Here is a 57,671-nt window from a genome sequence, read left to right on the forward strand (position 1 = left end):
GTGGCCCCTGTCGCCGGGGTGTGGTCGGGCGCCCGGCCGCGGCCCGGGGGCCCGGGCCCCCCCCCCCCGCCCCCGGCTCATGTCCTGCTCATACCCTGCCTACGCCACCGTCAACGTGAGCGCTCCGCTGTAGGAGGTGCCCGGCGTGATGGCCGTGGTGGCGCCGTCGACCGTGAGGGTCACGGTCTTGCCGGACGGGGCCACGACGGAGGCGTCGGACGCCAGGGTCAGGGCGCTCAGGTACGAGGTGGCGGTGACCGTCCAGGTGGAGCCGCTGCCCACGGTCGCGATGACGCCGTTGTTGACCACAGGCGAAGCGGTGTTGTCGACGACGCCGAGCTGTTCGAAGTTCGCCTTGCTGATCGTGCTCACGTTGTGGACCGCGGTGCTGGCCGAGATGACGCCCTCGACCGTGCAGCCCGTGAAGGTCAGCACCAGGTTCATGCCCTGCAGCTTGCCGACCCCGCCGCCGAGCACCCCGTTGTAGAAGTCGCCCTTGAGGGCGATGTCGGTGAAGGTGCCCGTGGCGTCGGTGGTGTGCGCCGTCGTCGGGTCGAAGGTAGTCGACTTGACCGCCGGGTCGGTCGGCTGGGTGTACGAGGCGGTGTAGTTGGCCGTCCACGGATATCCGGTGACGTTGACGTGACCGGGGTTGTCGTTGTCCATCAGCTGGTACAGCACGCCGTTGGCCGGCTTGAGGCGGGCTCCCTGCGAGCCGTCCACGGTGACCGCCGAGGCCACCGCCTTGGACAGGAACATGGTCTCCCGCGTGGTGACCTGTGTTCCGCCGTCGATGAGCAGGGGGCCGGTGGACTGCCACATGAAGCCGAAACGCCGCGAGTTGACATGCGAGCGGCGGGTGCGGACCGAGGCGATGTCCTGGCTGCTCAGGCCGAGCGACAGCGAGTCGTTGAGCGCCTTCACGACGGCCGGGCTGCTGTCGCCGTAGTGCAGTCCCGCGGCGCCCCAGAGGATCGACGCGTAGGTCGCGACGTCCCAGTCGTTGCCCAGCAGGTGCTCGGTGGTGTTGCCGATGGCGTAGGTGCCGTAACCGGAGGTGCCGGTGTGCCGGAGCGAGCAGTTGACCGCGACGAGCGTGCAGTTCTTTCCGGAGTCGACCGAGAGCAGGCCCCAGTTCTCGTTGGTGATGGAGGTGTTGAGGTAGGTCGCCTTGGTGTCGGTGCCGAGCAGGTTGGTGGCCCGGACCGTCCCGTAGACACCGAGCAGCCAGGGGCAGGTCATCATGAACGAGGTGTCGCCGGTGTCCTCGTAGTCCGAGGGCAGCACCCCGTCCGCGACCTTGATGGTCGAGTTCTTGACCAGCACGGTGGCCCCGGCGTCGGCGATCACCCCGGTGCGGACGACGCCACGGTTGTCGATCAGCGCGTCGTCGACGACGAGCAGGGTGCCTTCACCGGTTCCGACGACGGCCGACCCGTAGCCGATGAAGTCGCAGCGGCCGTTGCCGTCGAACCGGATCCGCGGGGACTTCAGTTCGTACGAGCCGCCGGCCACGTACACCCCGTTGAACGCCTCGCCGCGCGAGACGAGTCGGAGGCCGGTCGCCGAGGTGTCGCGCACTCGTCCGCCGCTCACGGCCGCCAGTACGGACCTGGTCTTGTCCACGCCGTCGGCGTCGCTGTAGAGGGCCTGCCGGATGGGCCAACTCCGGCTGTTGTAGGTGATGGTGTTCGCCGCCGCGACGGTGATCACCACGTCACCGCGGTAGGTGCCGGCCGCGATGTGGGTCACGATGCCGTCGCCGTCGTAGAGATCGTCCAGCTTCGAGCCCGCTTCGACGCCGTCGACGGTGAGCGAGAGGCTGTACCCGTCCGGGGCGGCGATGACGCCGCCCTCCGCGACGCTGAGGACGTGGGTCCGGGTGGTTTCCGTCAGCTCCAGGGTCTCCCCCGACGCCACGGAGATCCTCGTCCCGCTCCCGGTCGCGGCCTGGGCGACGGACGGGACGGCCAGCGTCGGGACCGCGAGGCCGGCGACCGCCACGAGGAGCGCGCGGTTGCGGGCCCGGTAGGTGAATTCGCGGTCCATCGGGGACGTGCCCGCCGGACGGTCGGCGTCTTTGCTGCTTCTGCGTACCACTGTGAACTCCCTTGTCTTCCAGTGTTTTCGGGCATGCCCGACCGACATGTCGTGCCGGTCAGGGCGGTGAGGGCGACGGGTGAACCGGCACAGAGCCTGCCGGTGGGATGAGCGTGCGGTGCGGTCGGCCGCGTCAGAGTGGAGGGTTTCTCGACCCAGCGGGGTTTCCGTACGGCCGTCCACGGCGGGAGCCGGTCGTCGGCAGGTGGCGACGGACCGGGCGTACGGCGTCGGAGCGGGGCGATCCGGATGCCGTGACGCCCCGTCGGACAAGGCCGCCCGGAGGCAACGCGCGCATGCCGTTCTCCTCACGCCGGGGTTCGATTGGGACAGTACTGTCGACACTTGCACTGTTCAAGGGGTGTGACGATGAAAACTCCCAGCAATCTGGCGACACTAGGGAGTTGGGGGTGAGAGAGCTCTGCCCGGGTGGATGCGGGGGCAGTCTGATCGAGTCGGCTGCCCAGGCCAGGTGGCCGGCGTCGGCGTAGGCCGACAGGTCCCCGGCGGCGAGGATGAACTCGGCCCCGAGTGCCGGCCCCATGCCGGGCAAGGACTCGATGGTCCACGCCTGCGGGTGGCCGCGGAACGTCTCGCGGATCTGCGCGGCGACATCCTTCCCTCGGCGGCGCGGTCTGCTGGGCCTGCGCGGCCTCCGGACCGGTCGCGGCGACCGCATCGACGCGGTCGGACACCGCGGTTGGTCGGCCAGGCCTTCAGTCGGTCCGCGAGCGGGAGCTGTTGCGTGTGAGGGCCTCCGCGGGTCGTGTCTCCTCACGTGCAACGGAGATTTGTCGTCACCTGAACATGTGGCGGCGCGGCATCCTGGCCGGTCGGCGGCCATGGGCATGTTGGGCTGGTCACCGTGAGCGAGCGCAAGCCCTACAAGACCGACGTGAGCGGCGAACAGTGAACAGTGGGCGCTGGTCGAGCCGGTGACCGTCACGCGGAAAGCGAAGCACCCCGCGCCCGCGCCGGTTCCGGAACAACGAAAGTGTTTCGTAACCGACCGATTTCTCGTCCTTGTCCGGTGCGTGAATTCCGTGTCAGTGTCCCGGTCCAACAGGCAGGCCGTCCGCGGTGAAAGCGCCGAAAGCTTTTCGTGGAGCTGCTCATCTGCCTGGCGCGTGGACAAGGCTTGCCGAGAGAAGAGGGACAGAACATGCACGGATACCCGGTGCCCGGACGTTCAGGAAACCGCACACTCCCCAGAACCCGACGCGCGGTGACGGCCGCCGTCACCGCGACGGCGGCACTCGCGCTGCTCGCCGCGTGCGGGACGTCGGGCCCGGCCGGATCGTCCGGGGGTTCGTCGGCCAAGGGACTCACCATGTGGGCGCTCACGGACCAGACCATCCTCAAGCAGTCCGTGGACGCCTACAACAAGGACCACCCGGACGAGAAGATCACCCTGCGGCTGTTCGCCAACGACGACTACAAGCAGAAGCTGCGCGTGGCCTTCGGCGCGAACCAGGCCCCGGATCTGTTCTTCAACTGGGGCGGCGGCGCACTGGACGACTACGTCAAGGCCGGCAAGGTCGACACCCTGTCCGACGCCCAGGTGGACCTGCTGCGGTTCACGCCGAGCGTGCTGAAGAGCGCCACCTTCGACGCCCAGGTCTACGGCGTGCCCGCCAACGGCCTCGCCCCGGTGGTCCTCTACTACAACAAGAAGGTCTTCAAGGACGCGGGCGTCCAGCCCCCGAAGACGTACGACGACCTGCTGACCGACGTGAAGAAGATCAAGGGCGCCGGTGTCACCCCGATATCCCTCGCGGCCAACTCCAAGTGGCCGACGCTGATGTACCTGGAATACCTGCTCGACCGCGAGGGAGGTTCCCAGGTGTTCGACCAGATCGCCACCGGTTCCGCCGACGGGTGGAAGGACGCCTCGGTCACCGCGGCCAACACCCGCCTTCAGGAACTTGCCAAGGCGGGTGCCTTCGGCGACAACGCCTCGTCCGTCAACTACGACCAGGGCGCCTCCACCGCCCTGCTCTACACCGGCAAGGCCGGCATGGAGCTGATGGGCACCTGGGAGTACGCCAACCTGGTCAAGGCCGCACCCGACTTCGTGAAGAAGGACCTCGGCTACGTTGCCTTCCCAGCTCTGTCCGGCGGCAAGGGCGACGCGAACGACATCGTCGGCAACCCGTCGAACTTCCTGTCGCTGAACTCGAAGAGCAAGAACAAGTCGGCGGCCCTGACCTACCTCAAGAAATACGTCATGAACAGCGACCAGATCGACGCCTACCTGGCCTCCGGAAGCGTCCCGCCGGTCATTGCGCTGGACTCGAAGCTGGCGAGCGTGAAGTCGGACGACAAGGCATGGCTGACCTTCGTCTACAAGCTGGTGCGGAACTCCCCGAACTTCCAGCTCTCGTGGGACCAGGCCCTGCCCTCCGACCAGGCCGACCCGCTGCTGACCAACGTGGACAAGTCGTTCCTGCGTCAGATCAAGCCCGAGGAGTTCGGCACGAACATGAGCGAGGCGGCGAAGCAATGACGGCCGTGGTCCGTACGTCCCGTCCGGTCGCTTCCCACCGGACGCGGCCGGGCACGGCGCCCGCCCGAAGGCGCCGCCGCCACAGCGGTCTGTTGATGGCCGCTCCGGCCCTGCTCCTGTTCGGCCTGTTCGGTCTCGTACCGCTGGTCGGGGTGGTGGTGCTCAGCCTCGCCCGCTGGGACGGCCTGGGCAGCGTCGGCTGGGCCGGGTTCGCCAACTGGTCGGGCGTCCTCACCGACGCCGCCACCTGGCAGGCGCTGTGGCTGACCCTCAAGGTGATGCTGGTCAGCTGGCTGGTCCAGACGCCGCTCGCCCTGGCGCTCGGCGTCTTCCAGGCTCCCCGGGGGCGGCTGCGCGCCCTGTTCGCCGTGCTCTGGTTCCTTCCCCTGCTGCTGTCCGCGGTGGCGATCGGCCTGACCTGGCAGGCCCTGCTCGACCCGTCCTTCGGCATCGGTGCCACGCCCGGTCTGCACTGGCTGGCCAAGCCCCTGCTCGGCTCGCCCGACCTGGCCCTCTACACCGTGATCTTCGTGATCGCCTGGCAGTTCACGCCGTTCCACGCGCTGCTCTACCAGGCCGGGATACGGCAGATCCCCGTCTCCCTCTACGAGGCCGCCGCGATCGACGGCGCCGGACCGGTGACCCGCTTCCTGCGCATCACGCTCCCGCAACTGAAGTACACCTTCGTCACCTCCAGCACGCTCATGCTGGTCGGCTCACTGACCTACTTCGACCTGATCTACGTCCTCTCCGGAGGTACCGGCGGCCCCGGGACCGCGACCCGCGTCCTGCCGCTCGCCATGTACATCACGGGCTTCCAGGCCCACGACATGGGCCGCGCAAGCGCGATCGCCACGCTCCTGGTCGTCTTCGGCCTCGCGTTGTCCCTGTTCACCACCCGCCTGTCCGGCTTCACCCGGATGGACAGCCAGCAGGAGGGCCTGTGAGCACCCCCGTCAACGCCCTGCGCCGTACCTTCACCGGCGGCGCCGCGCTCGCGTGGAGCGCCCTGGTCGTCGTGCCCGTGTACTGGCTGGTCGTGACCAGCCTCCGCGGTCGTACGGACTTCACCACCGCCAGCCCGCTCTCGCTCCCCGCCCACCCGACCCTGGACAACTACCGGACCGTCCTGGACGGCGGCTTCACCACCTACCTGCTCAACAGCGTCGTGGTGACGGTCACCGCGGTCGCGATCACGCTGGCCGTCGCCCTGATGGCGGCCTTCTCCATAGTCCGTTACACCAACCCCTGGTCCCGCCTGTCCTTCCGTCTCTACCTCCTGGGCCTGGCGATCCCCCTCCAGGCGGTGATCATCCCGGTGTACCTGCTGATCATCCGGCTGCACATGTACGACAGCCTGCTCGCGATCGCGCTGCCCTCGGCGGCGTTCGCGCTGCCGGTGACGGTGATGATCCTGGTCAGTTTCCTGCGTGATGTGCCGCGTTCGCTGTTCGAGGCGATGGTCGTGGACGGTGCCGGCGACTGGCGGATGCTGTTCTCGCTCGCCGCGCCGATGGCCCGCCCCGCGCTGGTCACGGTCGCCGTGTACGACGGCCTCCAGGTCTGGAACGGCTTCCTGTTCCCCCTGATCCTCACGCAGAGCGGCGACAAGGCCGTCCTGCCGCTCGCCCTGACCCTCTTCCGGGGCCAGTTCGGCATCGATGTCCCGGCCACGATGGCCGCGGTCGTCCTCTCCACCCTTCCCATGCTGGTGGTGTTCGTCCTCGCCAGGCGGCAGCTCGTCGCCGGACTGACCGCCGGATTCTCCAAGTAGCGAAGCCATGAGGGAGTCGGCCGACGCGCCACGGGGGCGCCGGCCCTCCTCGGCATGCCCGAAACCAAACCCCCACGAGGAGTCGTGAATGACGACCACCACGCCGGACCACGCCGGCCTCTCCCCGGCGGATGACCACCGCCCCTGGACCGACCCCGTCCTTCCGGCCGCCGAGCGTGTCGAGGCGCTGCTCGCCCGGCTCACCCTGGAGGAGAAGGTCGCCCAACTCAGCAGCGCCTGGGAGGACGTCGAACCGGCCGGTCCCGAGGTCGCCCCCGGCACCAGCCTTTTCGGCCGGGTCGGTGACCTCGACGAGACCGCCCGGCACGGCCTCGGCCAGCTCACCCGCCCCTACGGCACCCTCCCCCGCCCCGCCCTGGACCACGCCCGCCTGCTCGCCAAGCGCCAGCGCCAGATCATGTCCCAGAGTCGCTTGGGCATCCCGGCCATGGCCCACGACGAGTGTCTGACCGGCTTCACCGCCTACGGCGCCACCATCTACCCGACCTCCCTCGCCATGGCGGCCACCTTCGACCCGGCCCTGATCCGCCGCGTCGGCGCGGCCATCGGCGCCGACATGGCCGCCGCGGGCGTCCACCAGGGCCTCGCCCCGGTCGTCGACGTCATCCGCGACTACAGGTGGGGCCGCTGCGAGGAGACGTACGGCGAGGACCCGTACCTGGTCGGCGAGATGGGCGAGGCGTATGTGCTGGGGCTGCAGGGTGCCGGGGTGTACGCCACCCTCAAGCACTTCGCCGGGTACTCCGCCTCCATGGGCGGTCGCAACCACGCCCCGGTGGGCATCGGCCGCCGTGAGCTGTACGACGTGATCCTGCCGCCCTTCGAACGGATCGTCGGCGCCGGAGTCGGCTCGGTCATGAACTCGTACGCCGAGATCGACGGCGAGGCCCCCGCCGCGAGCCGCTGGCTGCTGACCGAGGTGCTGCGCGAGCAGTGGGGCTTCGAGGGCACCGTCGTCTCCGACTACTGGTCGCTGCCCTTTCTGGTGAACGCCCACCGGGTCGCCGCGGACCTGCCGGATGCCGGGGCGCTGGCCCTGCGGGCGGGCCTGGATGTCGAGTTGCCGGACCAGCGCGGCTTCGGCGACGCGCTCGTCGCCGCCGTACGCGACGGACACGCCGACGAGGCCGACGTCGACCGGGCGGTGCGCCGGGTGCTGCGGCAGAAGGTCGCGCTCGGGCTCCTCGATGCCGACTGGGACCCGGAGCCGCCCGCCCTGCACGCGGGCGAACTCGACCTGGACAAGCCGGCCAACCGCCAACTGGCCCACGCGGTCGCGCAGTCGAGCGCCGTCCTGCTTGCCAACTCGGGGGGCCTGCCGCTGCCCTCCGTCGGCCGGATCGCCCTGGTCGGCCCGTGCGCCGACGACGTCCGCACGATGTTCGGCTGCTACAGCTTCCCCAACCACGTCCTCTCCGACCGCGAAGACCTCGGCAACGGGGTCGAGGCGGTGTCGCTACGCGAGGCACTTGCCGCTGAACTCCCGGCTGTGGACTGGGAGTTCGTGCAGGGCTGCCCGATACGCGAGCCGGACGGATCCGGGATCCCCGCCGCCGTGGCAGCAAGTCACCGGGCCGACCTGACCGTCCTGGTCGTCGGCGACAAGGCCGGCATGTTCGGCATCGGAACGTCCGGCGAGGGCTGTGACGTGGAAGACCTGCGACTGCCCGGCGTCCAGGAGGAGCTCGTCGAGGCGGTGCTCGCCACGGGCAAGCCGGTCGTGCTGGTGATCAACAGCGGGCGGCCCTACGCCGTGGGGCGGTTCGCGCCTGACACGGCCGCCATGGTGCAGGTCTTCCTCCCCGGCGAGGAGGGTGGCCGCGCGGTCGCCGAACTCCTCTCCGGGACCGCGAACTTCAGCGGCAAGCTGCCGGTACAGATCCCGGCCTCGCCTGCCGGACAGCCGTACACCTATCTCCACCCGCCGCTGGGTGACCGGCAGAGCTGGCTGTCCAACCTGGATCCGACGCCCGCCTTCCCGTTCGGGCACGGGCTGTCGTACACGACGTTCGAGGTCGACGAACTGGTGATGGGCCGTGAACAGGTGCCCACGGACGGGGAGTTCACGGCCCACGCTCGGGTACGGAACACCGGTCGCGTCCCCGGTGCCGAGACCGTCCAGCTCTACTACACCGACCCGGTCGCCCAGGTGACCCGGCCCGTGCGGGCACTGCTCGGTTTCGCCAAGGTGTGGCTGGAGCCCGGTGCGGAGGCGACGGTCCGCTTCGACGTCCACACCGACCGCCTGGCCTTCACCGGACTGGCGGGGCACCGGATCGTCGAGCCCGGCGAGATCGTGCTGTACGCGGGCTCGTCCAGTGGGGACGCACCGAACGAGGTCAGGCTCCGCCTTGTCGGGGAGCGGCGGGACGTGCCGGTCGTCCGGCATCACGGTGTGCCGGTGGAGCGCTCGTAGAGGTCCGCAGCACCAGCTCCGTCGCCAGTTCGATGCGGGCGGAGGCGGGCGGGCGGCCCTCCGCCAGTTGGAGGAGCACCCTGGTCGCCTCGCGCCCCAGTTCCTCGAAGGGCTGACGCACCGCGCTCAGCGGCGGGCTGGCCATCGCCGCCACCAGGGTGTCGTCGAAGGACATCACCGCCAGGTCGTCCGGCACACGCAGTCCGTGCTGCCGGGCGGCCTCCAGCACGCCCAGCGCCTGGGCGTCGCTGGCCGCGAAAACGGCGGTCGGCGGCTGCTCGGCACGCAGGATCCTGAGGGTGGCGGCTAGCGCCTCGTCGTAGTCGAAGTCGGTGGAGCGCACGATCGCCGGGTCATAGCTGATGCCGGCCTCCTCCAGCGCGGCCCGGTAGCCGTGCAGGCGTGCCGAGCCGGCCAGCGAGTGCGAGCGCCCTGCGACCATGCCGATCCGAGTGTGGCCCAGGCCCAGCAGGTGCTGCACGGCGTCCCTGGCCCCGCTCCAGTTCGTCACCCCGATGCTCGGGATGTCCGTCGAAGGCGCGCTGAGCGGGTCCACCAGCACCACCGGCAGCTTCTGCTCGACGATGCGCCGCTGGTCGTCCTCCGACAGCATCGAGATCACGATGACCAGCCCGGCGGCGCCGAGCGCCAGGCACTCCTGGAGCCACTGGGAGATGGACCGCCTGCTCGTCGTACCGGTCACGACGTCTACGCCGAGTTCGCCGGCGGCGTCCACGATCCCGCGGACGACCTCCAGGGTGTAGGGGCCCGACAGGTCCCGAAACACCGTGATGATCTGCCGCGGTGCCGTCGTCTCCCGTTCCCACGGGCGCAGGAACCCGTGTCGCGCCAGCAGTTCCTCCACGCGCGCGCGGGTCGCCGCGCCGACATCCCGGCGCCGGTGCACCACCTTGGAGACGGTGCTGAGCGAGACGCCCACCTCCTGGGCGATGCTCGTCAGCAGACCGTACTGCGCGTCCATCTGTCCCTTGTCCTGAACGGTCACTCCACGTCCGCCCCGCTTGAGAATCCCGCCGCAAGCCAACAGCACCGGGCGGCGGCAGACAAGACGCCGGCGCCCGGTGCGGTGGTCTATGCCCTGCTCCAGGTCTGGGTGGCGTTGCCCAGCGGGGTCCACAGCTCGACCTTGGACCCGTTGGCCGTTCCCCAGTCGGTCACGTCGATGACCAGGCCGTTGGAGCGGTTGCCGATGGTGCCGTCGACCCGGAACCACCACTGCTGGCTGGTCTTGCCGTTGCAGGCCCACAGGATGATCTTGGTGCCCGCGGTGGTGCCGTCGCCGTCGGCGGCCAGGCATTTGCCGGACACGCGGAGTTCGCCCGCCGCGGTCTGGGTGATGGTCTGGTTGGCGTTGCCCGAGCAGGTGTAGATCTGCACCTGGACGCCGGTCTGGCCGTTCGGGACGTCGAGGCAGCGGCCGGAGTAGCTGCCCTTGAGGGTGAAGGTCGAGTCGGTGGGCAGCGGGTCCTGGACCAACTGCCAGTCCTGCGAGCCGTCGTCGGCCGACGCCGCCAGGGTGACCGAGCCGCCCGCGCTCGCTCCGGTCATGTAGAGGCTGGTGTTGCGGACCGAACGGAGCTTGTAGTAGCCGGAGGTGGAGGAGGACACGAGGGTCCACTCCTTGTCGGTGGCTCCGTCGTCGACCCACTGGGCCAGCTTCTGCCCCGCCGTCGCACTGCCGGTCCAGATGGCGACCGCGCGGCCCCCGGCCTTGTTGAGCAGTGTCACGTCGCTGCCCTTGGTGGTCAGATGCCAGCGCTGGGTGTCGGCCGCGCTGTCCGCACCGAGGACGAGGTCGGGGGTGTTGCCGGTGAGGCTCGCGTCCTGTGTCTTCCCGGACGCGGTGGACAGGACCTGGCCGGTCAGGCGGTTGACCAGGCTGTAGTAGGCGCCGTCGGAGCGGCCGAGGTCGACCTCGGCGTACTTCACGGGACCGACACTGCCGCCGCTCCAGGACGCCTGGAGGATCAGGACGCGTCCCGTGCCGGTGACGTACTGCAGATCGCGGCTGTAGCCGGCGGCGATCGGTGTCTTGTACTCCTTCCAGGTGCCGGTGCTCAGCCCGGACTCGTTCACCCAGACGTCGCCGCTGCCGGAGGCGTTGTAGACAATCCGTCCGTCGGGCATCGGCAGCAGTACGGGGCTGCCGCCGGTGGACAGGGTGTTGCCGCCCGAGGGCACAGGCAGGGAGGTGATCGCCCCGTCGGTGCCCGCGTAGAACTTGGTGGGATCGTCGGCGATGCGGTACCGGACGTTCGTGCCGCCACCCCAGTACTCGTACGTCATGAGCCACTTGCCGTCGGTGGTCGGCGCCACCGTCGTCATGCCGGGCCGTCCGCCGCCGATCTCCGTCTTGCCGCTGCCCATGCTCACGGTCGAGCCGGGGACGTCGACGACCGGGCTGCTCCAGGCCGAGCCGGTGCCGTTCCAGGTGCGGTGCATGAGGACCTGGCCGCCGGAGTCGGTCGCCGTGTCGTTGGCCGTGTCGAGGGTCAGGGCGCCGGTGGAGGTGTCGTAGCCGGTGTAGTCGTTCTCGTCGGAGTAGTAGGCGATGAGCTGACCGTTGTGGGCGAGGAGGTGCGGCTCCCAGACCGGATCGACCTGCTTGTTCGTGTTGGCGGTCGAGGTGCGGCCAACGCTGCCGGCGCTGCCGCCCTGCCAGCTCCCGGCCGCGATGATGTTCTCGAAGCTCCAGCTCGCCCCGTCGTCCGTGCTGGCGTACAGGGCGAGCGCCACGTCCTTGCGGTCGCCGTCGCTGGTCGGTGTCCAGGAGGAGTCGGCGGCTTTCTGCTCCTCGTAGTAGTAGTCGTCGCCCGAGACGACGCTCGCCAGCAGGAGGGTGCCGGCGCTCAGGTTGCCCACGTTCTGCGGAAGCACGTACAGATACGGGTTGGTCCAGTTGCTCGTGTACTTCGCGTACGCCGAGTCGCTGGAGAGGGAGGCGGGGGCCTTGACGTCCGTCAGCTTCGACCAGGTCGTACCGTCGTCGTCGCTCTTGTAGAGGGGCAGTGTCTGCCCCACCGGAGCGCTCTCGCTGTCCTCGAAGGTCGCCACGATCCGCCCGTCCGGCAACTGCGCGGACTTCGGGTACAGGACGCACGGACTCTTGTTGCAGGCGGCCGTGTTGGTGGCGGTGTACAGGTTCGCGGGGCTCGGCTGATATGCCGACGCGGTCGATGCGGAGGCTATGGCGAACGCCAATCCGATACTTGTGGCTGTCGCCGCGGCGAGAGCCTTTCTTGCCCATGTGCTCATGAATTCAGAAACCCTTTCGCGGCCCGCCGCTCGGGGGATACGGGGGAGTCAACTGAGCCCCGAACGGCTGGAGTCAGTATTGGGACGCGATACCGCCGTGTCACTGGCATGTTTCCGAAAGTCTTTCGTACGCCGAATGCCCGCGGGAGTTGACGCGAGACGGGCCGGCGCGGCGCGGTGTGACGAGGATTTTCAGACGGCACAAAAGAGGGATAGTCGGCACCAAGATCGATGGTCACGGAGATCCCCTGATCGTGGGCTTCAGGGGCTGAACTGCGGACTGACGGACCGAGTTGCGGCTGATCAGCGAGGCGCCGGCCCGACTCTACGTCGTTGACCGTGGATACGGAGACACGGCCGACCACACGGCCGGTGACCTGCGGGCGGGCCAAAACGAGAACCGGCCCGAGGGCGGTCGCGCGAGCTGTGGACAAACTGCTGGGCTCAGGAGAGAAACCAACTGCCTTCCCTGTCCGCAGGGCGTGAGACCCGTCTGTGGCCGCAGGTAGAGGGACACCGCGCCCCTCGGGCGAGGCCGATGTCCAGGAGAGACTTCAGAGCCGGGTCCCAGGTCAACGTGAAGCCGGCGTGCGCGGCTGAAGCCTACCTGGCATCAGTGCAGGTCAGGCGAGTCGAGTCGGCTTGTCGGCGGCACTGGAGGTCGGCGTTGCCGGCCTCAGGAACTCGGCGGCATTGCCGCCGAGCACCCGGGCCCGTTCCGCCTGACTCAGGAAGCCGGCCTCCCGAACCACCTTGCCGGCCGGGCGCTCCCCGAGCGGGTAGGGATAGTCGCTGCCCATGAGCACCCGTTCGTGGCCGAAGGTGTCCACCAGCAGACACAGGGCGGTCTCGGTGAACACCACGCTGTCCACCGAGAACCGGTCCAGGTAGTGCGACGGCGGGTGTTCGGACGTGGCGATCAGGTCCAGGCGTCCATGCCAGGCGTTGTCCATCCGGCCCACCCAGAACGGGAAGGACCCGCCGCCGTGCGCAAAGCACAGCCGCAGGGTGTCTGTCAGCGCGAGGACGGACAGGTGCGTCTCGGGCGGGCATACCGGTCGTAGTCGCCAATCTCTACCTCGCTCTCCACGACAGGCTGGCGGAGCCGCATCAGGATGGACGGAACGAGGACAAGGGACCTGGACGGGATTCCGCCCACGGCCCGCGCATGGACCGATTAGCACTACCCGACACCGCGGATCGGAGCTACCTGACAGGCGGCATCCGAGCGGCGATCGTCCACGCATAGTCTTGGAAGGCCCTCGGCACCGTGTCACTGGAGATCGCCGGCTGCCACGGACCAGCGCCGGGATCGCGACCAAGGTGCGAAAACCTGCTTGCTCGGCGGCACGACGGTCGCGAAGAACGTGCGCCGGGGAGCGGTGCCGTCGATGCGCGCGGAGGATCAGGACGGCCTCGCCGCCCTGATCCACACGGCCGGGACGCCGGGGACGGATCAGGCAGCCCGTTCCAGCGTCAGCCGGGGCGGGCCCGGGTACGAGGCCGGTCGGGCCGTCGTGCGGTGGGCGAACCCTGGACGCTCGGCCACCGCACGCGCCAAGTGGGCTGTCCCACCGCCAGGTTCACCCGTACGGTCCGCCCACGCGTTCCCGGCCGGCCTCACACCGAGAACTCGCGTATCACCGTGTTGCGGAACACCGCGCTGCCGCCGACCGTGAACAGCGCGAGCCGGGTGTCCAGCAGGTACGGGAACACCTGGCTGGTGTGCACGTAGCGGCCGTCGTCGACGAACATCTCCACCGACGTGCGGTCCACCAGGATGCGCAGCTTCACCGTGCCGGCGGACGGGTCGAACGGGGTGTGGCTCTCCTGCCACTTGCCGGACGTGTCGGCGTTCACCGTGTTGCGTCGGTTGAGGAAGGCGTAGTCGTCGTAGACACCGGCGTCGATGTGCCGGCCACCGCTGGGTGAACGCCTCAACTGGAGGCCCGCGCCGGTGAGTTGGGACCAGGTGATCTCAGTCGTGACCTCGTAGGAGATACCGGTGTAGTCGAGCACCTTCGTGCCGTCCACGGTCACGTCGCCCAGGTTCACCGTGCGGGAGACATGCGCGTCGAGGCCGGCGACGGGCTGGGAGGCGAGGTAGTACGTGCCGTCGGACGCCTTCTCCAGAGTGATCTCGCGGACGACGGAGTCGGTGCCGTTGAAGCCGTCGCAGTCGATGGTGGGGGTGGTGTCGGCGTAGTCCCAGTTGTTCACCCAGCCGAGCGCGTACCGGGCGGCCGCGTCCACCGCGCCGCTCGCGTCGCGCTTCTCGAAGGTGACGCCGGCGTACCAGTCCCAGCCGTGGTCGAGCCACTGCGGGTCACTCGTGTCAGCGGTGAACGCGCTGCCGTCGAAGGAACCCGTCCAGTAGGCGTACGTGTTGGGCAGCCCCGAGCTCTTCCCGTTGGCGCTCACGCCGAGCACCCATTTCACGGTGCCGTCGCCCGCGGTGATGCGGAACAGGTCGGGGCACTCCAGGACGCCGATGCCGTCGTGCACGAAACCGTCCACGTACGTCCAGGACTTGAGGTCGTCGGAGTGGTAGAAACCGACCTTGTCGTTCTCGGCGAGGGCCATCACCCAGCGGCCCCTGTCCTCGTCCCGGATCACCTTGGGGTCGCGGAAGTCGGCGACGCCGGGGTTGGGCAGGACGGGGTCGGTCCCATAGTTGCTGAAGGTGAGACCGCCGTCGGTCGAGTAGTACAGGAACTGCTCCTGGTGGTCGGTGCCGCCGCCGGGGGACATGGTGACGATGACGACGACCGCGCCCGCGCCGAATCCGGCCGTGTTGCCGGTGTCGACCACCGCCGAACCCGACCAGAGATCGCCGTTGGGCGTGGTGTCCTTGGGCGCGGCGACCCCGCGGTCGGTGAAGGAGACCAGGTCCGTGGTGGTGGCCAGGCGCCACGCGGTGCCGACGGCACCGGTGAAGTAGTCGGCGTTGTAGAGGTAGTAGTAGTGGTACTCGCCGTCGATCCAGACGGGCCGCTGCGGGTCGTTCTTCCACTGGTCGGGGACCGTGAAGTGGTAGGCGGCGCGGTAACTCGCCCCGCTCACCGCGGACTTGGTCGCGTTCTTGGCCGTGGCCCGAGGCTTGGGCTCCGGGGCGGCCGTGGCCGTTGCGGTGGACAGCAGCGCGGCGGCGGTACCGGCCGCCGATCCCGCGAACAGTGATCTCCTGGAAAGTCCCGACGTTCCGGGCATGACGCATCGTTCCTCTCGTGACGGCCCATGAAGGACCGCGGCGGCCCATGAGGGCCCGTGGCGGCCCGTGAGGGCCCGTGGCGGCTCGTCACGCACGCGAGTGCGGCTCACAGTGCGGAGGGGTCAAAATCGGCTCGTGTGAACGAGGACTGTAGACCTAACTCGTTAAAGGTCAAGCGTTCCCGACCCTTGACAGGCCCGCCGCCCGGTTCCCATCATCTGGGGCATCACCCCTGAACTAACACGAGTTAGGCCCGTTAGATGACTGACTCGCACCTCCCCCGCCGCACGCTGCTGCGGTACGGCGCGTACGGGGCCGGAGCAGCCGCTCTGGCCGGTACCGCCGCGAGCTGGGACCGGCTCACGGGAGCCGACATCCCCGGCCGTGACGACGGCTCCCTCGTCGTCGCCACCCTCGGCTCCGCCTTCGACCCGGCCACCGTCGACGCCCTCACCAAGGGCTTCCACCGGATCCACCCCGACATCCCGCTGCGGGTGAACGCGGTGCAGGCCGTCGACTGGTCGGACTTCTTCGCGAAGATCCTCACCCAGATCGCCGCGGGCACCGCTCCCGACCTGGTGTATGTGGCCACCGAGGGCGTGCAGTTGTTCGCCCAACGACTCGGCGTGGCCCTGGACCACTGGGTGCAGCGGGACGCAGCGGAGCTGCGTGAGTACTTCGCCGACGTCCACCCCTCGCTGGTGGAGTCGATGATGTACGAGGGGCACCTCTACCAACTCCCCATGGAATTCAACGCCGCCGACATGTACCTCAACAAGCGGGTACTGAAGCGGGCGGGCGCGGGGTTCCCGGCGGCCGACTGGAGCCGCGACGACTTCACCGCGCTGCTGCGGGAGCAGAAGCGTGCCAGCGGCTCGCACTTCACGCCGTACTTCTGGACCAACCGGCTGTGGGGCGGCGTGGTGCCCTGGCTCTTCGCGAACGGCACGAACCTGCTGAAGGAGTCGAAGGCGCCCGGCGGTTCCTGGCTGTGGGACGCCTTCTACCCGGCAGCCGACCGGCAGGGCCGCGGCGGCGGCTTCCGCTGGACGACCCCGCAGGCCACCGCCGACCGGGTCGAGGAGGCGTACGACTATCTCGCCTCCCTCGTCCAGGAGAACCTGTGCACCCGACCCGAGGGCGGCAACGGCAACAACCTGGTCGGCGTGTTCTCCACTGGCCACGTCGGCGTCACACCGGCGGGCGGCTTCTGGGCGGGCGGCCTGCACCTGGCCGGCATGCGGGCCACCGACTACGACGTGCAGTACTTCCCGCGCTGGCGCACCCAGCGCCACCAGTTCGGCGCGGCGGGCTACGCGCTGCTGCGCACCTCGAAGAAGCAGGAAGCCGCCTGGGAGTTCATCAAGTACGCGGCCCGCAAGGACACCATGACCCGGCTGTTCAAGAGCAACCAGACCACCCCGGCCCGGCGTTCGATGCTGAACGCGGCACGCTACGCCGCGAGCGGCCCGGCGCACTGGCAGGTCTTCTACGACACCCTCGACCGGTTTCCCGACACCGGCCCGATCCCCGCGCCGCCGCAGGTCGCCGAGGTGACCGACGTCCTGCTCAAGTACACCGGCACCGCGCTGGCCTCGCCGCGCGCGGTGGGTCCCGCGCTGCGCCGGATGCAGGGCGACCTGGAGCAGGCCATGGAGCGTGAGGTATGACGAACACCCAGGTCCCGAACTCCCAGGTTCCGCCCGTACGTTCGCGGCCGGCCGCGCCATCCGCAGTCGCCGCACGGCCGTCCGTACGCGACCGCGGCTCCCGGCTGGTGGCCGCACTGTTCCTGGCACCCACCGTCGTCGGCATCGTCGTCTTCACGGTCGTGCCGATCATCGGGTCCGTGGTGCTGAGCCTGTTCCAGTGGAACGTGATCGACCCGCCCCGTTTCGTCGGCGGCGCCAACTATCGTACGACGTTCACGGATTCGACCGTCCTGGTCTCCTTCCGGAACACGCTCCTCTTCATGGTTCTCGCGGTCGCGCTGCAACTGCTGATCGCGCTGTCGCTGGCGCTCGCGCTGAACGGGCGGATGCCGGGGTGGCTGCGGTCGGCGTTCCGTTCGGCGTTCTTCTTCCCCCTGGTGCTGTCCGCCGCGTCCATCTCGGTGGTGATGAAGTACCTGTTCAACCAGGACTTCGGGGTGGTGAACTGGCTGATCGGCCTGGTCGGCATCGCGCCCGTGCCCTGGCTGACCTCGGAGCACGCGGCGATGGCCACGGTGATCCTGGTCTACGTCTGGCAGCAGTTCGGTTTCTCGTTTTTGCTGTTCATCGGCGGTCTGAACAACATCCCCAAGGAGATCCACGAGGCCGCCGCCCTCGACGGCGCGACCGGCCTGCGCAAGCATCTCGGCATCACCCTGCCGCTGCTGTCACCGACGCTGCTCGTCGCGACGGTGGTCGGCGTCATCAACGCCCTGCAGGTCTTCGAACAGCCCTACGTCCTCACCGACGGCGGACCCGGCGACTCCACCCGCACCGTCGTGATGGTGATCTACGAGAGGGCCTTCGAGCAGCTCGACTTCGGCGAGGCATCCGCGGTGGGCGTGCTGCTCTTCGTGATGATCATGGCGGTCACCGCCGTCCAGTTCCGGCTCAGCCGGCGTTTCGTCCACTACCAGTGAGCCGGTGAGCCGCATGAGCCAAGCAACCCCGACCCTGAGTCGCGTCCGTTACTCACTCGCCCCCTGGGCCCGGATCGCCGGACTGACCGTGTGCGCCCTGCTGACGCTGGGCCCGGTCATCTGGACCGTCGCCACCTCACTGCGCACTCCGGCCCAGTCCTTCGACCTGCCCCCGCAGATCATCCCGACGCACCCGACGACCGCGGCCTACCACGGGGTCTTCCAGCAGATCGACGTGTGGCTGCTCGCCCTGAACTCCACGCTGGTGACGGCGCTGGTCGCCATCGGCCAGATGATCACGGCGGGCCTGGCCGGATACGCCTTCGCGCGCCTGGAGTTCCGTTTCAAGAAGCCGCTCTTCGGCCTGGTCCTGGCGACCATGATGGTGCCGTTGCAGGTCACCATCGTGCCGGTGTTCCTGGTGCTGAAGACGATGGGCCTCACCGACACGCTCCTCGGCTTGATCATCCCGGCCTTCCCGACCGCCTTCGGCACGTTCCTGATGCGCCAGTACTTCCTCGGTATGCCGAAGGACCTGGGCGAGGCGGCCATGCTGGACGGCGCGGGGACCTGGCGGATCTTCCGCTCGGTGTACGCGCCGCTGGCCACGCCCGGTCTGGCGATCGTCGGCGTACTGGCCTTCAACTACCACTGGAACGAGTTCTTCCGGCCCCTGATCCTGGAGACCTCCAGCCAGAACTACACGCTTCCGCTGGGCCTGGTCTCCCTCCAGGGCAACCTCGGCACCGGGTCCATCTCGGTGGTCCTGGCCGGAGTCGTGCTGTCGATGCTCCCCGCCGTCGCCGTGTTCGCCGTCGGCCAGCGCCCTCTCCGCGAGGGCATCACCTCGGCAGGAGTCAACCGTTGAGCAATGACCCCAACGCGCCGCGTTTCAGGGTCCGTCCGCCCGTCGGCTGGATCAACGACCCCAATGGGCCTTTCCGTTGGCGGGACCGTTACCACCTCTTCTACCAGCACAACCCGGACGCACCGGTGCACGCGAACGTCCACTGGGGTCATGCCTCCAGCGCCGACCTCGCGCACTGGGAGCACCACCCGATCGCGCTCACCCCGACGCCCGGCGGCCCCGACGAGGCCGGCTGCTGGTCGGGCTGCGTGACCGACGACGCCGGCACACCGACCGCCGTATACACGGGAGTTAACCATTCCCACACCGGACTCGGCACCATCTGCCTGGCGCGGGCGGCGGACCCGGACGACGAGCTGCTGACCGAGTGGAAGCCGCTGCCGACGCCGGTGGTGACAGGACCACCACCGGGACTGGACGTGGTGATGTTCCGCGACCCGTTCATCTTCCGCTGGGCGGACAGGCGTTGGGCCCTCGTCGGCGCCGGGCACGCCGACGGTACGCCGTCGGTTCTGCTCTACGACTGCGACGACCTGACCGACTGGCGGTTCGCCGGCGTGCTGCTGGACGGCGGGAACCCGGTGGCCGCGGCCGTGTTCGGCGACAAGTCGGTGGGCTGGGAGTGCCCGCACCTGTACCGGACAGCGGGCGGCGACCACGTACTTCTGGTGTCCCTGTGGGACGGAGATCCCTGCTCCACCGGATATCTGACAGGCCGTCTGGAGGCTGATGACCAGGGCGGTTTGAGGTTTGTGCCGCGCGCCAGCGGCCGACTCGACCATGGACGGGACTTCTACGCTCCCGCCGTCCTCCAGGAGCCGGACCGCGCACTGCTGTGGGGCTGGTCGTGGGAGGCCCGCCCGCAAGAGGAGATGGACCGGGCCGGATGGGCGGGCGTCCTCACCGCGCCACGGGTCGTCGACGTCCACCCGGACGGTTCACTGCGGGTGAGTCCGGCCCCGGAGCTCGAACTGCTGCGCCCGGCCGAGCCGTTCGTCACTGCGCCGGGCCGGGTTCCGCTCCCACACGCGTACGACCTGACGGTCACCGCACGCGAACCGACCACAGTGAGCCTGCTCCGGGACGCGTCGGGCCGGGAGCTGACCGTCCGGGCGGACCCTGCCGCGGGGACCGTCGTCCTCGACCGCGGCGCCTGGCCCCGGACGGGCAGGGAAGGCTCCGCCCCGATCACCGTGCGCGTGCCGAAGGGGCCGGAACTCGCGCTCCGGCTGCTCGTCGACGGCTCGCTCCTCGAACTCTTCGTCGCGGACCGGGCCATGGTCACCGAACGCGTCTACCGGCGCCCCGACGACATCGCCGATCTGGTCGTCGACGGGCCGGGGGCCCGGGTCAACGGATGGGCGCCGGACCCACGGAGGCGCGGCTGACCACAGGGCAGGCCAGGCGCCGGACGGTCGCGGGCGGCGCCTGGCCGACTTCGATGGCGTCCAGGAGCAGCCGGGCCGCCGCCTCGCCCATCGCCCGGTGCGGCAGCGCGACCGAGGTGAGCGGCGGGGTCAGGAACGCGGCCATGTGCTCCTGGTCGTCGTAACCGACCACCGACAGATCGGCGGGCACGTCGATCCCGAGCCGGGTCGCGGCGTGCAGGACACCCGCCGCGACCCGGTCGTTGTAGCACAGGACGCCAGTGGGACGACGGCCCGGCCCGACCCCGTCGAGCAGGCGCAGCGCCCCCGCGTGTCCCGCGGAGATCTCACCGCCACCGCGCACGATCCACTCCGCGGGCAGCGTGACGCCCTCGGCGCGCAGCGCCTCCCGGATGCCGCGGGTACGTTCCACCGAGGCGATGTCGTCCAGACCGCCGATCACGGCGAGCCGACGGTGGCCCGCAGCGAGCAGCAGCCGGGCCGCGGTACGGCCACCGGCGCGCTCGGCGGGGACCACGGCGGGCAGGGAGTCGTCCTCGGGCAGGCAGTTGGCCAGCACGGAGTGCGTGCGGTGCAGGCCCTCGGGGACCCGCACCCGGCGCAGCGACATGGCCGCGTAGATGATGCCGTCCACCCGCCGGTCGAGCAGTTCCGCGACGGCCGCGTCCTCCTTGACCGGGTCACCGCCGGAATCGACGGTGAGGACGAGATGGTCCCTGTCCCAGGAGGTCTCCATGGCGCCGCGCAGCAGCCGGCCTGCGAACGGCGAGGACGCGATCTCATCGGTGACCAGCCCGATCACAGCCGTACGGCGACGGCGCAGACCGCGGGCCACCGGGTCGGGGCGGTAGCCCAGCTTGGCCGCGGCCTGCCGGATGCGTTCCTGGGTGGCGGTCGAGAGGTTGCCCTCGGCACGGCCGTTGAACACGAAGGACACCGCGGTGTGCGACACGCCGGCGAGCCGGGCGACGTCCCGAGACGTCGGGCGCCCGGTGCCCGTGCTCCTGCTCTCCTCGGCACCGCCCACGCCGTCCGCCGCCCTCGCCCAGCCCGTCCCTGTCGATCACCGTCCACCCTATCCGCGGGGAACGCCACAGCACACGGGAGACCCCGGCAGTCCTGACCGTCCGGCTCGATCACGGGATTCCGTGGAAGGCGAGGACGGTTACGGGTCAGGGCAGTCAGTGGTACCGACCAGGCCGGTCCCAGCCGCACGGCTGTTCACCCCCACCCGGTCCCTTCGACCTCAATCCGGTCCCGACAACCTGGACTGCCGCCCCGAGGGTTGCCATAGCTGAACTGACGACTTTCCTGGTCAATTACAGAGCCGCAGGTCAGAGCGTTGGCGACAATCGAAGTCGAAACGGGCGGGCACAACGCTTCACCGAAGTGAGCAGCGGATCATGTCCGTTGGGCCAAGTCGGCACCCCACCACCCGAGGGGACATTTCTGCAGGTCATAGGCCTGCGCTTGTAGAGCGGGCGGAACCCGAACCCACGGCCGACACCGCACCTTCCCCACCGTCATCGGCCTCGGGTGGACGACATACGGACGGTTCGGGATCATCGGCAACCCGCGGCACGGCACCACCCGCGGCCTCGCCGTCCCGGCCGGACTGTGGGAGGGCGCCTTCACCCCAAGCTCGGCCGGGACCTTCCCGGAGGCTGCCGGATCCGCATGCGGATGGGGGGCGTTCACGATCGGAGTGGTGCTCGTCTCGGGCATGAACGACCCACTACCCCGCACCGGAGAAAGAGGGGCCGCTGATGGACTGGGGTGCTCTGGTCGGTGGTGGTGACGGCCTGGCGTGCACGCAGCGCCGGCCCGGCCGCGCCCCGTCCTCGGCGACCAGGACGCGATGAGGCCTAGCGAGCGCGACTTCGCGGTGTGGGAATACGTCACGATCACCAAAGACTCCCCACACCGGACTGGTCGTCGCCCTGAGCGGCACTCAGGAGACGGCCGGGATCCTGTAGCGCAACGATTTTTTCGATGCTCCAGGTCCCCGCGGCGACGGCGGGTACAGCGTCCATCTCGATCCGGCGCTGAACGCATTCGACCCGCCCGGCGCTATCTCGCCCAGCTCTCCCTCAGGGCCTTGGACATGTGCAGCGGCGGGGAGGCACCGCGGTCCTGACGGAGATCGCCGAACCCGATGCGGGCCTGCTGACTCTCTTGCGCCTCAGGGAGCCTGTGTTGACGAGTTGACCGGCAGTGAGTCCAGGAACAGCGCACCCGCCAGGAGCCCCGCACTTCCGCGAGGGCTCCACGCGCGCGTGTGGAGGTCGCTGTCGAAGGCGGACAGTGCCTCCGCGCCCGCCTCCGTCGCCGTACCGCCCAACTCCAGGACACCGCGGGCGCCCGCCTGGACATGGCGCAGTCCCAACGGGCCCGCGGTGTGCAGGAGTTCGGTGTCCTGGAGGGTGGACATCACGGCGAGCAGGGCGTCAAGGCGGGCCTGGGTCTCGCTCGCCCCGGTCGCGCGGACCGTGGCGAGGGTGTCCAACGCCCGCCGTACGTGCGGGAATCCGGCCTTGGCCTCGCCCCGCGCACCGGCCGCACCGTACTTCGCCGAGATCGACGAACCGCGCGAGGGGCGGCGCGGGGCGCGTCGGTCGGGGTGGGTGGCGATCCGTTTGGCGGTCGCGGCGACGTCCTTCGCCCCGGCGCAAGGGTCGAGGGCGGCCGCCGCAACCAGGAGGCCCAGCGCCCACAGGGCACCCCGATGGCCGCCGCCCGCGAGCGTCACCGAGTGTTCGGTGCAGCGGCCTATCGCGCCCAGTTCGGCGCGGAGTTGAGCGGTGGGCTCGCCGGTGCGGCGGGCGGCCGCCGCCATCGCCGCGAGGCCGGGTGCCAGCGCCTTGGCCGACCACCGCAGGGCGCGGTGGTCCACTCCGGTCGTCCGGGCTGCCAGGTCACGCGGATCCGGCAGGCCCGGCTTGGGAGCCAGTGCCAGTTGCCCGGTCAGCGCGTCCACGGCGGCCCCCGCCAGCGCCTCGTCCTCGCGGCTCTGCATCGTCGTACCTTACGAGGAGGCGGAGGCCGACGGGGAGGCGCTGTCGCTGGGCGGCGTACCCGTAGGCGCGTCGCTCGGGGCGCCGCTGGGGGGTGTGCCGCCTCCGCCGCTGCCCGCGCCGGTGTTCTCCGCGTCCGGATCGATGCCTAGGGTAAGCGAGCCCTTGTAGCCCTTGGACGGGTCCTTCTTGTGCACGGCCTTGAGGGTGAGCAGACCGCTGGCGGCGCCGCCACCGTCGTAGACCATGTCGTCGGCGAGGACGGTGTACGTGCCAGTGTGCTTGCTGTACGGGTCGAGGGTGAAGATCTCCTCGGCGATGTCGTCGGCGAAGAACAGCTGGCCGGTGTAGTTGACCTTGCCGCCCTCGTAGGTACCGTCCTCCTTCTCGCCGCCGGTGTGCACCTTGACGTGGATGTGGCAGGTGCGGGGCGTGTACCAGCCCGGGAAGATCGTCTCGAACTTGACGACACCATTGGCGTTGGCGACCTGATAACCCCGCAGATACGTCTGGTCGTTCGCCGAGTCGCCCTCCTCGCTCTCGGCGGGGGCCGAGCCGCCGGGGTTGGCGGTGGTGTAGCCGGAGTAGTAGCCCCAGGCGTCGCAGTGCCAGATCTCCACCGCCGCGCCCTTGACCGGGGTACAGCCGTCCGTGGCGTCGACCACGGTCAGGCACAAGGTGAGCGGGACGCCCGCCTTGCCCTCGGTGATGTCCTTGCGCACCAGGGCACCGTCGAGGTAATAGGGGCCCTCCGTGACGCTCGTCATCAGCGTCATGCACTCACTGCCGGTCGAGCTGGTCGCACTCGCCGAGGCCGTCGTGTCAGCGGTGTCGGCGAACGCCGACTGGAACCCGGCCGCCACCAGGCCGCCCGCCGCGACCGTCCCACCGGTCACCGCGAGGGCGCGGCGCCGACTGATCGTTGTGTCTTTGTGGTTTCCCGTCATGCCCGGAAGCTATGGGCGGCCTCCGTCAAGGGCGTAAGCGTGCGCTGTGCGCAAGATAAGAATGCTCAGAAAGCTGAGTTCGGGTCGTCGTCGTGCACCGACCCGCTGGAACAGGCGGTGTCCCGCCACTCCCCGTCGACGTGTAGATAGCGCGGCGCCATGCCGATCGGCTCGAAGCCGTCCTTCGCCAGGACGCGCTGGGAGGCCAAGCTCTTGAACGACAATCCGTTCACGCTGTCTCCCGGCTTCCATCTGGAGTCGCCGACACGTTCGGCGTTCCGGCCAGGCGCTGATTTCCGCGTCACGAACGGGTCATCGCGCCGTAGGCTCGGGTTCACGGCTCAATCGGACGACAGGCCCGCATTCCGGTTCGGTGCGGCGGGTGACGTCGGAGACGCCCCGTCCTCCTCCCGGTCCATCTGCTTGAGCTGCTGGACGCGGAACCGACGGGCACGGATGCGCAGGGCCCACGAGGACAGCGCCACCGCGAGAATGAGGGCCGCCCCGTTGACCAGCGGAGATGCCCACAACGGTGCGCCCAGGAGCACCAGGCCCGAGGAGACGAAGGCCAGGAACAGTACGGCCACGAACAGGCCGGTGACGTTCTGTCGGCCCGGCGTGAAGGCCGTGGAGCCCAGGAACACCGCGGCGAAGATCGGCAGGAGCAGGCTGTTCGCCGCCCCGGAGGCCGTCGCGGAGCCGAGCTGGCCGGTGAGGACGACGCCCGCGACGCCGGCCAGGGTGCCACCGAGGGTGAAGGCGGCCACCCGGTACAGGCCCGGCTGGATTCCGCTGAGCGCCGCGGCCCGCGGGTTGGCGCCGACCGCGCGCAGTTTCCGGCCGACGGGCAGGTAGCGGAGCACCAGCGCTGTGACGAGCAGGCAGACGATGCCGTAGTAGACCGAGAGCGGCAGTCCGAGAATCTCGGTACGGACCATCGACGTGACGGCGCTCGGGACAGTCAGGATGTCCGCGCTGTGGCTGTAGGCCAGGCCGACTCCGCCGAGCAGTGTCGCCATGCCGAGCGTGGCGACGAACGAGGTCACCTGGAGCCGCTCGACGATCAGACCGTTGATCAGGCCGACGGCGGTGGTGGCCAGGATCGCGGCCACGACGGCGAGCGGGGTCGACAGTCCGCTGTTGGTGGTGAGGCCGGCCGTCAGGATGTTCGCCAGCGAGATATTCGCCCCGACCGACAGGTCTATGGAGTCGGTGAGCAAGGGGATCATGACCGCGAGACCGCCGATGATCACGGGCGTCTGCTGGTCGAGAGTGGACTTCACGTTGTCCCAGGTCGCGAACTCCTCCGGGCGGGCCAGGCTGAAGGAGACCAGCGTCAGCACGAGCAGCAGGAGCAGGCCGTACCTGCCGAGGCGGTGCGAGAGGGCGCCGATGCTTCGAGCGCTCGGCTGATGACGTCGTACGGCCGCGCTCGGCACGCTCTCTCGGGTCGGGGTGGTCATGGCGTTCCTCCGTATGCCAGTTCGGTCAGCAGGTCCGCGTTGAGTCGGGACGCGCCGAGTTCACCGACGACGTGTCCGCGCCGCATGATCAGGGCGCGGTCGCACAGGTCGACGATCTCCTGGAAGTCGGTCGTGATGACCAGGGCGGCGGTGCCCCTCGCCTCGCACTCCGATCGGATCTCCTGGTGGATGTCGGCCTTGGCACCGACGTCGACGCCCGCCGACGGTTCGTTCAGGATGATCAGGCGGCGGTCGAACCCGAGCCATTTGGCCAGCAGGATCTTCTGCTGGTTGCCGCCGCTGAAGGTGAAGATCTCGCGGTCGGCCAGGGGTGGCGACACCCGGAACGTCTCCAGCAGCCGTCGGCAGGTCGACTCGTCGGCCGAGCCGCGCAACGGGCGCCACCACGGTCCGGGCGGGCTCATCAGCATGTTCTCCGCCGCGGTGAGGGAGGCGGCGAGGCCGTCCGCCCTTCGGTCCGCGGGGACGAATCCGATCCCGGCCGCCAGTGCGGCGCGTACGGTGCCGGGAAGGTAGGGGCGCCCGTCGAGGACGAGGGTGCCTCCGTCGAGGGGCAGGTCCCCGACGAGGGTCCGGCCGACCGCGAACTGACCGGCGTCGGCCAGTCCGCACAGGCCGAGGACCTCCCCTTCGTGGAGGGTGAGCGAGACCGGTCCGAAGCCCCGGCCCCGGAGACCCTCGGCCGCCAGCCTGACCGGGCGGGCCCGGCGGGCCCCCTCCCGTCGTGGTGCTCGCTCCGAGGCGTCGCCCCGGCCGGTGATCAGGCGGATCAGCTCCGTCTCGGACAGTTCCTCGGCCGTGCGCACCGCGACGGTCCGTCCGTCGCGCAGGACGGTCACCCGGTCGCAGACCCGCAGGACGTCCTCGCTGCGGTGGGTGATGAGGACGCAGGCCACTCCGTCGGCACGCAGCCCGGCCAGGAGGTCGAACAGCTTCCGGGCCTGACGGGCCTCCAGGTAGGCCGTCGGTTCGTCGAGCACGATGAGCCGGGCGCCGTGGGCCAGAGCCCGGCAGACGGCAACCAACGTCTGCTCAGCGAGCGGCAGTTCACCCACGGGCCTGGTCACGTCGCAGTCGAACCCCAGGCGGTCGACCACCGCCTGGGCCGCCGCGACCGAGGCCTTCTCGTCGATCAGTCCGGCGCGCCGGACGTACCCACTCGACAGCGCGATGGTGTCCGCGACGGAGAACTCCGGGAAAAGTCCGAGATCCTGGTGGATGAAGGCCAGCCCCGCCGCCCGGCGGTCGCCGGGACCTCCGGTGGCGGGCTCCCCGAAGAAGCGGAGTTCTCCGTCGTCGGGTCGTTCGACGCCGGCCAGGAGCCGTACGAGTGTCGACTTGCCCGCGCCGTTCTCTCCCAGCAGGCCGTGGATCTCGCCGGGCCGGACCTGGAAGTCCACTCCGGCCAGAGCCGTCGTAGGGCCGTACACCTTGCGCAGGCCGACCGCGTCGACCGCCGGCTCGGCGGCGAGGGTGCCGCCGAGCGAAGCGCCGTTGAGCAGGTTCTCACTGGTCATCTCAGTTCCTGACCCCGAGGACCGTGTCCTTGAGCGAGACGTCCCAGGCCTTCTCGTACGGGGACAGCCAGTCGTTGGCCTTCAGCTCGGCCGCCGTGATCGACGCGTAGTCGGGCGCGGAGGCGTCCTGCTTCGTCCAGTACGTGACCGGGAGCCGCAGCGCGTCCTGCGCCAAGGGCGCCTTCCCCTGGACGAGACGGCTGACCTGGTCTATCGCGGCGAGGGCCAGCATCGCCTCGGGATGGTGCACGACGACCGGCAGCTTCCCCGCCTTGAGCATCTGGACACTGCCCGGTCCCGCGGTGTTGACGATGAGCTTGGCGTTCCGGTCCCGGGATGCGCTGATGCCATTGAGGGCACCCGGCAGCGGCGCGGACCCGTTCGGCCACATCACGTAGTCGACGTCCGGGTTCGCGGCCAGGGTGGCGGCCAGGCTGCTCTGCGTCTTCGTCGGGTCGATGAAGACGTCGGGGTTGAACTGGATGCTCTTCGTCGAACATCCGGAACAGTCCTTGAGGTACTTCTCAGCCGCGGGGACGTTGGCGTCGCTGAAGCCAGGGGCGCTGACCAGGAGGGTCTTGGCCTTGCCGTTGCTCTGCGCGACCGCCCAGGCAGCGAGGAGCGCCTTCTGGACTCCTTCGGCGGCCGGCACGTACGCGTCGAAGCCGCCGCCGCCCGTCGTGTCCTGGTGGATACCGACCGTGTGGATGCCCTGGGCCCGGGCCTTCTCCAGCGCGGGGGTGATCCAGGTGGCCGGGACGACGGGGACGACGATGGCGGCGGGCTTGTCCAGGATCGCCTGCTGCATCGCGGCCAGCGCGCCCTGCTGGGTGGGGGTCGCGGCCTGGAAGACCTTGACGTCCCAGCCGAGCTTCGGAGCGATCTTCTCGATCAGATGCGTGGCGTACGGCGGGCTGCCCACGGGGAACGCGTACACCACGTCCACCTTGGTCTTCTTGCCGGTGGGCAGCGCGCTCGGGGTGGGCATGTCCTGCGGTCTCCAGGCCACGAGCTTGTCGGCGGCGACCGTCCCGAAGGAGGGACCCGTCACCGCGCCCTCGGTCGCCTTCGCCAGAAGGGCCCGTGACTGCGCCACATAGCCGGCGCCCCCGCCGGAAGCGGCGCCGGCCGACACGGAGGCATCGCCCCCGCCGGACGAACACGCGGCCAGTGTGGCCAGCGCCAGTGCGCCGACCAGTGACCTCGTCAGAGTGATGCGGACCTTCATGTACTTCTCCTGCCTCGTCGCAGGTGGAATGAGCCTGACTGAGCCGGTTGGGCGAGTCCTGAGAGCCCTCGCCTGCGCACACCGCTCCCGACCATCTCCACGGAGGTCACGTGACGCCGATGAGAACCACGTGACGCCGATGACGATAGGGGCCATTCAGCGAAAGAACAACGGTTTTGCGTCAGCATTGTTTTTTTCGTTTTAGATATTTCACCGCGTCGGAACCACGCCGACGCAAGGCTGCCGGACCCCGGATTCGACTCACCGGGGACCCGCCGCACGTCGTTGGCTACGACCGGATTTACCTGTACTTACCAGCGAATGAGTGGCGCCGCCCCGTCTTCCCCATGAGGGGGCGAACGCCCGCGAAAGATCACCTGTCGAAACGGCATGCGCCGACCGACCAGGAATGATCAATAACAATTTTGCGCCAGCCGTTCACGGAATACCTATAAGACGAATGCGGCCCCGCCTCCCCCATGGGGGGGCGGGGCACGCCGTCCGCTGAGCCCGCTCGGGCCGGCGCCGATCAGGTCGGCAAGGTGACTTCTTGCGCGCGTGGGTCTCCGAGCACGGCCGGAAGGATGTCGGGGCGTTCGTTGAGGAGCAGATGTCCCCCGCCGCGAACCGTCCGCACCATGGCGTGCGGAATCGCCCTGTGCCACTCGCCCACAAGAGCGGGGGCGCTGACCTGGTCGTCCTCTCCCCACACAAGCCGCGTCGGCATGCCGATCCGCGGCAGGACGGCCGGCAGCTCCGGGTCGACGGGACCGGGCAGGAAGCCGCGGAGCGCCGCCCGTTCACGGGCGCGCGTGGCGGTGAACACCGGGTCGGGCCGGTCGGGCAGGCGCCCCCGCAGGATGCCTGGGTCGCTGGTCATTACCCCGGCCCGCTCCTGAGGGCTCATCGCCCCCAGGTCGGGGGCCGGGTACCCCGGCAGGCGTATGCCGAAGGGTGCGGCCAGGACGAGCAGGGTGACGCGTTCCGGGAAGATAGCCGCGAAGGCCGCCGCCAGCCATCCCCCGACCGAGTGCTCTACCAGGACCGTCCGCTCGATCCCGAGGGTGTCCAGCACGTCACGGGTGTGCTCGGCCACCTCGTCACGGCTGGTGGGAAGGGGGTCGGGTTCGGTCGCTCCGTAGCCCGGCATGAGCGGGGCCACCACGCGGAAGCGGTGGGACAGGGCCGTCAGGAACTCGAATCCCGCGATGATGCCGGCCCCGTGCATGTAGACGACGGGAGCGCCGGAACCCGCCACGAGTACTTCCGTGGACCGGCCCTTCACCTTGAGGACGTTGCTCCGTAGTGTCATCGCGACCCCCTGCGTCCACCCGGCTCAGCCGTGCGGGCCGCCAGCGACGTACAGGACCTGTCCGGACACATAGCCGGCGGCCTCGCCGGCGAAGAAGGAGACCGCGTGGGCGATGTCCGACGGGGTGCCGCCACGGGCCACCGGGATCGTGTTGATCACGGTCTTCTTGAAGTCCTCGAACGGAACACCCAGCCGAGCCGCGGTCACCACCGTCATCTCGGTCTCGATGAATCCCGGGGCGATGGCGTTAGCCGTGACACCGAACTTCCCCAGCTCGATCGCGAGGGTCTTGGTGAAGCCCTGGAGCCCGGCCTTGGCCGCGGAGTAGTTCACCTGGCCACGGCTGCCCAGCGCCGAGACGCTGGAGATGTTGACGATCCGGCCCCAGCGCGCCTCGGTCATGTACCGCTGGGTCGCGCGGGTCATCAGGAAGGAGCCGCGCAGATGGACGTCCAGTACCGCGTCCCAGTCCTGTGTGCTCATCTTGAACAGCAGGTTGTCCCGGGTGACACCGGCGTTGTTCACGAGCACGGTCGGCGCGCCGAGCTGCTCGGCCACCCGCTCGACACCCGCCTGCACGGCCTTTTCGTCGGTGACGTCGACCCCCACCGCAAGGGCCCGGCCGCCGGCCTGCCCGACCTCGCCCACCACCTGCTCGCAGGCGGCTTCGTCGAGGTCCAGTACGGCGACGGCGAAGCCGTCCTGCGCCAGCCGCCGGGCCACACCGGCGCCGATGCCGCGTGCCGCACCCGTCACGATGGCGACCCGTCCGTTGTGGGTGCTCATGTCGGTTCTCCTGTCGGATGGAAGATCAGGTGACCGCCGGGCGCTCGTGTCCCGACGCGGATGACAGGCGGACCGGCGTGGTGAGCGCCGGCCCGCAGGAGCCCGTGGCCCCGGTTCCGCTGGGGGGGTCAGTCCCCGACCCGCGCCACCAGGCGCGCGTCCAGTCCGCCCTTCGACAGGCGGACCAGCCCAGCGGCGATCTCCTCGAAGGGGATCGTCTCGGTGACGGGGCTCAGATCGCCGGTGGCCATCAGGTCGTAGACGCCCCGCTGCGCCTCCTTGGAGGCACCCAGCGCGCCGACCAGTGCGACCTGCTTCATGATCAGCGACTTCGTGCTGATCGTGGTCTCCAGCGCCGCCATCCCCGGCAGGACCACCCGCCCGCCGCGCCGGACCGCGTCCACGGCGGCGGCGGTCGTCGTGCCGGCGCCGGCGAAGTCCACGATCACGTCGAGCTGTTCGTCGGCGAGTTCCCGGATGTCGCTGACGATCCGCCGGGCACCGAGTTCCCGCGCCAGCGGCCAGACGTTCTGGTTGCGGGTGGCGACGTAGACCTCGTAGCCCTTGAGGACCGCGATCCGGGTGGCGATCTGTCCGAGGCCGCCGAAGCCGATGATGCCCACCTTGTCGCCGGGCTCGGCCTGGCCGATGCCGACCAGGGCGTGGTAGGAGCAGGCGCCCGCGTCCGCGCCCACGGCCGCGTGTTCCCAGGAGACGCCCTCGGGGATGCGGATCAGGTCCTCGGCGCGGGCGAGCATCCTGGGCGCGTACCCGCCGTCCCGCTCGTGGCCGGGCATGGACGCGTAGGTGAGGAAGACGCTGACCCGGTCGCCGGTCTTCCATTCGGTGACGCCCTCGCCGACCTCGCCGACGACACCGGCGATCTCGTGGCCGAGTGTGATCGGGTTCTTGCCCCCGTGGCGCGGCCAGTTCTCGTCCTCCAGCATGCCGACGTCGGAGTGACACAGACCGGCGGCCTCGACCTCGATGACGACTTCGCCGGGGACGGCGACGGGTTCCGCCACCTCGTTGAGGACCAGGGGCTCGTGGACTGCGGTGAACTGCCATGCCTTCATGCGCGCGACGCTCCTTGTGCGAGTACGGACGAGTACGGACCAGTGCGAGCGAATACGGACCGATTCGGAACCTGCTCGGTCAGCGCGGGAGGCCCATGCCCCGGGCGACGAGGTTGCGCTGGATGTCACCGGTGCCACCGGCGATCACGCCCATGACCGACGAACGCAGGCCCTCCTCGAAGTGCCCGTCGCCGACCGCGCCCTCGGTCCCGTGGTGGCAGAGGGCGTCCGGACCGAGCAGGGCGACGGCGGTGGCGTTCAGGTTCTCGGCGAGCTCGGTCGCCGTGATCTTGGCCATCGGCGCCTCCTTGCGCGCCCCCTCGCCGGAGGCCATGGCCTCGACCGCGGCGTTGACCAGGGCGCGGGCGGCCTGGAGCCGGACGGCGAGCCGGCCGATCTCCGGCCGCAGGTCGGCCCTGCGTGCCGGCGGCACCAGCTCCGGACGGTCGGTCACCAGCCGCACCAGCCGGTCGAAGGACCGGTGTGCCTTCATCACACCGGCGCCGATGAGGACCCGTTCGCCGGCGAGCGCGGCGCCCAGTGCGGCCCATCCCTGGTTCGCCTCGCCGATGAGCCGGTCCTCGGGGACGAAGACGTCGTCCCAGAAGGTCGTCGCCGACACGTCGCCACCGAGGGACCGGTGCTGCTGGACGGTGATGCCCGGGGAGTCCAAGTCGACCAGGAAGAGGCTGATCCCGGCGTGCGGCGGGGTGGCCTGCGGGTCGGTCCGGGCGGCGAGCACGATCAGCCGGGAGTCGGGCACGCAAGTGCCCCACAGCTTCTGGCCGTTGATCCGCCAGCCGCCCGGCACCTGTTCCGCGCGGGTCCGCAGCGAGGCCAGGTCGGATCCGGCGCCGGGTTCGGAGTAGCCGAGGGCGACGGACAGGTCGCCGCGGCGGATCTCGTCCAGCAGCAGGTCCCGCAGCGCGGGAGGTCCGGTCCTGATCAGCATCGGCGCGATGGAGTTGATGCCCATCCAGATGTTGCCGACCGGGGGGTCGCTGTAGGCGATCGCCTCGGAGAAGGCGGCCGCCTCCGCCGTCGCGAAACCGCCGCCGCCCACCACGCGCGGCCAGCCGACGCCGATCCAGTCGCGGTCGCGCAGGACGGCCCGCGCCGCGTCGTCCCACGAGCTCAGGTTCGCGGGAGGCCCGTCCGTCCAGGGGGCGAATGCGTCAAGAACCTCCCGGCGCACCCGCTCCGCCTCGGGGCCGAGTTCGAAATCGGGCAGCCGCGCGCCCTCGTCGAGCAGCCGGTCGCCCACGCTCGTCGTACCGGCGGCGGCGGACAGTACGGCCAGGTCGGCGTGGGCCCGGCGGAACAGCCAGGGTGCTTCGTGTTCCTCGAAGTAGCCCACCGCGGCGAGCGTGTGCTGGCCGCCGAACTGGAGTTCGGCCAGGGTTCCGGTGACGAACTCCAGGTGGATCTCCGCCGCCGTCCGCCACTGCGGGTCGCCCCTGCCGAGCAGGACCATGGCGTGGTCCAGGAGCCGCCGGGCCGCGGTGAGGGTGGTCTCGACGTCGACGAGCCGGTGGGACACCGCCTGGAAGGAGCCGATCGGCCTGCCGAACTGCTCACGCTGACAAGCGTGTTGGACCGCCAGCTCATGGGTGCGCCGCACCGCGGCGACGGCACGGGCGGCCAGGCCGGTGCGGCGCAGCAGGAGCAGATCGGGGTGGTCCTCCAGCTTGGCGGTCCACTCCGGCGGCCTGGACAGACGGGCCTCGGACCAGGCCGGCACGGCAAGCCCGGGCAACGGGGTGACCACGGCACCGCCCAGCGCGTGCCAGGTCAGCAGGCCCGCCTCCTGGTCGACGGCCAGGACGTGCGTGGCGACGGCGCCGGCTTCGAGATGTCGTACGACGATGTCGTCGCCGTCGCGGTCCCGCGCCACGTGGGCCAGGACCGGGCGGAGCGAGCCCTCGGCGATCTCCCGGACGGCCGAGCCGTGGCCGCGGGCCTCCAGGACGCCCGCTGCCAGCGCGGCGTCGACGACGGGCAACGGGCAGGCGACGGAGCCGAGTTCCTCCTGCACGGCGATCGCCGCCGGGGTGAGTTCCGGGTCGGCGAGGTCCGTCCAGCCCTGCCGGGCGGCCACCGCCCAGACCTCGGTGAGGTCGCCGTTCTCGGCGGTGGTGGACGCCGGCCAGTGGCGGGAGCATTCGCCGCGTACGGCGTCGCGCAGGTCGTCCAGGTCCTCGGCGTCCATGCCTCCCCAGGAGACTCCGGACATGCCGGACGTGCTCCCCGGCGGCTTCCCGTCGGGTCGTTGTCGGTTCATGATTCTCCTCGTTCCGGTGCGTCAGGCCGACCGGATGTCGAGCCGTCCGGCCTCGCGGTCGGACCGCAGCCGGGTCTTGAGCACCTTTCCGCTCGGGTTGCGCGGCAGGAGCGGCACCACTGCGATGTGGCGCGGGTGCTTGTAGCGGGCCAGCCGGTCCGCGCACCACCGAACGAGTTCGGCGGGCGTGGGCGGGTCGTCCTCGGTGGCGGCGACGACCACCGCGAGCGGGGTCTCGCCCCACTTGTCGTCGGGTACCGCGATCAGCGCGACCTCGCGGACCTTGGGGTGGGCGGCGAGCACGTTCTCCACCTCGGCGCAGTAGATGTTCTCGCCGCCGGAGATGATCATGTCCTTCTTTCGGTCGACCACGTAGAAGTAGCCGTCCTCGTCCTGGCGTCCCAGGTCACCGGAGTGGAGCCAGCCGCCGCGGAACACCTCCGCCGTCTCGGCCGGTTTGTTCCAGTACTCCTTCATGACCGCCGGGCCGCGGTAGACGATCTCGCCGATCTCGCCGCGCTCCACGTCGTCCATGGCGTCGTCGACGACGCGGACTTCCACGTTGGCCAGCGGGGTGCCGACCGAGCCGATGCGGCTCAGGGCCTCGTCGCCGCGGAGCATGGTGACGATGGCGCTGGACTCGGTCTGCCCGAACGCCGTCTCCACCGAGGCTCCGGGGAACGTGGCGATGAGCTTGCGCAGGAACGTGGTCGTCGCGGGGGCAGCGCCCCAGGCGACGCGCCGCAGCGCCGACAGATCGCGCCGGGCGATGCCGGGTACCGCGAGAACCAGCTCCCACTGCGCGGGGACGAGGAAGCAGGACGACACGCGTTCCCGCTCCAGGACGCCAACCACCGCTACGGGGTCGAACCCGCCGGACGGCAGCACCACGACGTGCCCGCCGCGCAGGAGGGAGGGCAGCATGCCGGACAGCCCGGCGATGTGGAACAGCGGGGTCGCGGCCAGCCACACCTTGTCGTCGGGCGGGAGGCCGAGGTGCGTCATGACGCTGAACGCGTGCATCAGCAGGTTGTGGTGGGTGAGCACGGCACCCTTGGGACGGCCGGTCGTGCCCGAGGTGTACATGATGAAGGCGGGGGCCTGCTCGTCGACAGGCGCGCCCTCGAAGTGCGGGGACGCCGTACGCAGCGCCTCCTCGTAGTCCTCGCCCAGGCCGTCGTGCTCGGCGCCGAACACCAGGCAGGGGCCGGTGTACCCGGCCTCCTTGCGGGCCTGCGCCATCGTCCCGGCCAGCGGCCCGTGTACGACGACGGCCGCCGCGCCGCTGTCCTGGAGGACGTAGGCGATCTCGGCGGCGACCAGCCGGAAGTTCACGGGTACGCAGATCGCGCCCAGTCGGCAGGTCGCGAAGTAGGCCTCCAGGACCTCCAGCGTGTTGAACCCGAGCACGACCACACGGTCGCCGGGGCCCACCCCTCGGTCGCGCAGGGCGTTCGCGAGACGGCCGGCCCGCTCGTCGAGCTCGCCGTACGTCCGCCGCGTCCCCACGCAGGAGAAGGCGACCTCGCCACCGATGGTGCGTGCGTGCCGGGCCAGTTGGTCGGCCAGGGTCATGCCGCGGCCCGGCAGCGGCCGTGTCGGGCCGGTCGAACTGTCGGACATCGTCGTCCTCTCCCTGTCGGGCATCGTCGTCCCCTCCGGGACGTGAGCGGCGGAGCTGGTCACAGGGCGGTCATGCCGCCGTCGATGAGGAGGTCCACGCCCGTCAGGTAGGCCGCCTCGTCGGAGGCCGCGAATACGGCCAGTGACGCCACGTCCTCGGGGGTGCCCATCCGGTTGGCGATCAGTGACCGGTCGATCAGCGCCTGCTCCGCCCCGGGGTTCTTGGACAGGTAGTTCCGCTCGACGACGGGGGTCTTGATGGCGCCGGGGCTGATCGTGACGGCGCGGATCCCGTAGGGGGCGCCGTCGGAGGCGACCTGGCGGGAGAGGGCAAGCACTCCGCCCTTGGCCGCGCAGTGGGCGGCGAACCCCTGGCCGGGCGTGGCGACGTACGCCGATGTCGACGCGGTGCTGATGACGACCCCGCCGCGCTCGGCGAGGTGCGGCCAGGCGAACTTGGTGACGTAGAAGACGAGGTCGAGTTCGTTGCGCATGGCGTACCGCCAGTCCTCCACCGACATCTCCGGCAGGGGCGCGAAGCGGGGTGCGGAGGCGTTGTTGAAGACGATGTCGATCCGTCCGTGGACGGCGGCCGACTCCTCCACCCAGGCCCGCGCGGCCTCCGGGTCGCCGAGGTCCACCGGCGCCATGCCGGTCATCTTGCCGCCGGCCGCCGCCACCAGCTCGACCGTCTCGCGGTTGCCCTCCTGGGAGAGGTCGCAGCCGATGACCAGCGCGCCCTCCTGGGCGAACCGGACGGCGGCCGCCCGGCCCATGCCGCTGGCGGTTCCGGTGATGAGGGCGACCTTGCCCTCAAGACGTCCGGTCATGGGCCGGCCTCCTCGCTCGTGGGCGGTACGGCGTCCTGGAGGATCGCCGGGTTCTCGTGGAAGAGCTGGTGTCCCCGCCCCGGGAAGGTCCGCAGCGTGGCGTGCGGCAGCGCCTTCTGCCATACGGCGGCGTGCGGCAGCGGAGCGATCCGGTCCTCCTCACCCCACAGCAGCAGGGTCGGCGCGGTGACCCGCGCGGCGGCTTCCGGCAGTTCCGGGTCGTACGGGCCGGGCATGATCCGGGTCCGGGACACCTGCTCGCGTTCGCGGGCGGCCCAGAACTCGGGGTCGGGTCCGCTGGGGTAGCGTCCCTCGTAGATCCGTGGATCGGTGGTCATCAGGGCAACGCGTTCGGCGGGGGTCATCGACGCCAGGTCGGCCGGGGGGCATTCCGGGACGTTCATGCCCCAGGGAGCGCCCAGGACCAGTCGGCTCACCCGCTCCGGGAAGCGGGCCGCGAAGTGCGCCGCCCGCCAACCGCCCATCGAGTGCCCGACCAGCACGGTCCGCTCGATGCCGAGCGCGTCGAGGACGTCACGGGTGTGCTCGGCCACTTCCCTCTGGCTGCTCACGGGAGGGTCGAGCTCGGTGGAGCCGTACCCGGGCAGGAGCGGCACCACGACCCGGAAGCGCTCGGCGAGGCCGGCCAGGAAGCCGAAGCCCTCGACGATGCCGCCGCCGTGCAAGAAGACGAGCGGTTCACCGGTGCCGGCCTCGCGCACCTCGGTGGGCCGGCCCTTCACGCCGAGGACGGCGACGACGTGGGTCATTCGTCCACCGCCTCGCGCACCGCCGGAATGACGTGCTCGGCGAAGGCGTCCAGGGTGTGGGTGGCCTCCTCGGCCGTCATGTCGCCGAACGGGATCATGAGGACGAAGTAGTTCGCGTGGCCCTGCCGCGCCTGTTCGACGTAGTAGTCGCGGACCTGCTCGACGGTGCCGGCGACCGCCATGCCCGACTCCAGGGGGTCCTGGTCGAGCACGGCCTGGGCGACCGGGTTGTCCATCGCCGGCAGTTCGGTCTGCAGGTGCGGCGGTACGGTCCCGCGGGCCCGGGTGATGGACTCGTTGTAGTAGGACCACGCCCGGCGGAGGATCGCCTTGGCCTCGGCCTCCGTCGGCGCGATGACGACCGACTGGGTCTGGCCGATCAGCGGATCCTTGACGTGCGGGTTCTGGTGGCCGGGCTGTTCCCGGCTGGCGGCGCGCAGTTCGTCGTAGCGGGCCCGTGCGGCGGCGGTGACGGGGCCCGTGGTGACGAAGTTGTGGCCGCCCCGTCCGGCGACCTCCACGTTTCCGGCCGTCCACAGCGGCGGGTACGGGTGCTGGACGGGTTCGAACGGGAGCTTCAGTTCGGTGAAGTCGTAGAAGGTCGAGTCCTCGCTGGAGATGATGCCCGTCTCCCAGGCCTCCAGCAGCATGGCCGAGATCTCCCGTGCGCGGGCCGACGCCTCCTCCGGGTCGTGGCCGAACTGGAGGTGCTCGAACTTCGTGATGCCCTTGCCGAGGCCGAGCTCCAGCCGGCCGTGGGAGAGCACGTCCAGCATCGCCAGGTCCTCGTAGACGCGGACCGGATGGTGCAGCGGAAGACAGACCACCGTGGGGATCAGCTTCAGCCGTGTCGTCTCCCGGGCGAGCGCGGCCAGGAACACCGACGCGGACGGGGAGGCCGAGAGCCGGTGGCCGTGGTGCTCGGCGAGGTGGAATCCGTAGAAGCCGGCCTCCTCGGCCCGCTTGAGGAAGGTGATGCGGGATTCGTAGAGGGCCTGGACGCCCTGGTCACCGCTCATCTCGATGTGATCGAAGATCCCGAACTGGATGGGCACGGGGTGCTCCTTTGTCAAAGCCACCTTCAGGGCGGTGGAGGGGGTGCGAGGGGAGGGGGCGGGAACCGGCTCACGGGTCGGCACCCGCCGGGCGGCTGTGTCCCGGCCTCCGGGTTTCTCAGCCTTGGCCGGTCACCGGCGGAAGGACTTCGGCCAGATCCCCTGCTTGCCGGGGGACAGGATCCCGTTCGGGTCCACGGCGTCCTTGATCCGCTCCACGAAGCGGAGGTAGGACTGGTCGCCGAAGCTGTACTGCGCCTGGGCGAGGTCCATGTTGGCCAGGTGGGCGCGGTACTCGCCGAACCCCGCCTTGCCGGCGTCCTCCACCACGCGTCGGCACACCTCGTAGCCGCGCCGGGTGTCGGACTCGTCGAGGACGTCGAAGATCACTCCGAAGACGTGGATGTAACTGCGGGCGTTGATCAGGATGGGGTTGGCGAAGTAGTCGAGGCCCATCTCCCGCTCGATGAAGTTCTTCAGGAGGGTGTGCAGCCGGAAGGCTTCGTTGCCCTCCAGGGCCGAGACGAGCCCGGTCCCGGTGTGGGCGCCCGCGTCGGTGCCGTACCAGCGCAGGAAGTTCAGCCACTCCAGGCTCGGTGCGCCGCCGAGCACACGGTCCGGGAAGCTCTCCAGGCCGGCGATGTCCTCGGGCGCATGCTTGGTGAAGAGCACCCGCCCGCCCTCGATCTGCCCGATGGCGGCCGTGATCTTCTCGATCTTGTGGTCGGTGACCGCGTTGTCGTCCCACAGCGCGCCGTGCACCGTCCACCGGCCGATGCCCAGGTCGCCGGCGATCTGGTCCACGATGTGGTCCGGGGTGGGCCCGTCGCCCTCGTACCAGCGCGACCGCTCCCCGGTGATCGACGCGAGGGTGAGGGTGTTGTACATGGACGGCACGCCCTCGATCGTCCGGTCCAGGCGCAGCCGGCGCATGGTGTCGACCAGCGGCACCAGATCCGCCTCGCGCGGGACGTGGATCCAGAACGGCGCGTACACCTCCGGCTTCGGCATCAGCCAGACGCCCATCTTCACCACGACGCCGAAGTTGGACTGCATGAACAGCGGGTCCAGGGTCGGGCCGAGGCCACGGCGGTAGAGGTGCCAGGTCTTGCTGCCAGGCAGGGCGCCCATGCCGGTACGCAGCACCTCGCCGTTGGCGAGGACCACCTCCATGCCGCAGGGGGCCTGGAAGTCCGCGCCGTAGGGCAGGTACGTCGTGCCGTGCTCCAGCGAGTTGCCGATCACGCTGCCCCAGCCGAGGTCGGTGGTCGACACCATGAACTTGTGGCCGCCGGCCTCGATGGCCTCGTACAGCTGGGACCAGGTCACGCCGGGTTCGACGACGGCGTATCCCATCTCCTCGTTGATCTCCAGGACCCGGTTCATCCGGCGCAGGTTCACGACCACGGAGCCCTGTACGCGCGGCGAGCTGCCGCCGAGGCCGTTGTTGCGGCCCGTGGAGGTGGTCCAGATCGGTACCCGCTGCTCGTTGGCGATCCTGAGGATCGCCTGGATCTCCTCGACGGAGGCCGGCTGGACGACCGCCGAGGACTCGAACTCGGGCCAGTCGCGGTGCCAGAACGGGTCACGGAACTCCGCCGCGTCCTCGCCGGTGAGCACATGTGCCTGGCCCACCACGGATCGGAATGCATCAAGGGCCTTTTCGAGCTCTGCGCTCGACAGACCTGCGGGGACTATCTTGGTGCTCAAGTTGCCTCCGTCCCGCGCGTCACCGGCCCTGTCGCAGAGTGTGCGACAACAGCCAGACGGCTCTACGCGTACACGTCGTTGTGATGGGAAAGGCCCTCAAACAGGACCGTAACTTCTTCGAATGACATTGTCACGACTGGCGTCGAAGATTTGTTTAGCTTTCCTGGGGTGTCGGATCCGGGTCGCGGACCACGTGGGCGCGCAGGTGTGCGCCGGTGTCGTCGACCCAGCCCCGGGAGGCCGCGAACGCCACCATGGCGTCGTAATCCCGCATCCAGGCCGCGTCGCCCTCGCGGGCGCAGGCGGCGCGCAGTTCCCGGACGGACACCCACGCGTGCGTGGGCGACAGCAGCCGCGCCAGCGGCGCCAAGGTCCGGTCGATCTCCTCGTCGGGGGCTTCACCGGCCACCACGACACTCAGCCGTTTCAGGTCGTCGGCGTCGCGCACCTCGCAGTGCCCGCGACCGACGTCGACATGGACAATCATGCGGCTCTCCTTGCAGTGCGGGCGAGCGGAGAGTCTCCGTCGCCTCCGGGCCCTTCGCGGCTCATCCCGCGCCGGTCAGCGTCACACCGCCGTCGACGACCAGTTGCTGTCCCGTCAGCCAGCCGGCCTCCTCGGACAGCAGGAAGGCGACGACGCTGCCGATGTCCTCGGGGACACCGAGCCGCTTGAGCGGATAGGCGGCGGCCACCTCCTCCTCGCGCCCCTCGTACAAGGGGACGGCGAACCGAGTCTTGACCACGGCGGGGGCCACGGCGTTGACCCGGACAGCGGGGCCCAGTTCGAGCGCGAGCTGCTGGGTGAGGTACGTGAGCATCGCCTTGCTCGCGCCGTAGACGCCCATGCCGGGTGCCGGGCGGAGCGACGTGCCGGAGCCCACGTTCACGACGGCGCCGCCGTGCTCCCCCATCCAGGCCCGGTGCGCCTGCTGCGTCCAGGACAGGGCGGCGACACAGTTGACCTCGACGATCTTCCGTACGGCGGCGAGGTCCGTGTCGACGAGCGGCCCGAAGATCGGGTTGATGCCGGCGTTGTTGACCAGGAAGTCGAGGCTGCCGAAGGTCTCGACCGCCCGCTTCACCGTCTCCGCCTGGTGGTCGGGGTCGTCGGCCTTCCCGGCGATGCCGAGGGCGTGTTCCGGGCCGCCGAGCGAGGCGACGGCCTCGTCCAGCGCCTCCTGCTTGCGGGCGGTGACGACGACCCGGGCGCTCTCGTCCACCAGCCGCTGGGCGATACCGAGCCCGATCCCGCGGCTCGCGCCGGTGACGACCGCGGTCCTGCCCGCGAAACGTCCTGCCATGTTCTCTCCTCCTCGTTTCCGTCTCCGTGGGCCGCCGTCCGCGGACCCACGGCCGCCGGTCTTCAGCTCAGCCGCTCGACGATCATCGCCATGCCCTGCCCGCCGCCGACGCACATGGTCTCCAGGCCCACCTGCTTGTCGTGGTGCCGGAGCGAGTTGATCAGCGTGCTGGTGATCCGCGCTCCGGTCATGCCGAAGGGGTGTCCGACCGCTATCGCGCCGCCGTTGACGTTGACCGTGTCCTCGTCGATGCCGAGTTCGCGGACGGAGGGGATGACCTGTGCGGCGAAGGCCTCGTTGATCTCGACGAGGTCGATGTCGCCGATGCCCATCCCCGCGTTGGCCAGTGCCTGACGGGTGGCCTCCACCGGACCGAGCCCCATGATCTCGGGCGACAGCCCGGTGAGCCCGGTGCTGACGATGCGCGCGAGCGGGGTGATGCCCAGTTGCCGGGCCTTCGTGTCGGACATGATCACGAGCGCGGCGGCTCCGTCGTTGAGGGGGCAGCAGTTGCCCGCGGTCACCGTGCCGTCCGGCCGGAAGACCGGCTTCAGGCCACCGACCGACTCCAGGGTCACTCCCGGTCGGGGGCCGTCGTCCTGGGCCACCACCGTGCCGTCGGGGAGGGTGACCGGCGTGATGTCCTTGGCCCAGAAGCCGTCGGCGATCGCCTTCTCTGCGCGGTTCTGACTGCGCACCGCGAACGCGTCCTGCTCCTCGCGTCCGACGCCGTGCAGCGCCGCGACGTTCTCGGCGGTGTGCCCCATCGCGATGTACACGTCCGGCAGCGCCCCCTCCCCTCTCGGGTCGGTCCAGGCCTGGCCGTCCGCGGCGATCGCCTCCGTCCGCGCCCGTGCGTCGGCGAAGGCCGGGTTGAGTACGTCGGGACGCAGGTCGGAGTTCTCCGGGCCGCCGTATCCGCTCACCGTCTCCACCCCCGCGGAGATGAAGACGTCGCCCTCGCCCGACCTGATCGCGTGCAGCGCCATCCGGGTCGTCTGGAGGCTGGAGGAGCAGAAGCGGTTGACGGTGGTGCCGGGCACCCGGTCGAGGCCGGCGAGCACCGCCACGATCCGGGCCATGTTGAACCCCGAGACACCGGACTGCTGACCGCAGCCCAGCATGAGGTCGTTGGTGTCGTCCGGGTTCAGTTGCGGGACCTGAGCCAGAGCCGCGCGCATCATCTGCACGGTCAGGTCGTCGGGGCGTATGTCCCGGAGCGACCCCTTGAAGGCTCGGCCGATCGGCGAGCGGGCGGTGGCGACGATCACGGCTTCGGTCACGGAGACTCCTAGAGAGGCGAATCACTGCGGCTGGAGACCCGGCCACGAGGCCGCTCCAGATCCGAGGCACGGGCGGCAACCGCGACCGTGCTGTGCATCCGATGAGCACCATACCCATCAAGAAACATTTTCGGAACGGCAAGCGCAGATACGTTAAAAATAAATGTCTGAGCGGCGGCGCAACCCGTACCGAGGCCCGGGAGACCTCTCCAGGACAGCGACCCCGCATCACTCACCACTCACCGATCCCAGGCATGACCGACGGAGATCTGTTACACGTCCCGGCCTCCACCCTAGGATGGGGACCATGGTGGACACAGAGAACTCACCCAAGCCGACATCCCTGGCCATGGACCTGCTGGGCGACTTCGACCGCACCGGCGGCCGGGAGATCCGACTGAAGGCCCTCGTCGCCCTGGGCGAGGAACTCGACATCTCCGGCCCCGTCATGCGGGTCACACTCGCCCGACTGCGCGAGCGGGGCTGGTTCGACGTGCGCCGCGAGGGCCGCGAGTCGATCTACCGCTTCACACCGGCCGCCCTCCAGTCGCTCGACGAGGGGCGCCGGAAGATCTTCCGCGATCCGGTCGCCCCCTGGAACGGCGAGTGGTCGATGGTCATCTACACGGTGCCGGAGAACGACCGTCAGACCCGCGACGACCTGCGCAAAAAACTGACCTGGCTCGGCTTCGGCCCACTCGCCCCCGCCACCTGGGTCTGCCCCCACCCCCGCCTGGACGAGATCGCCAACGCAGCCGCCCGGCTGACCACGGCCCGACTGACCCTCCTCACCACCCGCACCACCGGGCTGCCGGCCGACCGCGCCATGGCCGCCCAGTGCTGGGAACTGGACGAGATCGCGGCGGAATACGCCACGTTCGTACGACGGCTGCGCTCCCGGCTCGGGGAGTACCGCTCCCCCGGGCTCGGCGGCGGCACGGCACTCGCCGAGCGTGTCCGGCTCGTCAACGCCTACCGCCACGTCGTACAGCGGGACCCGCAGCTCCCGACGGAACTGCAGCCGCCCGGCTGGACCGGCGACGAGGCCCACCGGCTCTTCACTCAGGCCCATGACGCGCTCGCCGCGCTGTCGACCGACCTCTACGCCGAGGCCACCACTCAATAATAAATAACACCCCTCTGGCTACATACGAATTCACGTTATACATTGCCCCTCGAAGCCTAGTGGTCGAGGAGCGACGACATGCCCCACTACGAGTGCATCTCTGTGGAGACCGAGGACCGCGTCACGACGGTCACCCTCAACAGGCCGCACAAGCGCAACGCGATGAGTCCGCAGCTCAACGACGAGATGCTGGACGCCCTGACCCGCCTGTCGGCGGACAGCGGGACGGACGTCCTGGTCCTCACCGGCGCGGGGGACTCCTTCAGCGCCGGAATGGACCTCAAGGAGTACTTCCGGGAGACGGACCACGATCCGGTGCTCGCCGAGAGGGCCAGGTGGACCATGCGGGAGTGGTCCTACAACCGGCTGCGGTTCTTTCCCCGGGTGACCATCGCCGCCGTCAACGGCTGGTGCTTCGGCGGAGCCTTCATGCCCCTCGTGTCGTGCGACCTCGCGATCGCCGCGGACGAGGCCCGTTTCGGACTGTCCGAGGTGAACTGGGGCATCCTTCCCGGCGGCCTGGTCACCAGGGACATCTCGATGGCGCTGGGCTACCGGGACGCGCTCTACTACGCGCTGACCGGGGAGACCTTCGACGGACCACGGGCCCGGGAGATCGGGCTGGTCAACGCCTCGGTGCCGAGGGAGGAGCTGGGCGAGGCCGTCCGCGAACTCACCGCCAAGCTCCGCAAGCTCAACCCCGAGGTGCTCCGCTCCACGAAGGAGACGTTCCGGCACGCGTCGGCAATGAACTACGAGCAGGCCACCGACTACATGGCGGCCAAGTCGGCCCAGCTCCTTACCCGCGACCGCGAGGACGGCCGTCAGAAGGGTCTCTCGCAGTTCCTGGACACCAAGGAGATCAAGCCGGGGCTGGCTCCGTACCAGCGGACGGACTCCGACGCCTGAGCGACGTCGCCGCGACTGGCCGGCGCGCCATGCCCGCACCGGCGGGCGCGCCCCAGGACCGCACGGATGTGCAACGCAATACACGAGGCATGCGCGGAGCTGTTGCTCTCGGGTTGGCTGCCTTCCCCACGCCCGGGGCCGTCGGGTCGTCCCGTCGGCGTACGCGAAGCGAGGTGGGGCGGGCGGTCAAGAGACCGCCCGCCGGGGCTCGCGCCTTCGCCGACAGGGTGCGAATGCGGCCAAGACCTGACGCCTCCGAGGCGGACAGGGCGCTCGCACCGCGTCGCCGTGCCGACCCACGGCACGGCGCACGCCTGCTCGCCCCAGTGGGTCACTCGGCGAGGGTCGATTCGTCTTCAGGGCGTCGGCCACGGTTCTGCTCACGATGCCGAGAGCCCTCGCGATTCTGGTCACCGGGCCCGGGCCACCGTGGCGCTCGCTGAGTGGCCCACGGTGACGAACCGTCACAAGGGCGTGGTCGTGCGGGCGAGCTGTCCGCCGTGCGACGGGTTCGGCAAGCACGCGCCGACCGGCCCTCCTCCACTCGTCGAGGTGCTCCATCGCAGTCCCGGCGATACCGGTCGTCGTCAGCGGCGCGGCCGGCATCGCACGCTGCGCTCACCGCTCACGTGGACGGTGTGTGCCCGAACGTCGACTCGTAATCGCGCCGGAACTCGGTCGGCAGGAACTCGTCCTCCAGCCGCCGCACCCGCTCGGTACCAGTGAGGGACGGCAGCGGCGCCGCGCCCCAGGGGCTCTCGGCGGCCTTCCGCGCCCAGTCGTCGAGGGCGGGTGTCCCCTGCTGGCGGAAGGCGTGCAGCAGATCCCACGCCGCCTGCAGACCGGACTTCGAGGCCAGTACCGGGAAGAGCGCGATCCGCAGGCCCAGCCGCTCGTACTCGTCGAGGGTGGGACCCGGACCCTCGCCTCCCCACACGGTCATCACGGGGGCGGGGATGCGCTCGCAGGCCTCGGCGATCTGTTCCGGCGTCTGGAGCGAGTTCAGCCAGACGAAGTCGGCTCCCCCGTCCTCCACGTAGCGGACGCAGCGCCGTACGGCCTCCTCGAAGCCGCCGTCCTCGGCGCCGATGGCGTCGCACCGCGCGCAGATCGCGAACAGCGGGTCCAGTTCGTCGCGGGCGCGTGCGGCGGCTCGGTATTTGCCCACCGCCTCGTCCATCGAGACGAGGCGGCGGCCCGCGTCGGTGCCGGACTTCTTCGGTGCTTCCTGGTCCTCGATCTGCACCGCCGCGGCGCCCGACCGGACGAGCTGCTGCACCGCGAAGTAGACGTTCACCGCGTTGCCGTATCCGGTGTCCCCGTCCACGAGGACGGGGATGTCGGTGTGCCCGGCGACGCGACCGGCGTGGCCGGCCATGTCGTTCAGGCCGAGGACTCCGACGTCGGGCGCGCCGTAGAGGAACGCCGCCGCCTGGGAGCCGGCGAGGAAGAACGCCTCGTAGCCCGCCCGTTCGGTCATGGCGGCGTCCATCGGGCTGAATCCGCCTGGTACGACGGTCAGGCCGTCGCGGGCCAGTACGGAGTGGAACAACTCGCGCTTCTGCGTGGCCGATCGCACCGCCGGCTCCTTTCGCTCAGATCGGGTAGGTCGGAGCCGTCGGGCTCGCCGTCACCCACTGCCAGTGGGTGAACTCGTCGAGGTTCCAGTGCCCGCCGTGCCTACCGCCGTTGCCCGAGCCGCCCAGGCCGCCCATGGGGATGTGCGCGGCATCGTTGATCGTCTGCCCGTTGACGTGGACCATTCCGGCCCGGATCCGGCCCGCCACGGCGAGTCCGCGGGCGAAGTCCCTGGTGTGCACGGCGGCGGACAGGCCGTACTCGCTGGAATTGGCGAGGGCCACCGCGTGGTCGTCGTCCGTGAACGAGGTGACCGCGACGACGGGCCCGAAGATCTCCTCGGTGAACGCGGGGGACATGGGATCCACGTCGGCCAGCACGGTGGGGGTGAAGAAGGTGCCGTTCCGGGTGCCGCCCGAGACCAGCCGCGCGCCCGCCGAGAGCGCCTCGTTCACGATCTTCTCGACGCGGCCCGCCTGGTCCTCGTTGATGAGCGGGCCGATGTTCACGGTCGGGTCGGCCGGGTCTCCGACGCGCAGCGCCTCGGTCTTGGCGGTGATCTTCTCGACGTAGGCGTCGGCGAGGCTCTCGTGGACCAGGTGCCGGCCGGTGGCCATGCAGATCTGCCCCTGGTGGAGGAAGGACCCCCACGCGGCGTTGTTGACGGCGGCGTCGAGGTCGGCGTCGTCGAGCACCAATACCGGGTTGTTCCCGCCGAGTTCGAGCACCGCGCGCTTGATGAGGGCCCCGGCGGCGGCGCCGACCCGGCGCCCGGCGGCCGACGAACCGGTGAAGGAGATCACCGGCACCCGGGGGTCCGCGACCAGCGCCTCGCCGGTCTCCGGGCCGCCCGGGACCACGTGCAGCACGCCTGTGGGCAGCCCTGCCCGTTCGAAGATCCGGGCGATCACCCAGCCGCCCGAGAGCGCCGCCTTCGGGTCGGGCTTGAGTACCACGGCGTTGCCGAGTGCCAGCGCGGGCGCGACGGAGCGCAGCGCGAGCAGGAGCGGGGCATTCCAGGGGGCGATCACGCCCACGACACCGACCGGCATGCGGCGCGCCATGCTGAGCGTCCCCGGTGTGTCGTGCGGCAGCAGTTCCCCCGTGGGGTGATCCGTCAGCGCGGCCGCCGCGGAGAGTTCGTCGAGCGACTTGGTGACCTCCTGCTCGGCCTTCCCCCGGGTACTGCCCGTCTCGGCGACCAGGGTCGCCACCACCTCGGCGCGGGCCTCGGCAAGGGCTTCGACGGCGGCGAGCAGCACCTGCTTCCGCCGGCCGGCGGGGCCGAGGCCCCACTCCGGCTGTGCGCTCGCGGCCACGGCGCACGCGCGGTCGATGTCCGTGGGGTCACCGAGGCCGATCCTGCCGACCCGGGACCCGTTGGCCGGGTTGTGCACCTCCCGCTCACCGCCGGACGGAACGCGCCATCCGTCGCAGAAGACCAGCCCCTGGAGCGAGGCCAGGTTCAGGGTGGACATGTGGACTCCCCTCTCGCCGAACGTCCCCACGGTAGGAGCCGCCGGATCCCGCCGCCTTCGGCCCACTGCGCCAACCTGTACCCCCTGTTTCCTACACGGTGTCGGATGCGATCATGGTGCCGAGCACGTTTCCGGACCGACGGCCGGACCCGCGGTAGAGGATCGTGGCCAGGGCGAGGAGGCCATCCATGGACATCGACACGACGGTGGAACACCTCGCCGCGCTGCTCGAACGCCCCCTGGTGCTGTACGACGTCGATCTCAACGTCGCCGCCTACAGCGCCCATGACGCGGACGTCGACGAGGCCCGTCGGCTGACGATCCTCTCCCGGCGTGGCAGCGTCACGGTGCGGGACATGCTGCGCGCCTCCGGGGCGGCTCAGGTGTCCGCGCCGGTGCGGCTGCCGGCGGCTGACGGGGTTCCCGAGCGGATCGCGGTCGGGGTGCGCCACGACGGTCACCTGATGGGCTACCTGGTGTGGGTCGAACCCGGAGCCGCGCGGGACGTGACCGCAACGGTGCGCGAGCTGCTCGACCGGTTTGGGCCGGACCTCGGCCGTCTCCTCGCCGTACGGGCGCTGGACAGCCAGGAGACGCGGCTGCGGCTGCGCATGCTCGTGTCGGACCTGGTGTCGGACGACGTGCCGCGGCGCGCGGAGGCCGCCCGCGCCCTGGTGGACGACGGCGCGCTGCCGGACGCCGCGGAGTACACAGGTTTCGTGATCGCCGCCCCCGACGCGGGCCGCTCGTCGGCGGCGCAGCGGCGCACCGCCCTGGAGGCGGCGCTGGCGGGCCTGGCCAGGTCGATGCGCGAGGCCGTCGCGGGTGCGGTGATCGGTGACCGGGCCGTGGCCGTCCTCGCCCACGGTGCGGGCCGGCCCCGGACACCCGGCCGGCCGGCCGCGCGCGACGGTGTGCTGGTCGGCATGGGAGCCCCGGTGCACGAGCTGTCCGACACCGTGTCGTCGGTGCGGCAGGCCCGGCTCGCCGTCCGGGGAGGGGAGCTGGACCCCGGCCGCTACGGTCCGGTCGTCTCGTGGGACGACCTCGGTCTGGACCGGCTCCTGCTCCAACTGCCGTTGGAGCGACTGACGGTGGAGGACCTCCCCGCCTCGGTCGCGCGACTGGTCGACCCGGCGTCCGGGCTCGATCTCGCCGGCACCCTGGAGGTGTACCTGGACTGCGGCGCGGACGGCCAGGAGACGGCGAAGCGCCTGATGATCCACCGCAGCACGCTGTACTACCGGCTGGACCGCGCCCGCAAAGTCACCGGAGCCGACCTCCGGGACGGTGCCGCCCGCAGGGAACTGCACACGGGGCTGCGGGTCGCACGGCTGGCGGGCATCCTGCCGCCGACCTCCTCCCCCACCCCCGCCGGCTGAGAGACACGGCCGGGCAGAGGTACCCCGACGGTCCGGGCGACGCGGCCAGGCAGAAGCTCTCGCCGGGCGCCTCACGTGAAATCCACTGGGACCCGGCGCCTCACCCGCCATCCCGGCCCCGCCGAACAGACACGCCCCCACCATCCAGGGAGCGCGCCCCGGCCACTGGCGCTGCCCCTCTCCGACACCGTGTCGGAATTCCCGCCCTCCACGTGGTCCACCGCATCTGATGTGCCCGCCCCTACGCCCGGCGTTGACTCCGAGAGACACAGATCTCGCAGGGTCCAGGTCCGTAGGAGCACACATGACCACCTCAGTACCGGCCGGCACTCCCGACGCCCTCACCGGGGCCGGCCGCGCCATCGCCGACATCGGCAGCGCCACCGGCATCCTCACCGGAGACCAGTACCGCGCGAGCCTCGACGACGGCCGCGAGGTGTGGCTGTCGGGCAAGCGCGTGGACAACGTGGCCACGCATCCGGCCTTCCGCGGCGTCGTGGACGAGTTCGCGCGTCTGCTGGACCTGCGCCACGCCCCGGAGCACGTCGAGCTGTCGACCTTCGTGTCGCCGGAGACGGGCAACCGGGTCAGCCAGGCGTACTCGATGCCGGCCACGCCCGAGGAGCTGCGCGCCAAGTTCGCTGCCAGCGAGTGGTGGATGCGCGAGAGCCTCGGCCAGCTCGGGCGGTCCCCCGACTTCATGTCCAACGTCGTCGTCGGATTGCGCGACTACGCGCCCGAACTCGACGCCGCGCGGGAGGGGTTCGGGCACCACGCCGTCGCCTATCACCGCTACGCCAGTGAGCACGACCTCGTACTCACCCACGCGCTGGGCGACCCCCAGATCGACCGCAGCGCCGACCCCCTCCAGGACGACACCCTGTCGCTGCACATCGTCGATGAGAACGCGGACGGCGTGGTCGTGCGCGGCGCCAAGCAGCTCGCCACGCTGGCCCCCTTCTCGCACGAGGTCCTCGTCTACCTCAACGGCGTGACCGCGGCGCGCGGCGCGGAGAAGTTCGTGCTCTGGTTCGCGCTGCCGATGAACGCCCCGGGGCTGAGGATCCTCTGCCGGGAGCCGTTCAGCATGGACGCCGAGGGCCACACGCACCCGCTCGGTCGCCGCTTCGACGAGCAGGACGCGATGCTGTTCTTCGACGACGTCCTCATCCCCTGGGACCGGCTGTTCCTGCGCGGCGACAGCATGACTGCCATCAAGGGGCTCGTCCGCATCAACGCGTGGAGCCTGCAGAGCACCCACATCCGGTTCCTGCAGCGGCTGCGGGTGTTCGTCTCCGTCGCGAAGATGGTGGCCCACTCGATCGGCGTGGACACCTTCCGCGGCATTCAGGAACAGCTCGGCGAGCTGATCTCGTACGCCGAGACCCTGGAGCTGGGGATCATCGGCGCCGAGGCCGCCGCCGAGCGCACGCCCGGCGGGCTGCTGGCCCCCCGGGTCAGCTACGGCCTCGGTTTCTGGTCGGCGGGGGTGTCGGCGCGGGTCGCCGAGATCCTGCGCCAGATCGGCTCCTCCGGGCTGATCATGCAGCCCAGCGAGGCCGACCTCACCTCCGAGCTGCGGCCGACCCTTGAGACGTACATGCGCGGCCACGACATCGGCGTGGACGAGAAGTCGCGGCTGTTCCGCACCGCCTGGGACCTGGTGGGCTCCGGATTCGGCTCGCGGCAGGAGCTGTACGAGTACCTGCACCGCGGAGAGCCGGGCGCCGGCCGCACCCGGCTGTGGCGGTCGTACGACAGCTCGGCCGTCGACGCGCAGATCCGCGACCTGATCTCCCGTCCCTGAAATCCCTTGTAAGGAGCCCCCGTTGATCATCGACGCCCACGGGCATGTCACCGCGCCCGACTCGCTCTACGTGTGGAAGTCCGGCCTGCTGTCCCACCGCGGTTCGCACGGCGTACGGCCACCGTCCGTCAGCGACGACCAGCTCCGCGAGGCCTGGAGCGCCCCGAACCCGAGCTTCGGCCATGTCTCCCACATGGACCACCTCGACGAGGCCGGGATCGACATCCAGCTCATCTCGCCGCGGCCGTACCAGATGATGCACAGCGAGCAGCCCGCCCGGATCGTCACGGCGTTCACCGAGGCGGTCAACGACGTGATCCACCAGTCCGTCCAGCTGTTCCCGGACCGGCTGCGCGGCATCGCGGGCCTGCCGCAGACGCCCGAGACGGACGTCGCCGCGTGGACGAAGGAGCTGCGCCGGACGGTGACCGAACTCGGTTTCGTCGGTGCGCTGTTGAACCCGGACCCCTACGAGGGCACCCGCACACCTCCCGCGCTCGGCGACCGCTACTGGTACCCGCTGTACGAGGCGCTGTGCGAACTCGACGTGCCCGCGGTCATCCACTCGGCGGGGTGCAAGCCGCCGACCCGGGAGCCGTACAGCCTGCACTTCATCCAGGAGGAGACGGTCGCCGTCTGGAGCCTGCTGTCGTCCTCGGTGCTGACCGACTTCCCGGACCTGAAGATCGTCGTCTCGCACGGCGGTGGCGCAATCCCGTACCAGGTCGGGCGCTTCCAGCCGGACGTGGTGCGCTCTGGCGGGGTGCCGTACATCGACCGGTTGCGGCGGCTCTGGTTCGACACCTGCCTGTACACCCAGGACGCGATCGAGCTGCTGATCCGCACCGTGGGCGTGGACCGCTGCCTGTTCGGCACCGAGAAGCCCGGCACCGGCTCGCAGATCAACCCCGCCACCGGCGGCTGGTTCGACGACATCCACACCCTGGTCGACGGCATCGAGTGGCTGAGCGACGGGGACCGCCAGGCGCTCTACGAGAAGAACGCCGTCTCGCTCTTCAGGATCTGAGGGAACACCAATGGCTCGCATTGTCACGGGGATCGGCTCCTCGCACGGTCCCCAACTGAAGATGACACCGGATCTCTGGCACGTGCGCGGCGTCGCCGACCGCAAGAGCACCTCCCTCGCCTTCCGGGGCGGGACGTACACGTTCGCCGAACTCGCCGAACTGCGCGAGGACTTCTCGGCCGAGTGCGCGGCCGAGGCCCAGGAGCGGCGCGCGGCCTCCTGCCAGAGCGCCCTGGACGGCCTGGGCCGGCACCTGGAGAAGGCCGACGTGGACGTGCTGGTCATCGTCTCCAGCGACCACAAGGAGGTCTACGACGACGCGTTGCTGCCCGCCTTCGCCGTCTACTGGGGCGACGAGGTGGCGCATGTTCCGTTCACCCAGGCGCAGTTGGACGTCATGCCGCCCGGTCTGGCGGAGGCCGCCTTCGGGGACGTCCCGGACCAGTTGATCGTCCGGCCGACCGCCTCGGCGCTGGGCCGCCACCTCATAGAGGAGACCGTCACCGCCGGCTTCGACACGGCCGCCTCCAAGCGGCTGCCCGCCGGTGACTACGACAACCACGGCATTCCGCACGGCTTCGGCTTCATCTACCAGCGGATCCTGGGCGAGACCTCGACGGTGCCGTTCGTGCCGGTGTTCGTGAACACCTTCTACGAGCCCAACCCGCCGACGGCCCGCCGCTGCGTCGCCTTCGGCGAGGCACTCGCCGCCGCCATCGCCTCCTTCCCCGAGGACCTGAAGGTCGGTCTCGTCGCCTCCGGCGGCCTGTCGCACTTCGTCGTCGACGAGGAACTCGACCAGCGGTTCCTGACGGCCCTGCGGGCCGGGGACACCGCCGCCCTGACGGAGTTCACCCCCGAGGAGATGCGGTCGGGCAGCTCCGAGCTACGCAACTGGATCACGGTCGCGGCGGCCCTGAACGCCACCGGGCTGGCCGTGGACTCCGTGCGCTACGAGCCCTGCTACCGCACCGAGGCCGGCACCGGCAACGCGATGGGTTTCGTCACCTGGAGTACGACATGACCACCACGCCCGCGCTGACGGACACCGCCGATCCGCTGGTCCTCGACCGGCTGCGCTCTCTGGACACCTGCGCCGTCTCCGACGCTCTGGACTCCCTGGGCCTGCCCGGTGCCGTCACCGGCATCGCCCCCATGTGGGCGGCACCGGGCGTCACCGTCGGCCGGGTCCGCACGGTCAAGGCCGTGCCCGCCGGGGGCGACGGCCCGAGCACCCACATCGCCTCGCCCCTGGTGGCCGTCGCCGGAACCGGTGACGTCGTGGTCGTCGACAACGACGGCCGTACGGACGTCTCCTGCTGGGGCGGCCTGCTGGCCGAGGCCGCGACCGTCCGCGGTGTCGCGGGAGTCGTCGTGGACGGCGCCTGCCGCGACGTGCAGGAGTGCGAGCAGCTCGGGCTGCCGCTGTTCGCCCGTGCCGCGGTGCCGGTCAGCGCCCGGGGCCGGATCGTCCAGCGGGCCATGGACGTCCCCGTGTCGGTCGGCGGGGTAACCGTCGAGTCCGGGGACTGGCTCGTCGCCGACCGCAACGGGCTCGCCTTCATCCCCAACGGCCGCCTCGACGACGTCCTCGCCGCCGGTCTGCGGATCGTCGAACGCGAGCGCCTCATGGGCGAGGCCGTCCGCGCCGGGCGCTCGGTCGTCGACGTCATGCACGACGCGCAGTTCACCGCCGCCCGCTTCCAGGAGCCGACCTCATGACCGACCTCACCGACTGGTCCGGCCTCTCCACGGCCACCGTCTCCGACGCCCTCGACCGGCTCGCGCTGCCCGGCTCGTTGCACGGCCTCGCCCCCCTGGGCGCCGGGCAACGGCTGGTCGGCCGCGCCTTCACCGTGCGCTACCGGGCCGCGGGCTCCCCTCCAGGCACTGTCGGGGACTACCTCGACGACGTCACAGCCGGACAGGTCGTCGTCCTCGACAACGCCGGCCGCACGGACGCCACCGTGTGGGGTGACATCCTCACCGCCGTCGCCCACCGGCGCGGCGTCGCCGGAACCGTCATCGACGGCGTCTGCCGCGACACCCACCGCGCCCTCGGGCTCGGCTACCCCGTCTACAGCCGGGGCCGTTTCATGCGCACCGGCAAGGACCGGGTGGAAGTGGCCGAGGTCGGAGGACCGGTCACCGTCGGCGGCGTGCAGGTGCGCCCCGGCGATCTGTTGATCGGTGACGAGGACGGCGCAGTCGCCGTGCCGTGGGACCGCGCCGAGGAAATCCTCGGTGTGGCCCGCGAGATCGAGCAGCGCGAGGCGGGCATCCTGGCCGCCGCGCTGGAGGGGGCCACCATCGCGGAGGCCAGGGCCCGCTACGGCTACCACCTGTTGCAGCGGAGGCCGTCATGACCGTTCTCGACGCCGCCGAGCTCAAGGAACTTCTGACCCTCGGCTCGGCCACCGCCTACGAAGCCTCCGGACTGCCGTGCGCCCTCCCGCCGGAGTTCCGGCCGGCTTGGGCGGGCGCTCGGTGCGCGGGTACCGCGCTCCCTGTCGCTGCGGCACCGGGCGACAACCTGCCCCTGCACTGGGCGCTGGAAGCGGCGCGACCGGGCGACGTGCTCGTGGTCGACGCCGGCGGCAGCGAACACGGCTACTGGGGCGAGGTCCTGGCGGCCTCCGCGCTCGCCCGGGGTGTCGCCGGACTCGTCATCGACGGCGGCGTGCGCGACACCGACCGACTGCGCGAGCTCGGCTTCCCCGCCTTCTCCACCTCGGTCTCCATCCTGGGCACCGGCAAGTCCTGGCCCGGCCTCGTCGGCAGCCCCGTTCAGTTGCGCGGCCACCGCGTGGCAAGGGGCGACCTGGTCGTCGCCGACGCCGACGGCATCGCGGTGCTGCCCGCCGCCGAGGCACGAAACGTCCTGGACGCATCACGCGCCCGCGCCGCCAAGGAGGACCAGTACATGGCGAAGCTCCGCGACGGCGCGCTCACCCTCGACCTCTACTGCTTCCGCGAGCTGGGACAACCGGAGGACCACCAATGACCACGACACCCACGACCCCGGTTCCGACGGACACCCTGGAGGACGCCTTCCGCTCTGCCGCCGGCCGCTTCGCCTCCGGCGTGACGGTCATAGCGCTGCGCGGGCCCAGCGGCCTGTACGGCCTCACCGCGACCTCGTTCGTCTCGCTCTCCCTGCGCCCACTGCTCGTGTCGGTGTCGGTGAACACCGGCAGCGCCCTGCTGGACGAGGTGCGCGCGGCGGGCAGGTTCTCCGTCAACGTGCTTGGCCAGGACCAACAGGCCGTGTCGAAGTACTTCGCGACGCGCGGCCGGGGCTTCAGCCAGGACGCCTTCCCCGGCATCCCCAGCCGCACCGAGGTCACCGGCGCGCCAGTGCTGGACGGCAGCCTCGCCTGGTTCGACGCGACGGTGGAGGCGATCCTGCCGGCCGGCGACCACGAGACGCTGGTGGGCTCGGTCAAGGCCGCCGGCCGCCGCGACGGCGAACCCCTCGTCTACTGGTCGGGCGGCTACCGGCGCCTGGACCCGACGGACCCCGGCTCCCCCGACGACCGTATCGCCCCTCTGTCGGCCGCCCTGTCCGAGCAGTTGAACGCCTCCGGGCTGTCGCCCGCCGACCTCATCGACGCCCAGTTGGCCCTAGAGCCGGTGGCCGCCGAACTCGCCGCGTTCCGCCACGACCCGGAGACCCTCGCCGCGCTGCGGGAGACCATGCGCCGCGCCCACGAGGCGGCGGGCGACCCGGAGGCGTTCACGGCCGAGGCCGTCGCCTTCCACACCGCGCTGGGGCGGGCCAGCGGCAACCCCGCCATCCGCGCGGCGCTCGACACCCTGGTGCACGTCCGGCACCGGCACTACGCGGCCGGCACCGACGACGCCGCCACCGCCCACACCAACACCGCGCACCAGGTCATCTACGACGCCATCGCCCGTGGCGACGCCGAGGGCGCGCGGGTGGCCATGACGGAACATCTGGCCGTCGTACGCAACGGTCTGGGGCCGCGAAAGGCGTCCCTCGCCGCGGAGGAGCAGGGGGCCCGCGCATGAACACCCCTGTCCGGCTGGCGGCCGTCGAGACGCCCGGCCAGCCCGAGGTCACCCCCGGCCTGCAGTCCCTCTACCGGGGCTTCGAGCGCGAACTCCTCGTCCCCCTGTGGACCGAGATCGGCGACCTGATGCCCGCCCACCCGCGCTCAAAGGCCGTCCCGCACCTGTGGCGCTGGGACCGGCTGCGCGAACTGGCGGGCCGGGCAGGCGAGTTGGTCCCGGTCGGCCGGGGCGGCGAGCGCCGCGCCATCGCTCTCGCCAATCCCGCGCTGGGCGGTCGCCCCTTCGCCACCCCCACGCTCTGGGCAGCCATCCAGTATTTGATGCCCGGCGAGGACGCCCCCGAGCACCGCCACACCCAGCACGCCTTCCGTTTCGTCGTCGAGGGCGAAGGGGTGTGGACCGTGGTGGACGGCGACCCGGTCCCCATGCGCCGCGGTGACTTCCTGCCCCAGGCGGGCTGGAACTGGCACGCCCACCACAACGCGACCGCCGAGCCGATGGCGTGGATCGACGGCCTGGACATCCCGTTCCAGTACGTCACGGAGGCGCAGTTCTTCGAGTTCGGCCGCGACCGGATCAGTGACGCCGAACGGACAACTCCCGACCGCTCGCGGTCGGAACGCCTGTGGGGTCACCCGGGCCTCCGCCCTGTCTCGGCCGGTACGACAGCTCCCGGATCGCCGCTCCTTGCGTACCGCTGGGAGCACACCGACCGGGCCCTCGCCGACCAACTCGACGTCGAGGCCGAGGGGTTCGGCTCCACCGTCGAACCCGGCCACGCGGCCGTCCGCTTCACCGACCCGGCGACCGGAGCCGACGTACTCCCCACCATCCGAGCCGAGATGCACCGGATCGCGCGGGGCACCGAGACCGCACCGGTGCGGGAGACGGGCTCTTCCGTCCACCAGGTCTTCGACGGCTCCGGCACCGTCACCGTGGGCGAGAAGATCTGGTCGGTCACGCGGGGCGACCTGTTCGTCGTCCCGTCCTGGGAGCCGTTCTCGGCGCGTTCCGAGGCCGGGTCCACCGACTCCGACTCCGGGGCCCTGGACCTGTTCCGTTTCAGCGACGCGCCCGTCTTCGAGGCGCTCCGCCTCCACCGCACGCACACCGAAGGAGCCGTCCGATGAAGCTCGCCACCCTCCGCACCGACGGCACGACCAGGGCCGTCCGGCTCGACGGCGACGTCCTGGTGGACCTCGGGGACGCCGACCTCGGCGCCTTCCTGGCCCGGCCGGACTGGCACGAGCGCGCGGCGTCCACCACCGCGGCCGGGCCGGCCACGACGTACCCGGTCGCCGGCGCCGACTTCGCGCCCGTGGTCCTCCGCCCTTCGAAGGTGGTGTGCGTGGGGCTCAACTACCGCAACCACATCACGGAGATGGGCCGCGATCTGCCCCAATACCCCACGCTCTTCGCCAAGTTCGGCGACAGCCTGATTGGCGCCGACGATGACATCACCAGGCCTGAGGAGACCACCCAGTTCGACTGGGAGGTGGAACTGGCGGTCGTCATCGGCAAGGGGGTCCGCCGGGCCACTTCCGCCACGGCAGTGGAGGCCATCGCGGGCTTCACCGCGCTCAACGACATCACATGCCGTGACTGGCAGTTCCGTACCCGCGAGTGGCTCCAGGGCAAGATGTGGGACTCCTCGACACCCGTCGGCCCGTATCTGGTGACGCCGGACGAACTGCCCGGCGGTGTCCGCCCGGCACTGGACGTACGGCTGGAGGTGGACGGCGAGGTCATGCAGTCCGACACAACCGGCGACCTGCTGTTCGACCCCGTAGCTCTCGTCGAGTACGTCTCCACGATCGTGCGGCTCAACCCGGGTGACATCATCGCCACCGGCACGCCCGGCGGCGTCGGCCACGCCCGCAAGCCCCCGCGCTTCCTGCTGGGCGGCGAGACCGTCGT

At 70.5% G+C, this 57,671-nt stretch carries 44 protein-coding genes and 3 pseudogenes (1 of these 47 running past the window's edge); 20 read left to right on the top strand and 27 right to left on the bottom strand.

What is annotated here, in order from left to right; all coding sequences use genetic code 11:
- Positions 1 to 99: 99 nt before the first annotated feature.
- Together ABZT04_RS26135 and ABZT04_RS26140 are read right to left on the bottom strand one after the other, a co-directional pair.
- On the bottom strand, positions 100 to 2,100 hold the full coding sequence (locus ABZT04_RS26135) for a hypothetical protein (protein ID WP_356059410.1): 2,001 nt from the start codon (positions 2,098 to 2,100) through the stop codon (positions 100 to 102).
- Positions 2,101 to 2,566: 466 nt separating this feature from the next.
- Positions 2,567 to 2,707, bottom strand: a pseudogene (locus ABZT04_RS26140) (IS110 family transposase); the annotation flags it as partial.
- 618 nt (positions 2,708 to 3,325) lie between these two features.
- Between ABZT04_RS26140 and ABZT04_RS26145 the strand changes: the two are divergent.
- The 4 genes from ABZT04_RS26145 to ABZT04_RS26160 all read left to right on the top strand — a co-directional run bounded on the left by ABZT04_RS26145 (position 3,326) and on the right by ABZT04_RS26160 (position 8,817).
- The gene (locus ABZT04_RS26145; protein ID WP_356059411.1) at positions 3,326 to 4,606 is read left to right on the top strand and encodes an extracellular solute-binding protein; all 1,281 of its coding nucleotides are present in this window, start codon (positions 3,326 to 3,328) and stop codon (positions 4,604 to 4,606) included.
- A 95-nt stretch (positions 4,607 to 4,701) separates the two neighbouring features.
- The gene (locus ABZT04_RS26150; protein WP_356059538.1) at positions 4,702 to 5,553 is read left to right on the top strand and encodes a sugar ABC transporter permease; all 852 of its coding nucleotides are present in this window, start codon (positions 4,702 to 4,704) and stop codon (positions 5,551 to 5,553) included.
- Complete coding sequence (locus ABZT04_RS26155) at positions 5,550 to 6,380, top strand: carbohydrate ABC transporter permease (protein WP_356059412.1); 831 nt, start codon at positions 5,550 to 5,552, stop codon at positions 6,378 to 6,380. Before ABZT04_RS26150 ends, ABZT04_RS26155 begins: the two co-directional genes overlap by 4 nt.
- 88 nt (positions 6,381 to 6,468) lie before the next feature.
- The gene (locus tag ABZT04_RS26160; protein ID WP_356059413.1) at positions 6,469 to 8,817 is read left to right on the top strand and encodes a glycoside hydrolase family 3 N-terminal domain-containing protein; all 2,349 of its coding nucleotides are present in this window, start codon (positions 6,469 to 6,471) and stop codon (positions 8,815 to 8,817) included.
- Here ABZT04_RS26160 and ABZT04_RS26165 read toward each other — a convergent pair.
- The 4 genes and pseudogenes from ABZT04_RS26165 to ABZT04_RS26180 form a co-directional block, all read right to left on the bottom strand.
- The gene (locus ABZT04_RS26165) at positions 8,741 to 9,823 is read right to left on the bottom strand and encodes a LacI family DNA-binding transcriptional regulator (RefSeq protein ID WP_356059414.1); all 1,083 of its coding nucleotides are present in this window, start codon (positions 9,821 to 9,823) and stop codon (positions 8,741 to 8,743) included. The genes ABZT04_RS26160 and ABZT04_RS26165 overlap by 77 nt on opposite strands.
- Positions 9,824 to 9,909: 86 nt before the next feature.
- Positions 9,910 to 12,093: an RICIN domain-containing protein gene (locus ABZT04_RS26170; RefSeq protein ID WP_356059415.1), complete on the bottom strand. Its 2,184-nt coding sequence runs from the start codon at positions 12,091 to 12,093 to the stop codon at positions 9,910 to 9,912.
- 623 nt (positions 12,094 to 12,716) lie between these two features.
- Positions 12,717 to 13,106: pseudogene (locus ABZT04_RS26175) on the bottom strand (amidohydrolase family protein); the annotation flags it as partial.
- Positions 13,107 to 13,713: 607 nt separating this feature from the next.
- Positions 13,714 to 15,303, bottom strand: a complete 1,590-nt coding sequence (locus ABZT04_RS26180; protein WP_356059416.1) for a GH32 C-terminal domain-containing protein — start codon at positions 15,301 to 15,303, stop codon at positions 13,714 to 13,716.
- A 261-nt stretch (positions 15,304 to 15,564) separates the two neighbouring features.
- Here ABZT04_RS26180 and ABZT04_RS26185 point away from each other — a divergent pair, with 261 nt between their 5' ends.
- The 4 genes from ABZT04_RS26185 to ABZT04_RS26200 are packed head-to-tail and all read left to right on the top strand — an operon-like array spanning position 15,565 to position 20,192.
- Positions 15,565 to 16,974, top strand: coding sequence for an extracellular solute-binding protein (locus ABZT04_RS26185; RefSeq protein WP_356059417.1), 1,410 nt, complete (start codon positions 15,565 to 15,567; stop codon positions 16,972 to 16,974).
- Entirely contained in the window at positions 16,971 to 17,936 is a 966-nt protein-coding gene (locus ABZT04_RS26190) for a sugar ABC transporter permease (RefSeq protein ID WP_356059418.1), read from the top strand. Before ABZT04_RS26185 ends, ABZT04_RS26190 begins: the two co-directional genes overlap by 4 nt.
- Positions 17,937 to 17,949: 13 nt before the next feature.
- Complete coding sequence (locus ABZT04_RS26195) at positions 17,950 to 18,804, top strand: carbohydrate ABC transporter permease (RefSeq protein WP_356059419.1); 855 nt, start codon at positions 17,950 to 17,952, stop codon at positions 18,802 to 18,804.
- On the top strand, positions 18,801 to 20,192 hold the full coding sequence (locus ABZT04_RS26200; protein ID WP_356059420.1) for a glycoside hydrolase family 32 protein: 1,392 nt from the start codon (positions 18,801 to 18,803) through the stop codon (positions 20,190 to 20,192). Before ABZT04_RS26195 ends, ABZT04_RS26200 begins: the two co-directional genes overlap by 4 nt.
- Here the strand turns inward: ABZT04_RS26200 and ABZT04_RS26205 are convergent.
- From ABZT04_RS26205 to ABZT04_RS26295, 19 genes and pseudogenes are all read right to left on the bottom strand, one after another.
- Positions 20,155 to 21,219 carry a LacI family DNA-binding transcriptional regulator gene (locus tag ABZT04_RS26205; RefSeq protein ID WP_356059421.1) on the bottom strand — a complete coding sequence of 355 codons (1,065 nt, stop codon included), beginning with the start codon at positions 21,217 to 21,219 and terminating at the stop codon, positions 20,155 to 20,157. The genes ABZT04_RS26200 and ABZT04_RS26205 overlap by 38 nt on opposite strands.
- 1,155 nt (positions 21,220 to 22,374) lie before the next feature.
- Positions 22,375 to 23,208, bottom strand: a complete 834-nt coding sequence (locus ABZT04_RS26210) for a triphosphoribosyl-dephospho-CoA synthase (protein ID WP_356059422.1) — start codon at positions 23,206 to 23,208, stop codon at positions 22,375 to 22,377.
- A gap of 9 nt (positions 23,209 to 23,217) precedes the next feature.
- The gene (locus ABZT04_RS26215; protein WP_356059423.1) at positions 23,218 to 24,153 is read right to left on the bottom strand and encodes an intradiol ring-cleavage dioxygenase; all 936 of its coding nucleotides are present in this window, start codon (positions 24,151 to 24,153) and stop codon (positions 23,218 to 23,220) included.
- 65 nt (positions 24,154 to 24,218) lie between these two features.
- Positions 24,219 to 24,365, bottom strand: a pseudogene (locus tag ABZT04_RS26220) (alanine acetyltransferase); the annotation flags it as partial.
- Positions 24,366 to 24,494: 129 nt separating this feature from the next.
- Positions 24,495 to 25,616 carry an ABC transporter permease gene (locus ABZT04_RS26225; protein ID WP_356059424.1) on the bottom strand — a complete coding sequence of 374 codons (1,122 nt, stop codon included), beginning with the start codon at positions 25,614 to 25,616 and terminating at the stop codon, positions 24,495 to 24,497.
- Complete coding sequence (locus ABZT04_RS26230; RefSeq protein WP_356059425.1) at positions 25,613 to 27,154, bottom strand: sugar ABC transporter ATP-binding protein; 1,542 nt, start codon at positions 27,152 to 27,154, stop codon at positions 25,613 to 25,615. The genes ABZT04_RS26225 and ABZT04_RS26230 overlap by 4 nt, the downstream gene beginning before the upstream one ends.
- A 1-nt stretch (position 27,155) precedes the next feature.
- A complete protein-coding gene (locus tag ABZT04_RS26235) occupies positions 27,156 to 28,382 on the bottom strand; it encodes a sugar ABC transporter substrate-binding protein (RefSeq protein WP_356059426.1) in 1,227 nt (408 codons plus the stop codon).
- Between the two features lie 529 nt (positions 28,383 to 28,911).
- Positions 28,912 to 29,694, bottom strand: a complete 783-nt coding sequence (locus tag ABZT04_RS26240; RefSeq protein WP_356059427.1) for an alpha/beta hydrolase — start codon at positions 29,692 to 29,694, stop codon at positions 28,912 to 28,914.
- Between the two features lie 24 nt (positions 29,695 to 29,718).
- Complete coding sequence (gene fabG, locus ABZT04_RS26245) at positions 29,719 to 30,480, bottom strand: 3-oxoacyl-ACP reductase FabG (RefSeq protein ID WP_356059428.1); 762 nt, start codon at positions 30,478 to 30,480, stop codon at positions 29,719 to 29,721.
- A 128-nt stretch (positions 30,481 to 30,608) separates the two neighbouring features.
- A complete protein-coding gene (locus ABZT04_RS26250; protein ID WP_356059429.1) occupies positions 30,609 to 31,556 on the bottom strand; it encodes a zinc-binding dehydrogenase in 948 nt (315 codons plus the stop codon).
- Between the two features lie 79 nt (positions 31,557 to 31,635).
- Positions 31,636 to 33,837, bottom strand: coding sequence for an acyl-CoA dehydrogenase family protein (locus ABZT04_RS26255; protein WP_356059430.1), 2,202 nt, complete (start codon positions 33,835 to 33,837; stop codon positions 31,636 to 31,638).
- 21 nt (positions 33,838 to 33,858) lie between these two features.
- The gene (locus ABZT04_RS26260; protein ID WP_356059431.1) at positions 33,859 to 35,460 is read right to left on the bottom strand and encodes a long-chain-fatty-acid--CoA ligase; all 1,602 of its coding nucleotides are present in this window, start codon (positions 35,458 to 35,460) and stop codon (positions 33,859 to 33,861) included.
- 59 nt (positions 35,461 to 35,519) lie between these two features.
- Positions 35,520 to 36,290 (bottom strand): SDR family NAD(P)-dependent oxidoreductase, encoded by a 771-nt coding sequence (locus ABZT04_RS26265; RefSeq protein WP_356059432.1) that lies wholly within the window; start codon positions 36,288 to 36,290, stop codon positions 35,520 to 35,522.
- Positions 36,287 to 37,060: an alpha/beta hydrolase gene (locus ABZT04_RS26270; protein WP_356059433.1), complete on the bottom strand. Its 774-nt coding sequence runs from the start codon at positions 37,058 to 37,060 to the stop codon at positions 36,287 to 36,289. Before ABZT04_RS26270 ends, ABZT04_RS26265 begins: the two co-directional genes overlap by 4 nt.
- The gene (locus tag ABZT04_RS26275) at positions 37,057 to 38,115 is read right to left on the bottom strand and encodes an LLM class flavin-dependent oxidoreductase (RefSeq protein ID WP_356059434.1); all 1,059 of its coding nucleotides are present in this window, start codon (positions 38,113 to 38,115) and stop codon (positions 37,057 to 37,059) included. Before ABZT04_RS26275 ends, ABZT04_RS26270 begins: the two co-directional genes overlap by 4 nt.
- A gap of 132 nt (positions 38,116 to 38,247) precedes the next feature.
- The gene (locus ABZT04_RS26280) at positions 38,248 to 39,753 is read right to left on the bottom strand and encodes an FAD-binding oxidoreductase (RefSeq protein ID WP_356059435.1); all 1,506 of its coding nucleotides are present in this window, start codon (positions 39,751 to 39,753) and stop codon (positions 38,248 to 38,250) included.
- A gap of 226 nt (positions 39,754 to 39,979) precedes the next feature.
- Positions 39,980 to 40,312 carry a hypothetical protein gene (locus ABZT04_RS26285; RefSeq protein WP_356059436.1) on the bottom strand — a complete coding sequence of 111 codons (333 nt, stop codon included), beginning with the start codon at positions 40,310 to 40,312 and terminating at the stop codon, positions 39,980 to 39,982.
- 61 nt (positions 40,313 to 40,373) lie between these two features.
- Positions 40,374 to 41,129 carry an SDR family oxidoreductase gene (locus ABZT04_RS26290; protein WP_356059437.1) on the bottom strand — a complete coding sequence of 252 codons (756 nt, stop codon included), beginning with the start codon at positions 41,127 to 41,129 and terminating at the stop codon, positions 40,374 to 40,376.
- 62 nt (positions 41,130 to 41,191) lie between these two features.
- A complete protein-coding gene (locus ABZT04_RS26295; protein ID WP_356059438.1) occupies positions 41,192 to 42,412 on the bottom strand; it encodes an acetyl-CoA C-acetyltransferase in 1,221 nt (406 codons plus the stop codon).
- A gap of 307 nt (positions 42,413 to 42,719) precedes the next feature.
- On the opposite strand from ABZT04_RS26295, the gene ABZT04_RS26300 reads away from it, so the two are divergent.
- Positions 42,720 to 43,538 carry a PaaX family transcriptional regulator C-terminal domain-containing protein gene (locus tag ABZT04_RS26300; protein ID WP_356059439.1) on the top strand — a complete coding sequence of 273 codons (819 nt, stop codon included), beginning with the start codon at positions 42,720 to 42,722 and terminating at the stop codon, positions 43,536 to 43,538.
- A 78-nt stretch (positions 43,539 to 43,616) separates the two neighbouring features.
- On the top strand, positions 43,617 to 44,447 hold the full coding sequence (locus ABZT04_RS26305; RefSeq protein ID WP_356059440.1) for a p-hydroxycinnamoyl CoA hydratase/lyase: 831 nt from the start codon (positions 43,617 to 43,619) through the stop codon (positions 44,445 to 44,447).
- Positions 44,448 to 45,072: 625 nt separating this feature from the next.
- On the opposite strand, the gene ABZT04_RS26310 is transcribed toward ABZT04_RS26305, so the two are convergent.
- Both ABZT04_RS26310 and ABZT04_RS26315 read right to left on the bottom strand, forming a co-directional pair.
- Positions 45,073 to 46,026 (bottom strand): isocitrate lyase/PEP mutase family protein, encoded by a 954-nt coding sequence (locus tag ABZT04_RS26310; protein ID WP_356059441.1) that lies wholly within the window; start codon positions 46,024 to 46,026, stop codon positions 45,073 to 45,075.
- Between the two features lie 16 nt (positions 46,027 to 46,042).
- Positions 46,043 to 47,503 carry an aldehyde dehydrogenase family protein gene (locus ABZT04_RS26315; protein ID WP_356059442.1) on the bottom strand — a complete coding sequence of 487 codons (1,461 nt, stop codon included), beginning with the start codon at positions 47,501 to 47,503 and terminating at the stop codon, positions 46,043 to 46,045.
- Between the two features lie 188 nt (positions 47,504 to 47,691).
- On the opposite strand from ABZT04_RS26315, the gene ABZT04_RS26320 reads away from it, so the two are divergent.
- The 10 genes from ABZT04_RS26320 to ABZT04_RS26365 form a co-directional block, all read left to right on the top strand.
- Positions 47,692 to 48,885 carry a helix-turn-helix domain-containing protein gene (locus ABZT04_RS26320; RefSeq protein ID WP_356059443.1) on the top strand — a complete coding sequence of 398 codons (1,194 nt, stop codon included), beginning with the start codon at positions 47,692 to 47,694 and terminating at the stop codon, positions 48,883 to 48,885.
- A gap of 304 nt (positions 48,886 to 49,189) precedes the next feature.
- Positions 49,190 to 50,692 carry a 4-hydroxyphenylacetate 3-hydroxylase N-terminal domain-containing protein gene (locus tag ABZT04_RS26325; protein WP_356059444.1) on the top strand — a complete coding sequence of 501 codons (1,503 nt, stop codon included), beginning with the start codon at positions 49,190 to 49,192 and terminating at the stop codon, positions 50,690 to 50,692.
- Positions 50,693 to 50,714: 22 nt separating this feature from the next.
- Positions 50,715 to 51,719, top strand: a complete 1,005-nt coding sequence (locus ABZT04_RS26330; RefSeq protein WP_356059445.1) for an amidohydrolase family protein — start codon at positions 50,715 to 50,717, stop codon at positions 51,717 to 51,719.
- 10 nt (positions 51,720 to 51,729) lie between these two features.
- The gene (locus ABZT04_RS26335) at positions 51,730 to 52,743 is read left to right on the top strand and encodes a hypothetical protein (RefSeq protein WP_356059446.1); all 1,014 of its coding nucleotides are present in this window, start codon (positions 51,730 to 51,732) and stop codon (positions 52,741 to 52,743) included.
- Complete coding sequence (locus ABZT04_RS26340; RefSeq protein WP_356059447.1) at positions 52,740 to 53,441, top strand: RraA family protein; 702 nt, start codon at positions 52,740 to 52,742, stop codon at positions 53,439 to 53,441. Before ABZT04_RS26335 ends, ABZT04_RS26340 begins: the two co-directional genes overlap by 4 nt.
- Positions 53,438 to 54,085 carry an RraA family protein gene (locus tag ABZT04_RS26345; protein WP_356059448.1) on the top strand — a complete coding sequence of 216 codons (648 nt, stop codon included), beginning with the start codon at positions 53,438 to 53,440 and terminating at the stop codon, positions 54,083 to 54,085. The genes ABZT04_RS26340 and ABZT04_RS26345 overlap by 4 nt, the downstream gene beginning before the upstream one ends.
- Positions 54,082 to 54,723, top strand: a complete 642-nt coding sequence (locus ABZT04_RS26350; RefSeq protein WP_356059449.1) for a 4-carboxy-4-hydroxy-2-oxoadipate aldolase/oxaloacetate decarboxylase — start codon at positions 54,082 to 54,084, stop codon at positions 54,721 to 54,723. Before ABZT04_RS26345 ends, ABZT04_RS26350 begins: the two co-directional genes overlap by 4 nt.
- Complete coding sequence (locus ABZT04_RS26355) at positions 54,720 to 55,751, top strand: flavin reductase (protein ID WP_356059450.1); 1,032 nt, start codon at positions 54,720 to 54,722, stop codon at positions 55,749 to 55,751. Before ABZT04_RS26350 ends, ABZT04_RS26355 begins: the two co-directional genes overlap by 4 nt.
- On the top strand, positions 55,748 to 56,884 hold the full coding sequence (locus tag ABZT04_RS26360; protein ID WP_356059451.1) for a cupin domain-containing protein: 1,137 nt from the start codon (positions 55,748 to 55,750) through the stop codon (positions 56,882 to 56,884). Before ABZT04_RS26355 ends, ABZT04_RS26360 begins: the two co-directional genes overlap by 4 nt.
- Positions 56,881 to 57,671 carry the 5' portion of a fumarylacetoacetate hydrolase family protein gene (locus tag ABZT04_RS26365; RefSeq protein WP_356059452.1) on the top strand. Its footprint extends 64 nt past the window's final position, so the window shows 791 of its 855 coding nt (coding positions 1-791); the start codon lies at positions 56,881 to 56,883; the stop codon falls past the right edge of the window. The genes ABZT04_RS26360 and ABZT04_RS26365 overlap by 4 nt, the downstream gene beginning before the upstream one ends.

The organism is Streptomyces sp. NPDC005492, from assembly GCF_040605995.1.
Taxonomy (GTDB): Bacteria; Actinomycetota; Actinomycetes; order Streptomycetales; family Streptomycetaceae; genus Streptomyces.

Bases quoted from the DNA above. Each gene is read 5' to 3' on its own strand.
- ABZT04_RS26150 (WP_356059538.1), top strand. From the start codon at position 4,702: ATGGCCGCTCCGGCCCTGCTCCTGTTCGGCCTGTTCGGTCTCGTACCG.
- ABZT04_RS26160 (WP_356059413.1), top strand. From the start codon at position 6,469: ATGACGACCACCACGCCGGACCACGCCGGCCTCTCCCCGGCGGATGAC.
- ABZT04_RS26170 (WP_356059415.1), bottom strand. From the start codon at position 12,093: ATGAGCACATGGGCAAGAAAGGCTCTCGCCGCGGCGACAGCCACAAGT.
- ABZT04_RS26180 (WP_356059416.1), bottom strand. From the start codon at position 15,303: ATGCCCGGAACGTCGGGACTTTCCAGGAGATCACTGTTCGCGGGATCG.
- ABZT04_RS26185 (WP_356059417.1), top strand. From the start codon at position 15,565: ATGACTGACTCGCACCTCCCCCGCCGCACGCTGCTGCGGTACGGCGCG.
- ABZT04_RS26190 (WP_356059418.1), top strand. From the start codon at position 16,971: ATGACGAACACCCAGGTCCCGAACTCCCAGGTTCCGCCCGTACGTTCG.
- ABZT04_RS26195 (WP_356059419.1), top strand. From the start codon at position 17,950: ATGAGCCAAGCAACCCCGACCCTGAGTCGCGTCCGTTACTCACTCGCC.
- ABZT04_RS26210 (WP_356059422.1), bottom strand. From the start codon at position 23,208: ATGCAGAGCCGCGAGGACGAGGCGCTGGCGGGGGCCGCCGTGGACGCG.
- ABZT04_RS26215 (WP_356059423.1), bottom strand. From the start codon at position 24,153: ATGACGGGAAACCACAAAGACACAACGATCAGTCGGCGCCGCGCCCTC.
- ABZT04_RS26225 (WP_356059424.1), bottom strand. From the start codon at position 25,616: ATGACCACCCCGACCCGAGAGAGCGTGCCGAGCGCGGCCGTACGACGT.
- ABZT04_RS26230 (WP_356059425.1), bottom strand. From the start codon at position 27,154: ATGACCAGTGAGAACCTGCTCAACGGCGCTTCGCTCGGCGGCACCCTC.
- ABZT04_RS26235 (WP_356059426.1), bottom strand. From the start codon at position 28,382: ATGAAGGTCCGCATCACTCTGACGAGGTCACTGGTCGGCGCACTGGCG.
- ABZT04_RS26240 (WP_356059427.1), bottom strand. From the start codon at position 29,694: ATGACACTACGGAGCAACGTCCTCAAGGTGAAGGGCCGGTCCACGGAA.
- fabG (WP_356059428.1), bottom strand. From the start codon at position 30,480: ATGAGCACCCACAACGGACGGGTCGCCATCGTGACGGGTGCGGCACGC.
- ABZT04_RS26250 (WP_356059429.1), bottom strand. From the start codon at position 31,556: ATGAAGGCATGGCAGTTCACCGCAGTCCACGAGCCCCTGGTCCTCAAC.
- ABZT04_RS26255 (WP_356059430.1), bottom strand. From the start codon at position 33,837: ATGAACCGACAACGACCCGACGGGAAGCCGCCGGGGAGCACGTCCGGC.
- ABZT04_RS26260 (WP_356059431.1), bottom strand. From the start codon at position 35,460: ATGTCCGACAGTTCGACCGGCCCGACACGGCCGCTGCCGGGCCGCGGC.
- ABZT04_RS26265 (WP_356059432.1), bottom strand. From the start codon at position 36,290: ATGACCGGACGTCTTGAGGGCAAGGTCGCCCTCATCACCGGAACCGCC.
- ABZT04_RS26270 (WP_356059433.1), bottom strand. From the start codon at position 37,060: ATGACCCACGTCGTCGCCGTCCTCGGCGTGAAGGGCCGGCCCACCGAG.
- ABZT04_RS26285 (WP_356059436.1), bottom strand. From the start codon at position 40,312: ATGATTGTCCATGTCGACGTCGGTCGCGGGCACTGCGAGGTGCGCGAC.
- ABZT04_RS26290 (WP_356059437.1), bottom strand. From the start codon at position 41,129: ATGGCAGGACGTTTCGCGGGCAGGACCGCGGTCGTCACCGGCGCGAGC.
- ABZT04_RS26300 (WP_356059439.1), top strand. From the start codon at position 42,720: ATGGTGGACACAGAGAACTCACCCAAGCCGACATCCCTGGCCATGGAC.
- ABZT04_RS26305 (WP_356059440.1), top strand. From the start codon at position 43,617: ATGCCCCACTACGAGTGCATCTCTGTGGAGACCGAGGACCGCGTCACG.
- ABZT04_RS26315 (WP_356059442.1), bottom strand. From the start codon at position 47,503: ATGTCCACCCTGAACCTGGCCTCGCTCCAGGGGCTGGTCTTCTGCGAC.
- ABZT04_RS26320 (WP_356059443.1), top strand. From the start codon at position 47,692: ATGGACATCGACACGACGGTGGAACACCTCGCCGCGCTGCTCGAACGC.
- ABZT04_RS26325 (WP_356059444.1), top strand. From the start codon at position 49,190: ATGACCACCTCAGTACCGGCCGGCACTCCCGACGCCCTCACCGGGGCC.
- ABZT04_RS26335 (WP_356059446.1), top strand. From the start codon at position 51,730: ATGGCTCGCATTGTCACGGGGATCGGCTCCTCGCACGGTCCCCAACTG.
- ABZT04_RS26340 (WP_356059447.1), top strand. From the start codon at position 52,740: ATGACCACCACGCCCGCGCTGACGGACACCGCCGATCCGCTGGTCCTC.
- ABZT04_RS26345 (WP_356059448.1), top strand. From the start codon at position 53,438: ATGACCGACCTCACCGACTGGTCCGGCCTCTCCACGGCCACCGTCTCC.
- ABZT04_RS26350 (WP_356059449.1), top strand. From the start codon at position 54,082: ATGACCGTTCTCGACGCCGCCGAGCTCAAGGAACTTCTGACCCTCGGC.
- ABZT04_RS26355 (WP_356059450.1), top strand. From the start codon at position 54,720: ATGACCACGACACCCACGACCCCGGTTCCGACGGACACCCTGGAGGAC.
- ABZT04_RS26360 (WP_356059451.1), top strand. From the start codon at position 55,748: ATGAACACCCCTGTCCGGCTGGCGGCCGTCGAGACGCCCGGCCAGCCC.